Annotated in this window: 41 protein-coding genes, 1 pseudogene and 1 riboswitch; of the genes and pseudogenes, 20 read left to right on the top strand and 22 right to left on the bottom strand. The window is 39.1% G+C overall.

The window, feature by feature from the left end; translation table 11 throughout:
• From LB467_RS15670 to LB467_RS19465, 4 genes are all read left to right on the top strand, one after another.
• Nucleotides 1-1,088: type IV secretory system conjugative DNA transfer family protein (locus LB467_RS15670; protein WP_224474996.1), on the top strand; the 1,088-nt coding region annotated here is incomplete at its 5' end.
• Between the two features lie 101 nt (nt 1,089-1,189).
• Nucleotides 1,190-1,915, top strand: coding sequence for a DUF6088 family protein (locus LB467_RS15665; RefSeq protein WP_224474995.1), 726 nt, complete (start codon nt 1,190-1,192; stop codon nt 1,913-1,915).
• Entirely contained in the window at nt 1,915-2,892 is a 978-nt protein-coding gene (locus LB467_RS15660; RefSeq protein ID WP_224474994.1) for a nucleotidyl transferase AbiEii/AbiGii toxin family protein, read from the top strand. The genes LB467_RS15665 and LB467_RS15660 overlap by 1 nt, the downstream gene beginning before the upstream one ends.
• A 108-nt stretch (nt 2,893-3,000) precedes the next feature.
• Complete coding sequence (locus LB467_RS19465) at nt 3,001-3,111, top strand: Fic family protein (RefSeq protein WP_394371823.1); 111 nt, start codon at nt 3,001-3,003, stop codon at nt 3,109-3,111.
• Between the two features lie 60 nt (nt 3,112-3,171).
• Here LB467_RS19465 and LB467_RS15655 read toward each other — a convergent pair whose 3' ends face one another.
• From LB467_RS15655 to LB467_RS15595, 13 genes are all read right to left on the bottom strand, one after another.
• Nucleotides 3,172-4,005, bottom strand: coding sequence for a DUF4138 domain-containing protein (locus LB467_RS15655; protein ID WP_224474993.1), 834 nt, complete (start codon nt 4,003-4,005; stop codon nt 3,172-3,174).
• Between the two features lie 11 nt (nt 4,006-4,016).
• Nucleotides 4,017-4,988, bottom strand: coding sequence for a conjugative transposon protein TraM (traM, locus tag LB467_RS15650; RefSeq protein ID WP_224474992.1), 972 nt, complete (start codon nt 4,986-4,988; stop codon nt 4,017-4,019).
• 11 nt (nt 4,989-4,999) lie between these two features.
• A complete protein-coding gene (locus tag LB467_RS15645; protein WP_224474991.1) occupies nt 5,000-5,614 on the bottom strand; it encodes a conjugal transfer protein TraK in 615 nt (204 codons plus the stop codon).
• 106 nt (nt 5,615-5,720) lie between these two features.
• Nucleotides 5,721-6,566 (bottom strand): hypothetical protein, encoded by an 846-nt coding sequence (locus LB467_RS15640; RefSeq protein ID WP_237690456.1) that lies wholly within the window; start codon nt 6,564-6,566, stop codon nt 5,721-5,723.
• The gene (locus LB467_RS15635; RefSeq protein ID WP_394371822.1) at nt 6,566-7,147 is read right to left on the bottom strand and encodes a conjugal transfer protein; all 582 of its coding nucleotides are present in this window, start codon (nt 7,145-7,147) and stop codon (nt 6,566-6,568) included. Before LB467_RS15635 ends, LB467_RS15640 begins: the two co-directional genes overlap by 1 nt.
• 29 nt (nt 7,148-7,176) lie before the next feature.
• Nucleotides 7,177-9,579 (bottom strand): TraG family conjugative transposon ATPase, encoded by a 2,403-nt coding sequence (locus tag LB467_RS15630; RefSeq protein WP_224474990.1) that lies wholly within the window; start codon nt 9,577-9,579, stop codon nt 7,177-7,179.
• Entirely contained in the window at nt 9,566-9,850 is a 285-nt protein-coding gene (locus tag LB467_RS15625; protein WP_224474989.1) for a hypothetical protein, read from the bottom strand. The genes LB467_RS15630 and LB467_RS15625 overlap by 14 nt, the downstream gene beginning before the upstream one ends.
• 19 nt (nt 9,851-9,869) lie before the next feature.
• Nucleotides 9,870-10,157, bottom strand: coding sequence for a hypothetical protein (locus tag LB467_RS15620; RefSeq protein WP_224474988.1), 288 nt, complete (start codon nt 10,155-10,157; stop codon nt 9,870-9,872).
• Between the two features lie 283 nt (nt 10,158-10,440).
• A complete protein-coding gene (locus tag LB467_RS15615) occupies nt 10,441-11,103 on the bottom strand; it encodes a P-loop NTPase family protein (RefSeq protein ID WP_224474987.1) in 663 nt (220 codons plus the stop codon).
• Nucleotides 11,087-11,839, bottom strand: a complete 753-nt coding sequence (locus LB467_RS15610) for a hypothetical protein (protein ID WP_224474986.1) — start codon at nt 11,837-11,839, stop codon at nt 11,087-11,089. Before LB467_RS15610 ends, LB467_RS15615 begins: the two co-directional genes overlap by 17 nt.
• 3 nt (nt 11,840-11,842) lie before the next feature.
• A complete protein-coding gene (locus LB467_RS15605; protein WP_224474985.1) occupies nt 11,843-12,124 on the bottom strand; it encodes a helix-turn-helix domain-containing protein in 282 nt (93 codons plus the stop codon).
• A 253-nt stretch (nt 12,125-12,377) separates the two neighbouring features.
• Nucleotides 12,378-13,211 (bottom strand): RteC domain-containing protein, encoded by an 834-nt coding sequence (locus LB467_RS15600; RefSeq protein WP_224474984.1) that lies wholly within the window; start codon nt 13,209-13,211, stop codon nt 12,378-12,380.
• A gap of 99 nt (nt 13,212-13,310) precedes the next feature.
• Nucleotides 13,311-15,728 (bottom strand): bifunctional aminotransferase class I/II-fold pyridoxal phosphate-dependent enzyme/GNAT family N-acetyltransferase, encoded by a 2,418-nt coding sequence (locus LB467_RS15595; protein ID WP_224474983.1) that lies wholly within the window; start codon nt 15,726-15,728, stop codon nt 13,311-13,313.
• Nucleotides 15,729-15,953: 225 nt separating this feature from the next.
• Between LB467_RS15595 and LB467_RS15590 the strand changes: the two genes are divergently transcribed.
• From LB467_RS15590 to LB467_RS15575, 4 genes and pseudogenes are all read left to right on the top strand, one after another.
• Nucleotides 15,954-16,325, top strand: a complete 372-nt coding sequence (locus tag LB467_RS15590) for a DUF7793 family protein (protein WP_224474982.1) — start codon at nt 15,954-15,956, stop codon at nt 16,323-16,325.
• 69 nt (nt 16,326-16,394) lie between these two features.
• A pseudogene (locus tag LB467_RS15585) lies at nt 16,395-17,288 on the top strand (IS1595 family transposase).
• Between the two features lie 24 nt (nt 17,289-17,312).
• Nucleotides 17,313-18,239, top strand: a complete 927-nt coding sequence (locus LB467_RS15580; RefSeq protein WP_224474981.1) for a helix-turn-helix domain-containing protein — start codon at nt 17,313-17,315, stop codon at nt 18,237-18,239.
• A 47-nt stretch (nt 18,240-18,286) separates the two neighbouring features.
• Complete coding sequence (locus LB467_RS15575; protein WP_224474980.1) at nt 18,287-18,745, top strand: DUF6520 family protein; 459 nt, start codon at nt 18,287-18,289, stop codon at nt 18,743-18,745.
• Between the two features lie 76 nt (nt 18,746-18,821).
• On the opposite strand, the gene LB467_RS15570 is transcribed toward LB467_RS15575, so the two are convergent.
• The 3 genes from LB467_RS15570 to LB467_RS15560 are packed head-to-tail and all read right to left on the bottom strand — an operon-like array spanning nt 18,822 to nt 26,008.
• Nucleotides 18,822-21,635 (bottom strand): M16 family metallopeptidase, encoded by a 2,814-nt coding sequence (locus LB467_RS15570; RefSeq protein ID WP_224474979.1) that lies wholly within the window; start codon nt 21,633-21,635, stop codon nt 18,822-18,824.
• Nucleotides 21,622-23,025, bottom strand: a complete 1,404-nt coding sequence (locus LB467_RS15565; protein ID WP_224474978.1) for a RagB/SusD family nutrient uptake outer membrane protein — start codon at nt 23,023-23,025, stop codon at nt 21,622-21,624. The genes LB467_RS15570 and LB467_RS15565 overlap by 14 nt, the downstream gene beginning before the upstream one ends.
• A gap of 10 nt (nt 23,026-23,035) precedes the next feature.
• Nucleotides 23,036-26,008 (bottom strand): SusC/RagA family TonB-linked outer membrane protein, encoded by a 2,973-nt coding sequence (locus LB467_RS15560; protein ID WP_224474977.1) that lies wholly within the window; start codon nt 26,006-26,008, stop codon nt 23,036-23,038.
• Between the two features lie 681 nt (nt 26,009-26,689).
• On the opposite strand from LB467_RS15560, the gene LB467_RS15555 reads away from it, so the two are divergent.
• The 5 genes from LB467_RS15555 to LB467_RS15535 all read left to right on the top strand — a co-directional run bounded on the left by LB467_RS15555 (nt 26,690) and on the right by LB467_RS15535 (nt 29,139).
• Nucleotides 26,690-27,046 (top strand): hypothetical protein, encoded by a 357-nt coding sequence (locus LB467_RS15555; RefSeq protein ID WP_224474976.1) that lies wholly within the window; start codon nt 26,690-26,692, stop codon nt 27,044-27,046.
• Nucleotides 27,047-27,197: 151 nt separating this feature from the next.
• Complete coding sequence (locus tag LB467_RS15550; RefSeq protein ID WP_224474975.1) at nt 27,198-27,836, top strand: alpha/beta hydrolase; 639 nt, start codon at nt 27,198-27,200, stop codon at nt 27,834-27,836.
• 161 nt (nt 27,837-27,997) lie between these two features.
• Nucleotides 27,998-28,561, top strand: coding sequence for a hypothetical protein (locus tag LB467_RS15545; protein WP_224474974.1), 564 nt, complete (start codon nt 27,998-28,000; stop codon nt 28,559-28,561).
• A 6-nt stretch (nt 28,562-28,567) separates the two neighbouring features.
• On the top strand, nt 28,568-28,864 hold the full coding sequence (locus tag LB467_RS15540) for a hypothetical protein (protein ID WP_224474973.1): 297 nt from the start codon (nt 28,568-28,570) through the stop codon (nt 28,862-28,864).
• A gap of 104 nt (nt 28,865-28,968) precedes the next feature.
• Nucleotides 28,969-29,139, top strand: a complete 171-nt coding sequence (locus LB467_RS15535; protein ID WP_224474972.1) for a hypothetical protein — start codon at nt 28,969-28,971, stop codon at nt 29,137-29,139.
• 268 nt (nt 29,140-29,407) lie between these two features.
• Here the strand turns inward: LB467_RS15535 and LB467_RS15530 are convergent, their stop codons facing one another.
• From LB467_RS15530 to LB467_RS15505, 6 genes are all read right to left on the bottom strand, one after another.
• On the bottom strand, nt 29,408-29,629 hold the full coding sequence (locus tag LB467_RS15530; RefSeq protein ID WP_224474971.1) for a hypothetical protein: 222 nt from the start codon (nt 29,627-29,629) through the stop codon (nt 29,408-29,410).
• A 68-nt stretch (nt 29,630-29,697) separates the two neighbouring features.
• Nucleotides 29,698-31,698, bottom strand: a complete 2,001-nt coding sequence (locus LB467_RS15525; RefSeq protein ID WP_224474970.1) for a heavy metal translocating P-type ATPase — start codon at nt 31,696-31,698, stop codon at nt 29,698-29,700.
• Between the two features lie 119 nt (nt 31,699-31,817).
• Complete coding sequence (locus LB467_RS15520; RefSeq protein ID WP_224474969.1) at nt 31,818-32,234, bottom strand: Fur family transcriptional regulator; 417 nt, start codon at nt 32,232-32,234, stop codon at nt 31,818-31,820.
• A 4-nt stretch (nt 32,235-32,238) separates the two neighbouring features.
• The gene (locus LB467_RS15515; RefSeq protein WP_224474968.1) at nt 32,239-33,438 is read right to left on the bottom strand and encodes an efflux RND transporter periplasmic adaptor subunit; all 1,200 of its coding nucleotides are present in this window, start codon (nt 33,436-33,438) and stop codon (nt 32,239-32,241) included.
• Nucleotides 33,439-33,446: 8 nt separating this feature from the next.
• Complete coding sequence (locus LB467_RS15510; RefSeq protein WP_224474967.1) at nt 33,447-37,793, bottom strand: CusA/CzcA family heavy metal efflux RND transporter; 4,347 nt, start codon at nt 37,791-37,793, stop codon at nt 33,447-33,449.
• 126 nt (nt 37,794-37,919) lie between these two features.
• On the bottom strand, nt 37,920-38,312 hold the full coding sequence (locus tag LB467_RS15505) for a hypothetical protein (RefSeq protein ID WP_224474966.1): 393 nt from the start codon (nt 38,310-38,312) through the stop codon (nt 37,920-37,922).
• Between the two features lie 277 nt (nt 38,313-38,589).
• Between LB467_RS15505 and LB467_RS15500 the strand changes: the two genes are divergently transcribed.
• The 7 genes from LB467_RS15500 to LB467_RS15470 all read left to right on the top strand — a co-directional run bounded on the left by LB467_RS15500 (nt 38,590) and on the right by LB467_RS15470 (nt 45,435).
• The gene (locus LB467_RS15500) at nt 38,590-38,961 is read left to right on the top strand and encodes an ArsR/SmtB family transcription factor (RefSeq protein ID WP_224474965.1); all 372 of its coding nucleotides are present in this window, start codon (nt 38,590-38,592) and stop codon (nt 38,959-38,961) included.
• Nucleotide 38,962: 1 nt separating this feature from the next.
• A complete protein-coding gene (gene merTP / locus LB467_RS15495) occupies nt 38,963-39,586 on the top strand; it encodes a mercuric transport protein MerTP (protein ID WP_224474964.1) in 624 nt (207 codons plus the stop codon).
• Between the two features lies 1 nt (nt 39,587).
• Nucleotides 39,588-40,934, top strand: coding sequence for a dihydrolipoyl dehydrogenase family protein (locus tag LB467_RS15490; RefSeq protein ID WP_224474963.1), 1,347 nt, complete (start codon nt 39,588-39,590; stop codon nt 40,932-40,934).
• Nucleotides 40,935-40,955: 21 nt separating this feature from the next.
• Nucleotides 40,956-41,165, top strand: coding sequence for a GDCCVxC domain-containing (seleno)protein (locus LB467_RS15485; protein ID WP_224474962.1), 210 nt, complete (start codon nt 40,956-40,958; stop codon nt 41,163-41,165).
• Between the two features lie 811 nt (nt 41,166-41,976).
• Nucleotides 41,977-42,077: riboswitch (SAM riboswitch) on the top strand.
• Nucleotides 42,078-42,475: 398 nt separating this feature from the next.
• Nucleotides 42,476-43,459: an ATP-grasp domain-containing protein gene (locus LB467_RS15480; RefSeq protein ID WP_224474961.1), complete on the top strand. Its 984-nt coding sequence runs from the start codon at nt 42,476-42,478 to the stop codon at nt 43,457-43,459.
• Nucleotides 43,456-44,475 (top strand): LLM class flavin-dependent oxidoreductase, encoded by a 1,020-nt coding sequence (locus LB467_RS15475; protein ID WP_224474960.1) that lies wholly within the window; start codon nt 43,456-43,458, stop codon nt 44,473-44,475. Before LB467_RS15480 ends, LB467_RS15475 begins: the two co-directional genes overlap by 4 nt.
• A 174-nt stretch (nt 44,476-44,649) precedes the next feature.
• Complete coding sequence (locus LB467_RS15470; RefSeq protein ID WP_224474959.1) at nt 44,650-45,435, top strand: DUF6503 family protein; 786 nt, start codon at nt 44,650-44,652, stop codon at nt 45,433-45,435.
• Nucleotides 45,436-45,803 lie beyond the last annotated feature (368 nt).

The following is a 45,803-nucleotide window of genomic DNA, read 5'->3' as shown; positions in this document are numbered from 1 at the left end:
ATATCTTCCATCGGGTCAATCCTATTGCCCCACAATACCTGGAGAACGAGGAAAGCGTGAATGAAGTTTCCCGGGTACTGGTGGAAAACCTGCTAGAGCAACGGGAATCCGGCCCCTCGGGAACTACTAAATTTTTTAACGATGCCGCCGAGGGTTTGATCGGGGGACTGATCTGGAAATTAAAAACGACGTATCCGGAGTATTGTACGCTCCCCCACCTTATCGCTATCTACCAATACCTGGATACCGATAGCCTTATCCAGTTTTTGGAAACCAATACCACCTCCCGAGCAATGGCCGATGCCTTTATCAGTGGGAAGGACTCCGAGCGACAAACGGCCGGGGTAAAAAGTACCCTGGCAAATGCCCTTAAACGGATCAGTACCCAACAGATTTTTATGGTACTTTCTAAAGATGAGGTACCACTTCATATTAATAAAGAAGACAACCCTGCAGTTATTTCCGTAGTAAACAACCCTAAATACGAAGCTTCATACTCACCGGTCATAGCCACGATCATCCATACCATTACCAAACAAATGAGTGTTCGTAATTCCAAAGCTTCTTTCTTGCTTATGGAAGAGGCGCCAACTATTCGCCTGCTTAATATGCACCGGATTCCGGCAACACTTCGCAGTTATGATATCGCGACTATCTATGTGATGCAGGATAAGATCCAAAACGATATGATGTATGGAGAAAAAGCTAGCAAAGCAATTTTAAGTAACCTGTCCTACCAGTTTTTTGGAAAGGTCAACGACCCTGATACCGCAAAATACTACGAACGTTTTTTTGAAATTGTGAAGAAACCTACTACCAGTGTGAACCGCGGGTATAGCCTTGATTTTGATACCCGGGTTACCACCGGAGAGAAGGAAATCCCAAAAATCCGTGCCGATGTTTTCTTTAGACTGAGAGAAGGAGAGTTTATAACCTACGCGGATGGAAAGGATAAAAAAGTGCAGTTTGAATGGCAGAGTATTAGGCGTGAACTACCTGGGGCTAAAGATCAAATACGCTATTCTAAAGCTGATTTGGAAGCTAATTTTGAACAGGTATATAAGGATGCCAAATCAATATTTGGGTAGCGCAATATACTTCTGGTTATAATTTCATTCTCATTATGTGTCAAGTAAATACTTTAAAAAACTTGACAATTAGTGATCTAATTCACTATCTTTGTCGTGCTATGAATATTGCGACATCCATAAAATCTAAAGTAGATCTAATAAATACCGGGAAAGTATTTACTTACGAGAGCTTATCTATTCCCCAAAATGAATTCTCTGCTGCTGCAAAAGCTTTAAGTAGGTTGGCTGCCAGGGGTGTGATTAAAAGATATAAAAATGGCATGTATTATAAGCCTAAACAAACTATTTTTGGAGAAGTAAAACCAAGTGAGGAAGAATTACTTTATAACTATCTTTTTGAAAACGGTAAGCAAATTGCATACATAACAGGCCTTCGTTTGTATAATGAATTTGGCCTTACTACTCAAATCTCTACAAGCCTAAGGGTGGCCAGTTGGAATAAAGTGATAAAAACCAGGATAGGAAACCTTGTTGTAAAGCCTGCCAGAAGCTATATTCCTGTTTCAAAAGAAAATATTCCTTTCTTGCAATTACTGGATGTAATGAAGGACTTTAAGAAGATCCCGGATATGGACAAAAAGAAGGGTGTTGATTTTTTAAAGAAAAAAATTAAAGAGCTTTCTGATACCGATAAAATTAAATTGGTCAATTTTGCTATATCCTATCCTCCAAAAGTGAGGGCATTTTTAGGTGCTCTTCTTGAATCAATTTCTTTTAAGGAGGTAAGTGAACCGCTTAAAAGAACCATTAATTCTTTAAGTAATTATGAATTCGGAATATCCGAAAAAATATTAACCACGAGCTCAAACTGGAATATTTCCTGATGAAATTACATAATTATAAAGCTGCATTTCAAGGAGCTATTGTAGCTACTGCCCAACATTTAGGGATTTCTGAAATCTATGTGGAAAAAGACTATTGGGTTACTTTTGCTCTTAAAGAGATTTTTACCAATGAATCAACCAGGGAGCTCGCAGTGTTTAAAGGTGGAACATCTCTTTCCAAATGCTTCGGAATTATTGAGCGCTTTTCGGAAGATATTGATTTGGTCGTCATAAAAGATACTGGGGAAACCGATAATTCTCTAAAACGAAAACTCAAAAAAGTCACTGGTGTTCTGGAACCGGTTATGACCGCAATTCCCAACCATCCTTTGGAAAACAAACGAGGGAAAATTAGAAAACTGGTGTATGGTTATGATAAAGCAGGCGTGGAGGGGGCATTCGGCCAAGTCCGGGATCATATTGTAGTGGAAGCTTCAAGTCTGGGCAAATCCCATCCTTCAGAGAGAGTAAGTGTTCACTCTATGATTACGGCATTTATTGCCACGACTAATAATATAGATCTTATCAATGAATATCAACTTGAACCCTTTAAGGTTACGGTATTAAGTATAGAGCGTACATTTTGTGAAAAAATAATAAGCCTGGTTAGGTTTTCTTATACGGAAAAACCTTTGGAAGATTTAACTGATAAGGTTCGCCATACCTACGATTTACACCAACTGCTGCAACGAGATAAAATTTCTTCGTTTTTGCAATCAGATGATTTTGAAAAAATGTTGCTGCAAGTGGGGAAAGATGATGATAAGGCCATCCCCAATGATAAGGAGTGGTTATCAGCACATCCATCCAAATCCCTGTTCTTTAGCCAAACGGAGGCAGTTTGGAAATCCTTAAGCAAAACTTATTCTGGTGCTTTTAGGGAGCTGCTAACCGGAGACCTTCCTGAAGAGAGGGAGGTGTTACAATCCCTGATGAGGATTGCGGTAAGGTTAAAAGAAGTAAAATGGGTGATTTGAAATTACCGGTCAAAATTAACCAAGAGGCTAATTAAATTTTAAAATTAACAACCTGAGCGCTATTCCGGTAACCAAAGTACCCCGCAAGTTCAAGAAGACCTCTTTACTGTGGTTAGGGGAGAAGATAGCACAAATGAATTGCAACCTTTTCTTACGGAGAGATTGATTGAAATGACTCTTCCTGAAAAATCACAAAGTAGCAAACAACGATATAGGTAACGGTACGGGGCAAGAAAGCTAAATAATTAAATCTTTATAGTAAGGTGCTTATTAAGTTCACTAGTTTGGGTGATTAATAAACCGATGCGATATCTTTAGTTTTAAATTTCGTTCCCCGCGCTTTTCATTGAGTTCCAAAATTGCTCTTCTATCATTGGATAATGAAAATTTTGGCAGTACATATACCATTTTTTCGGTTTGGTTTTTTCCAATCTTAGCCGGTAAGCTATACTTGAAAACGGGCTGCTGGTATAGACGCTGGAGGGATTTCTTCTTTCCCTTTTTGCGCGTTTCAATGGCCAGTTTTAAGAAATTGAGGTCATAATCCAGGTTGGAATTATTCTCAATTTTGATCACAAAATAGAGCTGCCCCTTATTAAAAACGATATTATCAACGCTTAGAACTATGCCGTGCTTGCGTTTTTTGATCCGTCTTATGCGTTGCTTTTTACTAAGCAGGTAGCTACAAAATCTACGGAGATGATCTTTATTACTACTTAAGTCCTTTTGCGGGTTTTCGTCATTAACCGAATCCCTAACAACAGGCTTTTCTTTCCCGATGCTTTCCTTTTTCGCGATAAAATAATTCAGCCTGGAAAGTTGTTTTTTGTATTTCAGGATATAGGAGAAGACCGATCCATCTGCCCCGATAATAAGCAAGTTACTTTCTTTTCCGGCCTTGGCCTGCAGTAGTCCAAAGTGCTGTTGCTTTTCCCGGTTATAATTAAAAACAAAATGCTCAGCACCGGTAATTCCCTGGTTGATTGCTTCAGGGAAAAATAGCGCCACATTTTTATCATCATTGGCGTAAATAGTGTCCAGCTTTTCCTGATTTTGAGCACTGGTAAAAGCAAACACCAGTAGCGTGGATGTGATTAAAATATAGTTTTTCATTAGATTCGTTTTTATTGGTTAGCAGTTCCCCAGTTTATTCCGGGCTTATCGGCTTTTAAGATCAATCTGTAATTATTAAGTATGGTGACTTTTACGTTCCGGTTATTGCGCCGGAATACTTTACTTATTCCACTAACTTGTGGCACGCTCGGGATGTTGATATCGCTTATCACATCATCCAGGACTTCCGTTGTAACTTCTGCCCGGAAATTATTCTCGATATAAATGCCTTCACTACCATCTTCAAGATCAAAAGCTTTTAGGCTGGAGGGATGGTTATTGATATTTTGAATCTCGATAAGGACCCGATTGGGCTGAAAACTGACAAAACCGAAAACCGGGGTGTTTTTAGGAATAAGTTTAACACCGATCCTGGCAGGATGGGCAAGCCGCATCCGTAGCCTGGAGTTGGCTTTGATTACCTGGGTGCCGTCGACCACTACTTTAATTTCCTTATCGGTAGCACCTGTTATATCAGGCTCGGGCTTCTTAGGTGCAGATGCAAAGAATAATTGATGCTCTAATCCCATTTCTTTGGCTTCTATTTTTTGCGCTTCCCGGGTTTCTGTTGTATCTGCCTTTGAAGGTCTTTTTGTTTGGGTAGGACTGTTACTCTCAGGTGGGCTGGGTATTTTCGTTATTTGCTCATATCTGGTTTGTCCCAGCTCATAAATGCTATCTATCTTGCGCTCTTTTTCCTTTTCCAACAGCTCGGTGTCATAGTAGCCTAAAGAATCAATAAGCTTTTCATCGTAAATACTCGGCGCACTCTTCTCCCGAACTTCTTTGAGATCGTCAATTGCCTCCAGTTTGGAATCGTAAGTTTCCTGGCTTTCTTCTTCCAGGGCCGGAACTTCGGTTTGTCTTAGATTTTCATTTTCATCCTGGTCATTATCCATGATCATCAGGGTATATGTGATAAGAAATATCACAATGACCAAAAGGACGCTGATAAATACTATTTTGTTTTTTTCTATTTTCATCCGTTGTAGTTTTATTTTTGTGGGAGTATTTTTCTTAAGCTGTTTTCAAAATAATCTGTGATGAGTAGTCCGTGTGGGTTATGGGGGAAGTGGCGATCTACGATGAGCAGTTTTCCTGTGGAAATCAGCTCATAGGTATCGACAATACTGCCGCGGTTGATCTCGAAAATAACCGTGGTCCTAAAATGATACGAATCTTCCCTTTCTTCGAGCTGAGATTCAATACTCAATACCTTTTGAACCAGTGAATATTGCAATAAGCGATTGTACACTCCTTCGGCTTTTTTTTGCCTGTAAAGGTTGTCTACCGAACTATTGCCCAGCCATAATGCTTTTTCCAAATTTTTCTCGTAATTGCTGGCATCGATATTATAGAAGTAGGTGTGAAACAGCTCCAAATGGGCCAGGGCTTCTACCCGGAAGTTTTCTTTCTGGGTTACCAGTTTTAAAGGAATAATACTGCCGTCGGTATTGATGGCGAAGGCACTGTTCAAGGCTTTGTTTCTGGTTGAGAGGGCCATCCAAATTGCAAACACACTGCAAAACATCGAGCAGAGCACTACGACCAGCACGATAAAGCGGTTTAGCTTTAATACCGAATAGATATTTTTATAAGGTGTTTTCATTTTTAAAATATTTTTTTCAATGATTTAATATTTTTATGTCGCTTACTATTGATTAGGCTATTTTAAATGCCCAACTTGTCCCGAATTCATTTCGGGATTATGGGCTTCACGTGGTGAACAGTCTCAGGGTAAAAGAAATGGCACGCCGGTAGAGTTTGAATTTTAAAAACACGATAAATACTATCGAACCCAGTTCTACCACCGGTGTAAAAAAGCCGCTTCCGTAATCCGTACCGAATAGGTTTTGCCAGAAATTGGTATTGATTTCGGTATAAAGAACATTGATAAAAACATTTACCAGGAAGAAGGCGGGAACCAGCATATATACCGCCGCATACAACCTAAAAAACCCATAGGCCATCGTTCGGAATTTCTCAAATACGGCCAGGCTAATCACCAACGGAAAAAAGGCCTGCATAATCCCAAGGAGGAAATAACGCTCTGCCAAAAATAGCGGGTAGATGAATAAATCAAGGATCCATAAAAACAGGCTGATTAGAAATGCAAAGGTTTTAAAGCCGTAGAGGGGAGTCACCAGGGCTTCATAAAGTAAAGCCATGGCTTTACGCATCGCCCCCATAGGGGAAACATCTTCCTCGATGGGAATCTCCTGCATTTGCAGGGGCAATAGGGCAGGGGCTGTGTCGCGGTACTGGTTTTCAATTGCCACAAGAATATTGTCAAGGAACCCCAGGATCTGGGTTGAGAAAATAACCAGCAGTACGACCGCAAAGTTTTTAGCCAGATCCTCGGGTGAAAGCCCCCAGGTATAGCCCTGTCTGTCGGCCACCCCTTCATTGTATTTTTTAAGGATGTTCACCAAAAAGAAGAGCACCGCCAAAGTCTTCATGCCTACGATGGTGTATCTTGAAAACTCGCTCTCCTGGATGGTTTGGAAAACGCTATCGATATATTCGACGCCTACAGCCAGTATGATTACCCCGCTAATCATCAAAAGCCTGTTTCCCGGTTATTGATCTTATCCTGCATTTTCCTAAAGGAAATGATCTCGCGGTAGCGCTTAGTCTTTAGCCGCACATCGGTGACCATTTCTTTGGACTCGAGTTCTTTTTGTTTTAAAATTTCAGCCCGCTCGGCATCACTCATTTTTAAATGGTCACTCGATAAAATCTCATCGATAAAGCTTGCGGTCTCCAGGGAGTTTTCAACCACCGCATTGAAGGATTCGGTAACACGGCTTACTTCTTCTGGCTTGATATAAGGAGAATTCAAAATATCCCGAAGGTCATGCTGCATAACTGTAATAAGGTGCTGATTATTCCGCCCGATCTCCCGGACGGCTTTTAGATCCTGCACTACGCTATTGACCTTTTCAATATTTTCCTTCTGTGCTTTTAAGAAGTTCACGGTCTTGACCAGGTTGGCGGTTTGCTTGGCCGATTCCACCAGGGATTTGACCAGGCTTACAAAGTTCGTATTATCATACACCGGCATCCCCTGGGCCACAATGTGGCCAGATGAAAATAAGGCCAAGGCCAGTGTTAGTATCCAGGTTTTGTGATTGTTTTTCATATCGAATTGTTTTAAATATTAATGAGTATTTAGGATTGCGTGATGAATTCCTTTATAGCCTTTTCCATATCTTTTGTTTTTTTATAAATCCGCATTATGCGGGCGTTTTCGCTGCCGTCAGTGAGGTAGGCGGCATAGACTTCCGGGGGAACTTCCAGGCGGAAAATGTTGCTTTCCTTGCCAATTTTTATGAATATCTCGGTGTACTTGCGTTTGCCGGTTAGATTATTCCTGATGGATTTGAGTTGATTGAGATCGTGGCTGGAAAGGCTAAGGCGACGGGCTAATTCATCATAACCTTTTTCGTTGTTCAGGCTATAGGTCACCTGGGTGTTTTCCAGGATGCTTGAGGAAGTAGCGTTATTAGGAAGCTGGTTTATGGATTGTAGGATGATTCCAATGGCCCCGTTTTGTTTACGAATCGCCTGGTAGTAGAATTCCACGCTTTCCAGGACATTTTCAAATTTCAGCTGCTTGGCAAATTCATCAAAGAGGATAATTCCTTTTTCGGCCCGGTTCTTCCAGATGGTGCGTTGGATAGCCGATTTGATCAGTTTGAGCATCACCGAGAGGATCTCTTTATTGTCCTTTACTTCGTCGAGTTCAAAAACAATCAATCGCTTATCTTCGATCTTATAGGTTTGATCTTCGCTGACTTCAAATAGAAAGCTATATAGACCGTCGCCGACATACTCCGAGAGCACGTGCAAAAAGCTGGTAATATTGAAGTAGTCGGGATGGATTTTAAGGTTCTCCAGCAGCTGATCTTTTTGTTGCTCGATAAAACGGTAAAAACTATCTAAGGAATGCTCTTCTGAGGTGTTTTTGTAATAGTAGCGTAGAATCTTTTTTATGGCTACGGATTGTGCCTTAGTTACTTTTAAATCAGAAGCAAACAGCTCCAATAGGAACACCGATAAATCCTCCAACCGTTCAGGGCCTATATCATCGGGATTGGATATATAAAATGGATTAATCCCTAAACTCTTGCCACTCTCATAGCGTAAAACTGTGTATTGTTCGGGATAGAGCTTTGCGAACTTGGTATAAGATCCTCCCAGGTCTATAATGACCAGCCGGACCCCGTTTTCAAAATACTGGCGAAGAATGTTATTGGCCAAAAAGGATTTCCCTTCACCCGTGGGGGCGAAAATGGCAAAATTGCGCGCCTTGATCCGTTTCTTCTCTTCATCCCATACATCTTTAAGTACGGGGATATTATGCTCGCGGTCATTAAAGATAATGCCGGTAGCATCTGTTTTATAGTTGGTGTTATTGATAAATAAGCATAAAGCGTGTTTTAAATCGGTTACATAAAGATCTTCCTCGGAAAAATTGGAAGAAAAGCAGCAGTAACTGTTAAGCAGATAATTCTTTCGTTCTTCTCCTCGGGGGGCATAAGGGGTGATATCCAGTTCTTTAAACTCTGCCTTAATCTTTGAGGCGATTCTCTTTAAATTATTGGGATTGCTCTCCCAAAAGACTACATTGAGATGGCCACGTATGATCCTGGCGTTATCATCGCTATTGATTTTCTCCAGGATTTCCTGGATCTTTCCAAGCACAACCTTATTCTGAGAGCCAAAATTGGAACTCTTGTTAAGCTCTTCCACTTTTTTATCTAGTAGCTTGCGCCACTTGAGTTTATCATCCAGGTAGAGAATCTGGTTGACAATATGATTTTCATTTAAAGTAAGCCCCAGCCCATCAATAAACCCCTGATGGAATACAAAATCATCGGATGTGAATTTCTCATTGGTTTTGCTTGTCTGTACCCTTTCGCCAAAGCACAGCTCGCTGTTGATGGCCAGGGCTTCAAAATAATGGTCCCCGGTTTGAATATGTTTTTTATCCAACAGGATATCGGTATCGAAGCCTTCATTAAAACCATTGAAGTATTCGGTAGTAAAGTTTGTGATCTCTTCTGGTTGTAATGATTTTATGGAAATTTTTCGGCTGTTAGCTATAAAGGAAACACAATCATTTACCGAGCTGGTAAAGTTTTGCAGGTTAGTATCCAGTTCTCTGATGATGCCTTTGGAGACCTTCTGGAAAGGATTTACGTATTTAGAGTTGTTTAAAGTTTTGTTTCTGGTCAGGGTAAAGAATAATAAAGATCTATGTTCCAAATATTCTCTTTCTTTAAAATAATCGCTGGTGGACTTTTCTAAGAAGGTTTTGTTTGGAAGGCCCTCTGCAGAAAATGTCTTTTTCTCATAAATATCTTGTTTATGCACAACCGTACCCTCCGGTAAGGATTTAATCGCCTGGAACCAGGTGGCGTGTAGGTCTTCAAAATCTTTCTCTGAGAGGGAATAAATTTCAGGCAGATCGAGCCGGTAACATAACACGACATTACCATTACCGGAAAAAATAACATTATCCCGAATGTCTGTAATCGGCCAGTAGGAGGAAAGCTTAATTTTTTTCATAATCGATACCTGAATCTTTTTTGTTACTGATGATCTTTGGAAATGCCCCGGTCATTTGTAGAAATTCCAGGAGCCTGCTGATACGGTTAAGTCCGACATATAATCCTGTATTAAAGAGCAGGGTACTTATTATCACACCCAGGCTGAAGGAGAAAATAATCACCAACAGGGATGCGATAATAGATAGCATCATCAGGGCGAAAAAGGGAAGGGAAAGCCCGAAGATGACCGCGCCTTTTCGAATGTTTCTATAAGGGAAATATTTTTTCATAATGATTCCTGTTTGCGATTTAGACTACCATGGTGATTAAATAGCTGAAGATGCCTACCACGACGCCCGCAATAAGCACAAAGACTAATACCCGGGTAATTCCTTTTTTGAGATCGGAGTTTTCCCCAAAGAAGTGGCCGGCATTAAATAGGAATCCGACCAAAAAGATAACTCCAAGGATAATGGGGAATATATTCCTAATAGTATCAGAAATATCGGCTACGGAATCTTCGATTCCACCGATCTGTGCAAAAAGTGACGTAGAGAGCAACGAGAAAAAAGTTGCCAGAGAGATTGATTTTTTCATAACGGAAAGTTTTAAATTTTTGATTCAATTTCGTTATGAGAAAATTATAAATTTTAAAAGCTAAATAATTGAAAATCAATAAATTGTGAATAAAATAAATTTTGTAGTTTATTGATTTTCAATGCTTTCAATTAGTATTAAATTTTATGGGATTTTGAAAGTGGGTTGTTGATAACTTGAAATGTGGAGAAGAGGAGGAAGCCTAAAACCGTCAATTTTATTATTATGTTCCATAAAAAAGAGAATGTTTAGTGATGGAGTTTTGCTATCAACGATTTTTCATTTATACCCTTTTATCCCTGGTTTTTTCATCAAAAGCAATTAGGTTAAAAAGTTCCCGCATTCGGCTTCTAACCCTGTTTCCATAGTGATCTTCCAATTCTTCAGCATTCAAATTGGTAGTAGCGTGGGTCTTTAGTTTCTTACGGGTTTCCATAAAAAGTTCATACCTTGAAAGTAGAACTTCCCCCATCACATTTAAATCTTTGCCATAAAATCTACCTACCGGTTCAACTCCCAAATCATCAAAACAATAAAATTTCGAGTTGCCGTAATCTTCAATGGTTTTGTAACCCAGGTGGTTAAAACTAAAGGTGACATTGCGACTGGGAATCATTTCGTATGGTCGCTGAGCGGGGACTAAATGCCGTAATAATTTCATCAAGGAAGTTTTTCCACATCCCACGGGTCCCGATAGTAATATTCCTTTATTCAGATCAATACCGTATTTTTTACAATTAGCTTCATCCCGGATGAAGTACGAGGTTAGTTTTAGTAAGAAGGTCTTATCTTCTTTATAAATTTTAAATTTCTTACCAAAAAGAAGTTTTCCTTTTGCATTGAGATATATCAGGATTTTTGAAAAATCATAATGCACGCAGTGTCCATCGAATTTCCCCAGGGAATATTCAATTCCACCTTCAGTTATTTTAGAGGGGTTGTCCATAATCTTTATTTTTAGTGGTTCGCAGGTTGTCCCGGAATTGGGATACTTGCGAGTTATTTAAATTCCTTTTTTTTCTCATTAGCGAATTTTTTTCTACCCAATGCCTAGCCAGGGCTCGCCAATCTCTAATCTCCATCCCATCGCTTGTTTGCCAATGTCGAGTCTCATAGTACTCGAAGAATTTTTTGGCGTATTCTGGGTTGATATTTTTATCATTAAAAAAATCCAGGACCTCCTTCAAACTGTTTGGATGTTTAGTATGTTTAATTGGTTTATTATTGTTTATAGTAGATACCAATGCTTGTCCACTGGTGGGACGCTGCGAGTACACTGCCTGTCCATTATTGGGAGGGTGGCGTCCTATTTCTGGATTGTCTATGGGATGGTAGTGTTCAGCAAGCTGTTCTAATTTGGGATCGTACTGTCCCTCATCCGGTTCATCACTTGTCCCAAAAACGAACATCTTGATTTTACTACCCTTATAAGGGTTATTAGATGGAAAATAACAAAGATATTCCCAGCTATTAAGGTCGGTTACACACCTGTGATAGGTAGATTTGGAACCGATCTTGGCTACACGCATCAAATCCCTTCGGTTCACAAAAAAATCCTTTGCGAACCTGCTGCTATTCCATTCCTGGAATAAAGCCATATATAAGCTGATATGGGTAGGATTTAAGCGATCGTCAAAATAAAACCTTTCAAAAGCGGCGTTCAATTGCTTTATGTAATTCATAATCTATAGATCTAAATAGTGAACGCGGTTGTTTTCCATCACTTTCTGAATTTCCGCTGAATCATAATAAATAATGCCTCCTACCTTAGTGAACGGTAGGGTCCCATTCACTCGTAAATTCTGAAGCGTTCCGGGACTTATTTGTAATATATCCATGACCTCTGAAGATTTCAAATATTTCTTTAAAGTTCCGGATTCCTGGTTACGGAGAAGTTGTTTAATTTCTTCGAGTAATTCCATTTTAAACTCTCGAAGATCATCGGTGGTAATAATTGATGTTGGCATAATAGAACAAATTTTATGGACTGGAACATTGCATTTGAGAGTCCCTGACCTGGTTTAACAATTGTTCTACAAATTTGATCTACTTTATGCTGAATCTTTCCCTATAGATTTCGTACTACGAAAAAGTTTAACAGTTAATACATTATGATAGAATATGGGGTAGTTTGAAGATAAATGAAAGGGGGAGGAAATAGGTTTCTCAATAAAATTAATGGAGACTGATTTTTTCGTAGTTACGTTTTACTTCGAAATATTATTTTTCTTCATCTTGTCGCATTTTTGCTTCCAGGTTTACGGCGAGGTGATGAAGGTATTTTGGTCTGGGCCCTTTTCTGGCTTTAATTTCTCCGTAGGTTTTATAAATATTTTCAAGTTTAATATTGAAAAAATCTTCAAAGGCTGAAGTTATCGTTTTAAGGTCTGCAGTGCCGTGGTTAAGGTCGCCTTTAAGATATAGGGCATAAATAATTTCTACTAACGAGGTTTTAGAACCTGACCATAATAATAAACTGGGCTGACGCTCCCGGAAATTCCCACTGCTTCCAGGCTGCAGCTGTTCCAATTTTTCGCGTATGTAATGAATGAAACGATAAAGCGCTTGTACCTTGGCCCATAACATATCGTGACTGGTTGAGAATTCTGGATTTTGGTAATAATTAATAGTAGGGGTAAAGGAGAAATCAGTTCTGCCGCTTCTACTGAAGAATTGAGGATCCAGATAATTATGGTTTTGCTCCATATAGTTAACAAAACTGTTATTGGCCGAGAAGAACTTATTTATCTTTTTAATCTCCTTTTCTAAAAAACGTACTTTATGGGTATTTCCAGCTTTGGGCAGCATTAGCTCACATGATCGAACTTCGGTAAAATAGATGAGATAACTCATCGGGATAGGCTTAATGTTTTTGAAAAATTCGATCTCTGACTGGGTATCTTCGAAATCATCCCGATCTACCTGCTTCTGCAATTTAGATAAGGTTTTAATGCATACCCCTATACCGTCTTCAGCCTTCTTCAAATCAGTTTTCCCCGACTGAATTAAGCTTTCGACTTTCTCGCTAAATGTCGACATGGCCTTTTCAAACATGTGATTCGTTTTTAAAGAAAACAAATAATGCCTTTGTTGTGCTATTTTCAATATGGTTTTTTAAGGGTAAATATTAAAAAATATGCTTCAAAGGGGGTGTCAATCTTTTCTAAGCCAATCCAGAGCTTCAAGGCTAAAGTTATCATCCGCCTGGACATAGGCTAACTTAGGAATCAAAGTCGCTCCTAATTTTCTTTTTTCAAAACTAGCGCTAAGTCCTAAATCGACTTTGGTAAAGCCGAGTTCATTTGCTCTTTGGATTGTTTGATATAGTAATTGGCGGTACGTATTAAATTTTTCGTTTTGATCATAATCCATTCCTACTAAACTAGGGATATAAGTACCCCCTGAATTAGTGCAGAACATGACCCCTATCGGATTATCATAAGAGGTCTTAGCTTCTGCATTCAGACTTAGGACTAAAAATTCCCACCTTGGATCATTACCCATTTCGATAAATAGCTTTTTTGGAAACTTAAAGGTATTGATCCCTAAGTTATTACTCCAAACCTGTTCGAATAATGCGTAGAAGTGGTCGATTTCAGCTGGGGTGGGATCTTTAATTATTGATATTGTAAAATAGTTTTCAAATGCTTTTATCTCTTTTCTAAAATGCTTTCTTGAACGTTTACTAAGAGTATTTAAATATGCTTCCTCGTTATTCCAACTGAGGTTGGTAAGTTCACAAGCCTCCGGCATATCTATGGAAATGAAACCTTGCTCGTGAAGGAAAGTGTTTAAAGTATTTGTTTTTTCAAAATCCCTTAAAATGATAAGTTTTGCTCCTACCTTAGTCTTTATTTCATCAAGTTTCTCGAGAAATAACCGCATCGATCGAATATGTAGTGGATGATCATCGTCTAAAAACAAATGAGCTCCCTCTGAAAAAACCGAGCCCAAGGATAGAACGACATCGGTCATATAATAGGGATCCTGTTCACGCATTTTTTCAATGACTCTTGAGGTATTAGCATCAGAAAGCATATCATTTTTTAAAAGCGCACTGGTAAGAGATGCTGCCAAAACCATTTTACCTTTTTTATCCTTTATCGTAATGTAATGGAATCCCCAATTATGCTCCTGCAAATTATTATTGGTAAAGACTTTCTCCAAAAAATTAAGGCCATCCCAGTCATATGTACCCTTTCCGGAAAAACAGGTATCCCACTCAGTTTTATTTATTTGTTGAATGGTTTCGGTACATTCCAGATTTAGTTCATCAATTTGAGTATCTACAGTATTATTTTCTTCAGTTTTCTGAATTCCAAATGATTTATAAATCCTGGTTAAATCAGTGTGAGTTTCCTCCATAGCCAGGGGAAAGTAATAGCTCATCGCATCTACCAACGCCTGGATATCCTTCAATTCATTATGCCTGGAAATCGTTATTCTAACCCCTGTATTTTTAACCGGAACGGCCGGGAATAACCCAAGGTTTACAAAAAATCCGGCATTCATCATTTTGCTTACGAAATTGTACCCTGTGGCCGGTAGCCCTGTACCAATGTAAAATACCGGGGAAGCATTTTTGTGTACTAACGGCAAATCTGATAACTCCAGTAAATGATTGAAGTAATTTATTTTTCGCTCCAAATCTGATTGTAAATCATAGATCTCCGGCGATAAATGGATATCGGCGGAAGCAGTTGCAGCAGCAACCGAGGCAGGTTCCAACTGGGCAGAAAATGTGAGCGGCCCTCCGAAATTTTTAATCTTTTTATGCAATTTTTCATCAGGGCATACCAGCACTGCACCACTAGCCCCAAAAGTTTTACTTAAAGTGCCGAATAATAGTATATTCTGCGGAAGCTCTTTCAATACAGACATAACATAACCCGAACCGTGCTTTCCTTTCCAACTCATTCCGTGAACATCATCAATGTAAAGATGTAGTTGCGGATATTTTTTGGCTAACTCCATCAAATCCTGCAGCGGGGCAAAATCCCCGTACATAGAATAAACTCCGTCTGCCATATACCAAATTTTATTAGCCTTGTTTCTTAAGTCTTTGATATAGTGTTCCAGCATATCCATATTGCTATGTCTGATCATCCTTACCGTTATCCCTTTTGATTTTAAAACCTCCGTGGCACTTTGTACACTCCAGTGTACCTGATGGTCCAAGATCACCGCATCACCGTCCCTTACAGCAGTCGGAATTACTGCTAAATGTCCAAGCGTACTATTTTTAGTGATGAGTATGGGGTGCTGGTACATTTGGAAAATTTTCTCTTCTAACGGCGCATATAGGGGATGTGAAATATATGTTTTAGACAAAGGAAACTGGGTTCCGTATTTTTGAATGGCATTTATTGCTGCCCCTTTTAGTCTTTTATCCTGTTCAAGGCCCAGATATCCCGTGGTCCCGAAATGATAAGAAGATTTACCGTTAATGGTTATTTGTCGTCCGTTTAATTCATTGCCTTCTGCATGGAGATGGATTACCCCCGCATTGGTTGCATTAGTGATTACTTCATCAACCGTATCCAGAAAATTATTGTGTTTAACCTTAGCCATAACTTTTAATATGATAATTTCCTTTTCAAGCTATGATAAATATCTCTTATAATTCTGACCGTTATAATAAAAAGTCTTTTCAGAACAGTTATTCGGCTTTTCGTTCAAATGCTATTAAGTCCTATGAGAATAACTTTATAACATAGTATATAAATTCAAGGAAGATGTTCTGGTAAGACGTATTGAAATTTTATTTTATATTAGTGATATCCAAATTATTACGGGATGGTTGTGGATGGTACTTATGCAAAAATGTGGATTTCCAAGGGGATCCTATACTTTGTCTATAAAGAAATTTATGAGATCAATAGGAGTATGGCCAAACAGATCGTAAGCCAGCGATTACAGCTGCAGAATGAAAATTCATATCCTATATTTTGTGATCTAAGGGCCGTCACCATTGCACAGAAGCAAGCAAGGGATTATTTGGCTATTGAAGGTGCATATATGACAACGGCTCTTGCCCTGCTAGTTGAAGATGAGCACGCCATGGTAATCGCCCAGATGTATATTAAAACAAATAGCCCGGCTTACCCTACCCGGGTATTTACTAATAAGGAAAAGGCGCTGTCGTTCTTGCAGGACTATAAGAAGTAACCATTAATAAAATAATATAGAGGTCAGTATTTAAATACGTATCTTTAGTGTCAGTAAATATAGAAAAATATGGATGTATTTAAGGGACAAAATCTTCTAGAGTTCGCTGATCGGTTCAAAACCGACGAAGATTGCAAAAAATATCTTTCTTCCATTAAGTCCAAAAGCAACTTCAAATGTACAAGGTGTGATCATAATGCTTATCAGATGCGTAAAGATTTTGCCAGGCAGTGCAATATATGTGGGCACATTGAATCTGCTACTGCGAATACCCTTTTTCATAAGGTAAAATTTGGGGTCCGAAAAGCATTCTTCATATGTTTTGAAATGGCCACCACCACTAAAAGTTTATCTGCCAGTTATATGGCGGTACGCTATGGGATTACGGAAAAAACGGCACGGCTATTTATGTTGAAGGTCAGGGAGGCTATGGCCTCGGGAGGAAATAACCCCATGGATGGCGATGTCCACGTAGATGAATTTGTCCTAGGTGGAAAGGATGAGGGGAAAATAGGAAGAAGTTATGGTGGTAAGAAAAAGAAGGCGGTCACGGCTGTTCAATTGACCGAAGAGGGCAAGGTAAAGAGAATGTAGGCCATGAAAATAGATGATTTCTCTGCGCAGTCACTTCAGTATATTTTTATTGACCATATAAGCCGGGAGGCCAAGATAACAACCGATAAATGGCGGGGCTACAGACCAATATCAAAAGCTTATGACATTACACAAATAGATAGCAATAAGGGGCTTAACTTTAAGGCCATCCACACAATGATACATCAAGTGAAATCTTGGATAAGGACTACCTATTCCTGGGTAAGCGACCAAAACCTAAACAGGTACTTTAATGAGTTTTGTTTCAGGATCAACCGGTCTCAAAGTAAAGCTACGATATTTAATAACCTCATAACTAAAATGGTGAAGGGTGGTGTTATTTATCAATCAAAATTAATAAGTAACTAACTACTTACCTCTAAAATAATAATTATGGAAAAGGAAATCAGCAACGAGGAGAAAATGAGGTTCAATTCTTTGTATCAGCAAATCATCGAAATTGCCTGTGGCAATTTTATGTTTCGCCAGGAGCCATCCGGTCGCAGAGATCCGCTAGATACTATTGGCGTATTATTGAATATGATGTCCGAAGAAATTTATAATTCCTGTTTCAAATCCCAGCAGCGGGAAGAACATCCGGAATTCCATTTTTCAATATTCCTGAATGATAACTATCATATAACTTCCTATACTTCCGAAACTCCCACGATCCTGAAATGGGATGAAAAAAAAATTGATAGGCCAGTTTCAGAAATTCTTTCCAATAATTCGGTAACTATTTTAAAAAAGGAACTAGAATCAAATGGTGAAAAACCCTATCAGCGATTAATTGCTTTAGACTTTCTAACTGAAAATAAAGGCCTATACAGAACTCCCTGTACTATTCAGAAGATGACGGGCATTAATTCAGACTGCTCTTATGTGATTACCGCTTTTCGTTTCAAAAATAAAGATGAGGAGGAGGAAGAGAAAGAAAGCAATACCGCCCAGTCTTCAAAATCAGAAAAGAAAGAAAGTGCCGCAACAAAAATACTGCTAAAACAAGTACGTCTCTATATTCTTCGAAATCTGCATACGGAACTGCCCTCCCTTAAGGAATTGGGACTTATTCACCGCACGAATAAAACTAAGCTCAAAGAGGAATTTAAGAAAATGTATGGCACTACGATACCTCGGTTTCATATGGAAAAAAGACTCGAAAAAGGTGCTCTTTTAATCCGAAGTACGGAATTACCTATTTCCATAATTATGCAGAGATGCGGTTTTAAGGATCACTCACATTTTTCTAAGAATTTTCGGCTTCAATATGGCCAAACCCCTTCGCAATACAGAAAGGAAAATACCTGGTCAATTCAATAACAGAATAGTTTTACGGCTTTAGCAACCATTTTCTTTGAGGTTATTTGATGAAATTTACTATTGTAAATGATAAAGTAGCCGGAAGCTTATACTACTTTCAATTTTCAGTAAAAAAACTGGAAAGTTTACACCATAAAAGAAACATTAAAAATCTTTTTGCGCAGAAAGTAGGAGAAGCCGAAAATCCTTCAAAGAGTAGGTACATATTAAAACTTTATATTATGAAAAAGTTATTTTTAATTCCAGCAATGGCACTTCTTGTTGTTCTAGGCATGTCCTTTACAAGTTTGGGAAGTGAAATCGAAGTTCAACCCGAAGCGGTTGCGAATGATTATGTGTATGATAATGGTAACTGGCGAGCAATACCTGAACAAAACTGTACGGGAGGTACACAAACATGCCAGGTACAGTTTGGTACAAATGGTCCAACTTATGACCTCTATGATGAAATGGATCTAACTACCAAAAAGCAAGAGAGCGATGGTACCATAATCATCCTTGAATAGGATAATTTTATAAATCCTACTGGTCATTGGACCAGTAGGATTTTCATTATTAATTTGAATAGTTCCATCATGCAGTTTACTCGGGCAACACCAAGAAGTTCTGTAAATTGTCTTTTATGATATAGTTATCGATGGCTTCATTGACATCCTCCAGGCTTATAAAGTTTTCCAATATTTCCGGATATTTTAAAATATACTCCTGATAATCGTTTCCCTCTTCCAAACGTCTTTTTAAAAATTGTGGCCAAAAATTAAAATAGCCGAATGAATTTATTTGGGAAGTAAATTTTCTGGATGCATGTTTCACATGGGATGCCAACCAATCTTCATCCACACCAACTTTTTTTAATTTTTCGATTTCGCTCATCGAATTGGCCAACATATTGCCTTCATTCCCCAGTTCACTATTGAAATTAATCTGAAAGGTGTATAGACTATCCCTTAAACTAATCCATTGTCCCCCTGCCCCCGGTCCATAACAATCTAATCGTAAAACCTTAACAAGTCTTTCATAAAAAGCAGTATTGACAAGATCTAAAACAACCTGATTTTTAATTTTAGGCTCTATCTTAACCGGTAGATATAATTCAGAAAATGATTGTTCAATACCCTTGTAACGTAAAGTATCACTTCTTCTTTCTTGTCTTTTACTCCATTTCTTAATTTTTTCTCCCCCACGTTCTGAAACTGGTAATCCAGAGAGGTAAGGTGCAATCTCTTCAATTAGTTCCAAAGACTGAAAATCACCGGTGATAATAAAGGTATATTCATCAAAGTTTGAAAAATGTTCTTTATAGGCATTTAACAATTCTTTTTGGCTTAGTTTGTTTAAGGCTTTTTCATCGAAGGAAGGGGATTTTGGATTCCAGATCTTTTCAATCTTTTCGTGAAAAAAACCAGACCCCCCTTTAACTCCATAAGGACTAAAACGTTCCTTCATTGTTTTCTTCCAGTAATTGAATGCCTGGACATCATCTTCAGGAGCCTTGATGTATTGAAACAAAAGCTTAAAAAAAGAATGTAAATTCTTGCCGTCAAAATTACCTTCAATAAGATAATTGTCTTTATCTGTTTCAAAGTTCATCTGCATATCATTATCGCGCTTGAATTCTTCAATTTGAAAATGATTATGCCAATCCGTTCCCGCCATAGAGGCATATTTATGAGCCAGTAGCTGTTTATTATAAAGTTCTGGATTCCCGTTAAAACGTATGGGTTGGAACCCTAACACTTCAATTCGATTTTTAAAATTAGAGGATTGAGGTGTTGTAGGCTTCAATAGGACTTTAATATTATTTTCTAATATAACTGTAGTTACATCTACTGTATTCTGAATGATATCCATCCTGGGATTTATATTTTTATCAGCCACGTTCTTAATAGAATATATTTTCTTTAACGGGGAACGGTATTTTGGTATGGGGGAACTATAAGCCTTTTTAATAATCTTCTCAATTTTATACTTTTCCGGAATGTCGGTTTTTGGAACGTTGATAAAGATAAAATCAGAGTTTTTTAGCAAATTTCTTCTTTCATCGGCAAATTTCTGTAACTCAGCGAGAGAGATTTGATTCATCTGGTTTGCCAGTTTTTTGCGTACGCTATCGGATGGAGCCGCAAATTGATAAATAAAATGATTTTCATAATCCCGGGCTAGATAACTTGAATTGGGAGATGAAATCACCATAGTTGATTTTAGTCTGTACTTTGCTTCTTGTAAATCCTGCAGAGTAAAATTGGAGTGAATGATCTCATCGGCTTTGACAGCTTCAAAAATTTTTCTTTCTATTGAACCAGGATTTTGACCTAATCCAACGGTCATAAGTCGAAGGCTTATTTGGTTACTGGCCAAACCATTATTGGCATACCGGGTTGAGTATTTTGAAAATGGGGGCTGGTATTGCCTCTTGTATTCCGTTTTCCTTTTTGTGATGATATATTCATATAGATTTTGAAGAATACCAGTATAATAATCCTTTTCCGATCGATACTTGAAATCATGATTGATTCTTTTTGAAAAAATATCCAGTCGCCAGTTAGTGTTCAAGGTGTCCTTAATAGATTCGTACTGGTTTTCTCCGGTTAACTCAAAATTAAACTTTTCAATGGCCTTTGAAGGATCCCTTATTTTTGATGGCTTAGTTAAGTTGGAGAACTTATTTTTAATGATATTTTCAAGACTATCAAGATTAAAAGGCCCTACCACTATAGCAGCCTGTAAATCGGGCCTATACCAGTCTTGATAAAAATCTTTTAAACGGTTTATATCAAGATTTTTTACATTTTCAATACTTTTTTTTCTGTCGTATAAAGGAAAGGTGGTATTTCGAAGAATAATTTCTCCTTCATTATTGTATAGCCTGTCCCAATAAGCATCAGTGGGCCGTAATTCACCAAGTATGCTTCCGCGGTGCATGTCAAGGCGTGATGAATCAATTAGAATACCTCCAGCCCATTGTTCCAAAACAGTTAATCCAAGATTGAGCTTTTCCTGATTACTGTTAGGAATGAACAAAGAGTAACTTGTGGAAAGTCTGCCGGTCTGAGCTCTGTGATCAATATCGTTTAGGTTAAGTAACGTTACCAGATCTTTATATTTTTCTACATCCCTAACGGCCACATGCTCTAAAAGATGGGCATACTCGGACTGATCTTCATCTTCATGAAAGATTCCTGCTTTCGCGATCATTTTCATTACCACCTCTCCTTCTGGATGGTCATTAAACTTTAGGTAATAAGTAAAACCATTATCAAGTTTACCAAATCTCACGGTGCTATCCAATGGGATAGTTTTATCTGAAAGCTTTGTCCGTGAAATTTGCCCGTAGGAAAGTAATGCGTTTAAAATAAAGATTATTGCAAAAATATACTGTCTATTAATAGCCATCATTCTGAATTAAATTTGGATTTTTTGAAATTTCTTCGCTTGGAATGGGATAAAAACTATCGGTCATTTCCCAGGTAGGATTGCTGTGAAAAGCAGTGTCTATGTTGCCACTTCTTTTCAGGTCAAACCAACGATGTCCCCATTCAGTAAATAATTCCTTTCGGCGTTGGATATAAATTTCTTCTAGTAGAGCCTCGCCTGATATGCCGGGATTGATTTCTGCTAATAAGGGTAAGTCTGCTCGCCTACGAATCACATCGAGATCCTCGACTGCCGCATCAATTTCATTCATTTTTAACCTTGCCTCAGCCCGAATCAGGTATTGCTCAGCTAATCGTAAGACCATAGAATATTCCTGGATAGGAAATTGGGTGCTGGAACTGATTTTATATTTATGGCTGAAAAATGCATTTAGTGATGTATTATACCCAATCCACTTTTCCCGACGAAGATCATTCTCACTGAATTCTTCAACCAGAGACTCATCAAGTTTTAGCGTAGAAAAAAAGGAAAAAAATGGGTCGATAACGAACATACTACCATCATTCGTATGGGAAACGATACCACCGCCTCCAATCGGTGAAATTTGCCATATTGCTTCGCGACTATTAGCAAGAAAGACATCGTCAAGGTTTTCCAAAATTTCATAGGAAGCTGACTCCTGTATGACTTCCGTACTCAATCTTTCAGCTTCCTGCCAATCTCCCAGAAACAAATAGACTCTTGCTAGAAATGCCTTTGCCACAAATTTATTCACGCTAGTCTTTTCGGAATTCCTATAGGACGTATTCAGTATTTCAGATGAGAATTGGAGGTCATTTTCAATTTGGGTATAAATCTCTTCTTTTTCTGCCTGTGGTTTCAGTGCATTTACCCGGTAATCTGTGTCCAGAATAAGTGGAACAATCTCATATAGGTTAACCAGGTAGAAATAGGTGAAAGCTCTTACAAACCTTGCCTCGCCTTCCAACTGTTGTTGTAATTCCGCATCAATTGATGTAGAATTGGTTAAACCTTCGATATAAGAATTACATAAATAAATTATGTTGTAGGCACTGGTCCAAAGTTCGAGGTTACCTGAATTGGTAGGGGCGATTTCATGGTCCTGAAATTCCATCATGGTGATGTTCCCTGAATTAAGGTATTGAACATTATCGGATGATAGCCCTGCCAGCACTGTTACGCTGGATCTTGAACCACTTGAAAATTCTGCCTGGTGTAGCTCATTATAGATGCCATCCATGGCGCTGATTGCTGTTTCATCATTGCTGAAAACTTCAGCTCTTACTAATTTATCCGTAGGAGCATCGATGGATACCACGTCCTCACAGGAAAAGTGGAAGCTAAGAAGCAGTAGAATGAAAGTTCGAATAATTGACTTGTTAATTTTCATTGCTATTATTTTAAAAGTTGATTTGAGCACCCGCGGTAACGGTTCGCAGATTGCCTATAAAATTGCCCTCGTAAGAATTTTCGGGATCCATACCACCATACGATGTTATAGTCCAAAGGTTTTGCCCGTGCAAAAACAGATTAAACTTTTCTATTCCGATGGTTTGAAGAAATTTCCCGGGAAGATCGTAGCTCAGTGTTAGGGTTTTTAAGCGAAAAAACGATCCGTCTTCAACAAAACGGGAACTATTAATAGCGTTGGAAAATGCTAAACTACCTTGATAGGTTTGGGTTGGAGCCTGGTAGCCATCTGAAGAATAGCCGGAGAGGATGTTTTGCGGTCTCCCTGCATTATAGTAGATCAGTTTTCCATTCTGCTTGACGAACTGCCATAGAAATTGCAAAGAAAATCCTCGATAGGTAAAATTATTGTTCAAACCTCCAAATAGCTCCCGTGTACGATCTTCCACTATGGTTCTGTCCTGGAAATCCAGCCTGGCATCTTCGTTCACGTCCGTGAAGGAATAGTAGCCGGTTTCTGGATCTATTCCCGTGTAGTCATAATTCAATGAAATATTTAGCGGTTCTCCTACCCGGTAGGTATTGGCATAGGAAGACTGCTCGATTCCAGGATAACGCAGCAGCTCATTTTCTGGAAGACTAATGTTGAAGGAGGTTTGCCAGCTGAAATTTTCATTGTTAAAGTTCAATGTATTTAATTCTATCTCCAATCCCCTGTTTTCTACGGTAGCGGGTAAATTGGCCTGGACAGAGCCGAAACCTGTAATGGCCGGAAGTGTATAGCCTACTAACTGGTTTGAGGAACGACTGCGATACCAGCTTAAGCCAAAATTCATTCTATTTTTCCAAAATCCCAGTTCCAGGCCTACCTCCAGTTTCTTATTGACCTCCCAGGAGTAATCGGGGTTTGCAAGTGCGGTAGGGTACAAGCCTCCAGGGCCTCTGGTAGCTTCATAAGCATCGAGATATCCATAATCTCCAATCTGGTCGTTACCCGTACTACCATAACTGGCTCTTAACTTACCTAAGGAGATAAAGGGAAAAGCGTTGTTAAAGAAGTCTTCCTCTGAGAAGATCCAGGCTGTTCCAATAGCTCCAAAATTGGCAAACCGGTTATTCGGGCCAAACCTGCTTGACCCATCCCTTCTTCCTGTTAGGTTGAGATAATATTTTTTATCCCAGTTCATCCCAATTCGCGCAAATACCGCTGCATATTTGTACTGGATTCTTGAACTTCGCGCATTGAGAATATCCTGCGCAGCTGCAAGGTTACCGATGAGTGACTCAGAGGCATAATTGGTTCCTTGTAAACTTTGACGTGAACTGTTATTTTCCTGAACTGTGGCGCCAAGTATAGAATTTACTTCCAGTTTTCCAAAATTGATGGTGTATAATAACTGTGGCTCTATAATCCATGATTCTCTTACAGAACTTAAATGGGCAGACCTGTTTACGGGATTCCCAGCCGGATTATAAGATCTTGCCGGCAAGGTCCACAGTTCGTCGCTATCATACCGGGTATACCCAAAACCTGATTTTATTTGGAACCCCGGTAAAATCTCATAAGAAATACTAGTGCTTGTAATCAGATTATTGGTGCCGATAACATTACTATTAAAATATCCTTCAAACGGGTTAGCAAGTCCTGCTTCTGCCCATTCTGACCAGTTTAGAGTCCCGTCGGAATCAAGTAGGGCGGGTGCATTTGGAGGAAGGAAGTTTAGAGTGCCGAGTTTAAGATCTCCGGTAATCTTATTCCTATCTAAACCATAATTCAAGGAAGCAGTGATATTAAACTTCTCATCTTCGGAAAAATGATTCAGGCTCATATTTCCGGTCAGTTTCCGGTATTGGTAATCGCCGGGGTAGACAGTACCCTGTGAAAACCACGAACCGCCCAACCTGAAAGATGTATTATCATTCCCACCGCTAAATGTGAGATTAGCATTGGTGACTTCAGCGTTTCTTCCGAATGCATATTCCTGCCAGTCTGTATATCGTTCCTGGTCCCAAAGCACAAGATCATATGCGTTACTTTGGTCAGGTTCCACACCGTCATTTTCAAATGCAGCTTTTCTAATATCGAGGTATCTGGGAGTTCGAAGTAAATCCAATCTTTCCGGTACTGATGATAGCCCTGTATAGATGCGCATTTCCAAACCTGTACCTGCCTGCGCACCGGTTTTGGTAGTAATGAGGACTACCCCGTTAGCTCCTCTCGATCCGTAAATAGCTGTAGCATCTGCGTCTTTTAAGACCTCGATACTTTTGATGTTTGAAGGATTAAGGTTGTTTAAAGGGTCAATTCCTGATGTACCTAAAAGTGAGTTGGTTTCTACCGGCTCTGCACTAATCGGCACACCGTCAATAATATATAATGGATAATTGCCTTCCGTTCTAAGACTATTAATTCCTCTAATCCTGATAGTGGAAGCCGCCCCTGGATTTGCGCCCCCTGATGTTATTTCAACACCAGCCATCCTGCCCTGCAGGGCCTGTAGAGGACTTATTATCGGCTGGTTTTCAATTTCCCCAGCGGTGACCCTCGAAATATTTCCTGTACTTTCCCTTTTGGTAGTATTATAGTATCCTGCATTGATTTTTACTTCACCCAAGCCAGAAATATCACCTTCTAGTTGAATACTAATTTCTTCGTTGTTATCTACCTGGATTTCTACAGTTTTATAACCTATATAGGAAAAAACCAAAGTACCATTGGCAGGAGCGGTAATGCTGTATTCCCCATCCAAGTTAGTTACTGTTCCTCTTTTGGTATTCTTTACCGTTACAGTAACCCCAGGGATGGGTATCCCGTTTTGATCTGTTACTAATCCCGAAACCACCTGCTGTTGAAAGAGTGGGGGAGAAGTGGTTGCTGCAGTCGCAGACTTTGAGAGGAAGAATATTATTCCACCAAGAATAATTAGCGCCACCCATTTAAGGCGCGAGTAATTATTTTTCATAATTTTACGTGTGATTTAAATGAAACATTGTTTTATTTAAGCTTAGGCCTTCCCCACCAGACGGCAATCTTAGGGGAAGGCTTTTTGGCTTAACACCTTTAACTAAGGCTAATTCACTTTTTCTTTACATAGACAATTTCTTTTTTTACTAAACTTAACGAGCTTATGCGTTAAAACCTATTACCCAAATCTATGTTGCCCAGTGTCTCAAAGAGACCCCACCCAAAGCTGTTATTGAATAGTAGGGCACATAACAGCAGCCCACGGGATTGTTTATAAGATTTCCTTGTTCCCGCAAACAAGAATTGTCGAATTACAGTAATAGATACTGCCGGCCACTATGACCTATAATAAAGTAGGGGCAAAAAAGCGAGACTTATAGCTTATAAATTGTAGAAGATTACTTTGAAAATTAAGAAGAGTTGTAAACCAAAAAAGGGCGTGGCTCAACTTAACGGATTGGGGTACTGGTATACCTTGGAAACGATAAGTGAGATGTCACGCCCCGGGCCGTGAGCATCCTTGCTTATCCTCTCGTTTCCTAAAAATTACCAGTTTTCAATCCGAGATTCAAAGCGAAATGCTTCTAATATTTTACTTAAAGAAGTTTCGCTAAATTACATAATAATTATGTAATTTATTCAAATATAAAAATTATTAACGACATATAAGTCGTTGTAAATGTTAAAATTTATAGAGTATTTTACTTATGTGAAGTACAAGAAGAAACTTTTTAGGTATCGAGTGGCAGTAGGCATAGTTTTCAAGAAATTAAGACTGGAAACTACTATTAATAACAAACCTTTAGTTCAACAGGCTTTGAATGACAAAATTCAAATAAAATACAACAAAGCTTGGAATGCTGCGCGGGAAGAATCACTCCCAAATACTACCTTAGAAAATTTATATTTAATGTGTGATTTTTTTCAATTAAGCTTTGAAGAACTTTTTAAGCGAATTGATAACATTTCGGCTAAAGAGATTGATAGCACTATAAAGCAGCGAAGAAAACTAAGCCGGCTTTATGATAAAATTTAGAAGCACTTCCTCAATAACGGCTTTCACTAATTTCTATTTAATTTAAAGTTTTATATTAAGCAAAACTGCATTTATTCCGGTGTCTTAAGATCAAAAGAGTATATTGTGATGGATATATCTAGTTGCCCATAATTGCAAAAATCATCGTTTAATGAAAAGCCTTTTAATTATTGGAGTTCTTTTTTGTTCGACATTATACGCGTGCGGACAATCAAACAATGACAGATTTATTTTCTTCCTACATAGCCGCTTTTTAGAAGAACACTCACTTGATGAATCGCATCCAGAATTCGGGAGGACTAAATACAAAGAAATCTTAGAAGAATTTGAAAAAAACGGTTTTAAAGTCATCAGCGAAAAAAGGAACGGTAATGTGAATGCTCGAGATTATGCTCTCGAAATTGTAAACCAAATAGACAGTTTGATTTCAAATGGCGCCGATCCTGAAAAAATAACAGTAGTGGGAACCTCAAAAGGTGGATATATTGCTCAATATGTTTCAACGTTTGCAAATAATCCCAAATTAAATTTTGTGTTTGTGGCAAGTTTTAGGAATACCGATTTGGAAGATATACCGGAAATAAATTATTGCGGAAATATTTTGACCATTTATGACAGAACCGACCCGTTTGGGGTTTCAGCAATTAAAAGAAAAGAAAATTCAAATTGTAAAATCAGGCACTTTAAAGAAGTGGAATTAAATACGGGATTGGGACACGGGTTTTTGTTTAAGCCGCTAAAAGAATGGATTCAACCAACGATACAATGGGCAAATGGAAATTATAAATAAGGTCAGCAGATAACAAAGACGGTTAATCGCCAATAGGCGGTAGCGTTAGAAAAATAATAATTAACTTGACCAACAAACTAATACTAAGCCGACAAATCCGCGTCCCTTACTCAGTCCACTGGCGATAACCGAAACCGTTAGTCAACATTAATATTAATATCGTGAGACATCTAAAAATAGAAAATTTAAAAAAGGAAATTGAGAGCTTCAAAGTTGATGAAGAAAATTCCTATTTAAATAGCTACCAAGAATTCATCCAGTATTTTAGGAAAACACCAAAAATCGAGAAACATCATTTGATAATTTCAAGTCATTTCATTTACGGGTGGATGCCAACAATTTTAAAGTTAAAACTGAACAATTTAGAAGAAGTACTTCAGATTCTAAACAAAGCTAAAACAGACAAAATTTTAAATTCTAAAGAACTTGAAAAATTAAGAATTTCTATTAATAATTCTTTGGTAGGATCATCAAAGTTACTTCATTTTATTAATCCAGAAATTTATCCAATTTGGGATAGCAAGATTCTCAAATATTGGTCAGGAAATAAAACATCATATGGAATTCAAAAACCTGAAAATTATTTAGAATTTACCAACCAGGTTAATGAAACTGTTCAACACAAAGAATTTCCCGAAATTCATAACAAGATCAATGAATTACTTAAATATGACGTAAGTTCTGTACGTGCTTTAGAATTATTAATATTTCAATCTTATAAATAGATTAAAATGATTAATAGCAAAGTAATCGACCTGAATATCAAAAAGGACTACAATAGAAAATTGGATAGAATTGTAGAGAAATTAAAAGACATTGACAAAGTAATTTTCGGATCTATGATTGAACTTTCAACTTCTGATAAATGGAAAGATTGGTCAGAAAAACAGAAAGAAGGAACTGTTTTTGAATTTAATGAGACAATGTTCGAAAATTGCCCGGATATTAATGTTGCGAAACTACTTGATTTGAGAAGAAAATTAGATTCCACAATTCTTGAATTAACGGAGGCTAACAAAGACAGTTAATCTCCAATAGACGGCAGCGTCAGAAAGAAAATAATTACCTTGCCAATAAACCAGGTGTCTCTTCAAAACAAGAAGACCTTTTTACTTTTGAGGTTACACAAGATATGTTGCAAAGAAAAAATTGTAAGGATTTTAGCCAGGCAAGATGTCATTTGATAACCTATATTATGGAAAAACATATTGTTGGAAATTATGCAAAAAACAGTATGAAACTAGCAGCGGTAGATAGACTTATCGCAAGAATTAATGAAATTTCTTTAGAAGACCTTTTTTAGGGCCAGTTGCCAAGGAAGACGGTTCATCTCAAATTACGGGTATTGTAGAAAAAAGTGTAATTTTGGGAACCAAAAGTGGTAAGTTTCGTCCTCTTAATTCTGCTATTGTCCATTACCATAGAAGTCGAGTACCGGGAAATTAATAGAGAAAAATGGTAAGATTAAAATAACTTTCAGTTTCAGATTTGAAATCGATATATGATTTTTTAGAAATAAGAAAAGAAGTAGCAATAAAATACAAGGTTATTTTTTTTCTTTTTTCTACCTTTTATTTCTCTATACCATTTATTTCCCCGTTAAACCTCCACCAAAGGGTGCTGGCCGAAAGAACCTCCACAACACTATCCAGGCCCCAACCAATCAAAGCAGAACTACCTGAAGTGAAACCTGCGGTTAAGGAAACCCCTACTTCAATGATATCATAAACGATATTATACGTCTGGATTTTTCTGGCCGTTTTTAGATCCTTTTTTCTTTGCTTATTCTTCATTTAGTTGTTTTTTGTTCTTATTAGAAACCTCATAGTCTATTTTCTACATCATGCTAGTCATTTTTCCTCTAAAAATTTATTCGTTGAAGCCGTACCGCATTTAAAATAGCCAGTAAAGCTACCCCCACATCTGCAAAAACTGCTTCCCATAAAGATGCTACCCCAAAAGCACCGAAAATAAGCACCAGGGCTTTTACTCCGAAGGCCAGAATAATATTCTGCCATACGATCTGCCTGGTTTTCTTTCCAATTATAATAGCGGCAGCTATTTTAGAAGGTTGATCTGTTTGGATCACTACATCGGCGGTTTCAATAGCAGCATCGGAGCCTAACCCGCCCATTGCCATTCCAACATCGGCCAGGGTGATTACCGGGGCATCGTTAATGCCGTCGCCTACAAAAGCTACTTTCTTTCCCTGGGCCTGAAGTTCTTCCACACGGCTTACCTTATCCTGGGGCAACAGGCCACCAAAAGCCCGATCTATTTTAAGCTCTTTCGCTATTTTTTGAACAATTGAATCTTTATCGCCAGACAACATGACTACAGCCTTGACACCTAAACTGTGTAGCTGTTGAATAGCAGAAGCGGCATCTTCTTTTATCTTGTCTGCAATAGTCATGTATCCAACAAATTGCCCATCAACCGCTACAACCACTATAGTTTCGACAATAGCATCAATTTGTGGATCATAAGCCACGCCAAATTTTTCAAGAAGCTTCGGATTGCCCACCAGAACTTCATTTCCATCTATTACTCCTTTCAAGCCATGTCCCGCTATTTCTTCCACCCCTGAAACTTTGAGCGACTTGTATGTATTTCCGGAGAATTCTACAATAGCTTTGGCTATAGGGTGGGTAGATTTACTTTCAAGAGCTGCGGTGATAGCCAAAAATTCATTTTTATCCATGCCTTTCACCTCTACTTCCTGTACCTGAAAGACGCCCTCGGTAAGGGTGCCTGTCTTATCCATCACAACTGTATCTACTTCCGTAATCAAATCCAGGAAGTTGGCTCCTTTAAACAACATGCCGTTTTTGGACGCTGCGCCAATACCCCCGAAATAACCCAGGGGAATTGAAATCACAAGTGCGCAAGGACAAGAAATGACCAAAAAAACCAGTGCGCGGTAAAGCCAGTCATTGAACACATAAACTTCTACAAAAAAATAAGGAACAAGGGCCAGTGCAACTGCCATAAATACTACTATGGGGGTATAAACCTTAGCAAACCGGGTAATAAATTTTTGGGTCTTTGCCTTTCTTCCGCTTGCTTCCTCTACCAGGTTTAGAATTTTAGATAACGCACTATCCTCATAAGCAGCCGTTATCTTTAGCTCAACAAGCCTGTCCAAATTAATCATACCCGCTAAAACTATTTCCCCCTTTGCTTTTGTATCAGGTTTTGATTCTCCGGTAAGTGCTGCGGTATTAAAGGAAGAGTGCTCACTTAATAATTCTCCATCCAGGGCAACTTTCTCTCCTGCTTTTATCTGGATGATTTCTCCAATGTTCACGTTTTTGGGATCTACATCTTCAAATTTGCCATTTTTTTGTACAGTGACTTTTTCAGGACGGTTATCAATGAGGGCCTTAATGGAACGCCGGGAACGTGCTACCGCTGCTTCCTGGAAATGCTCCCCAATCACGTAAAATAATATTACGGCCACTCCTTCTGCAAATTCCCCGATATAAAAGGCGCCTATGGTAGCAATGCTCATCAGGAAAAACTCGTTAAAGACTTCACCTTTTACAATGTTTGTCGCCGCGTGTTTAATAACCTTGCTACCCACCAGCAGGTAAGCAAACCCGAAAACAGCAAGACGCAAATACCCATTAAACCATTCGACATCAAAGAAATCCAGAGAAATGCCGGAGAGTAACAGTACCAAGCTTATAATGGTTGGTAGGTAAGATTCCTTTTTCTCCTCCTGTTCCTTCTTTGGTGCCGGCGCACAGCATCCGTCTTCGTTTTTCGATGTTTTTGGTCTAGGTTGATCTGCTGTTCTTGGGGAAGTAATATCCTTGGAATCAAACTCAGGATCTTTACTATTTTTATCTTTTTCAGTCATTTTCTTGTTGGTTTCATTGCAGTATTTTCTCCAATACTTATTGCAGAATAGCGACAGCAAAAATATGTTATTGAAATAAGGACTAAAATTATTGGAAATAACCGTGCAACGGAAGTGCATTAACTTCCATTGCATTTATTGCACAATCCTTTCACCACCAAATTCGCATCGGTTGCCGTAAAGCCCGGTGGCAAATTTATTTCCGGAATTTTATTCTCCGTCAAACATTGGGTTTCATTACAATTGTTACAGTGGAAGTGGAGGTGTAAATCACTATCTATTTCGCAATTACAACCTGCTTCACAAAGGGCATATTTTGCTACACCGGTACCATCGTCTATTTGATGTACGATCCCTTTTTCTTCAAAAGTTTTGATCGTACGGTAAAGCGTTGTCCTGTCGGATTTATCAAAAACAAGTTCAATATCGGCCAGGGTCACGGCCACCTTTTTTTTGGCCAAAAACCTGAAAATAAGTATTCGCATCGCAGTTGGCCGCACTTGTTTTTCTTCTAAGAATTTTTCTATTTCTTTCATAACTTTAATGGCCATGGCCACCTTCTCCTTTTTGCATTTCTGCCATTAAATAATAGGCATTTTTATAGGCGAACATAGTACCAGGCTCCACTTCCGATAAAAAGCTAACCGCCACCCATTCTCCAGTATTAGTCCCGGTAACGACTTCTACAGGCTTAAAACTCCAGGCTTCGCCTTCCTTTTCTGCCGTAAAGACATAAGATGTTTCGCCATCTTTGGCAATGGCAATTTCCGGCAGGGCGGTTGTTTGGGTATTTTCAACATTTATCCTGCCCCTTACATACATTCCCGGGATAAGGTTTTCGGGTTTATCTTCTATTTCTGCATGTACATGTACGGCTTTTGGATCTTGTTCAAAAGTTTTGCTAATGGAAATAATAGTAGCGCTTAACTGTGTGCCGGGTATTGATTCTACTGTAAAATTTACTTCCTGCCCCACTTTTACTTTGGAAACATCTTTTTCAAAGACCATTAAATCAGCATGGACGTGTTCGGTATTTACTATTTCGAACATAGGCATTTCGGACTGCACAAACTGCCCGGTCTTTACATTTACTTCCTCAATGGCCCCATCAATTGGACTTACCACAGGTATACGTTGAGTTATGGTACCATTCAGGATATTGTCCGGGTTCATATTCAAAAGTTCCAGTTGTGACCTTAAACCCTGCACCTCTCCTCTGGCATTTTGCACTTCGGCTTCTGAACGTTGGAAAACCTCACCTGAACCTACCCCGGCCTCATACAATTTTTGCTGTCTCTCAAATTCCTTTTCCTGAAAGTTAAGCTGATTGGAAGCATTTAAGAAATTGGTTTGTACCTGTACAATATCAGGATGTGAGATGTAAGCGAGGATTTCCCCTTCTTTCACCTCGTCACCTTCAATAACGCTTATTTCAACCACATTGGCACCAATTACTGTTGTAACCGAAGCTTCATTCTGCGGTGGGACTTCCAGCTGCCCGTTGGCTTCCACAAATCCAGCCATATTTCTCTGCCGAAGGGTATCAATTTTCATATCAAGGGCTTCAAATTGTTGTTGCGAGAGCATGGCCTCTTCCATTTGCGCCTGTTCTCCTTCTCTTTCATTTTCTTCGGTATTCGCTGTTTCTTCCCCTTCAGAAGTATTGTTACATGAAACCAATCCCCAAAGAACAAAGAGGAGGAGTAATAGGTTGATCGAATTTTTGGATATTATGTGCATCTTAGTTTTTATTTATTGTTAAGGTAAAATTGTAGTTGGGCAAGGGCTTGCAGGTATTCTTCAAGGGCTTCAAGAGCACTGAGTTCCACTTGGACCACATCATCCAGGATCTGGATAAAAGCCACATATTCTATAGCGCCTTCATTAAAAGCGAGCAAAGCGCCTTTTTGCTGTTCAGCCGACAAAGGCAATGCCTCTTCTTCGTAATATTCCCAGGAGGTTTTCCACTTTTGGTAATTTTGAAGGGCTTGTGCAAATTCTGCCTGCAACTGGTCTTCCCTGAAAGTAGCGGTTTGTCGTGCTATTTCTGTTTCTATTCTAGCCGCTTGTGCCCTTCCATAGGTTTCCCCGGAAAGAAAAGGAATGGAAATTCCAGCCTGATAGCTGTAAAATCCACTGTTGCCATTTACTTCCTGAAATCCGTATTGCAGGTTTAATTTAGGAAGGAAATTGGATCTTACCGCTTCGTGCTCTACTTCTGAAATCGCCACCTGCTGCCGGGCAATTTCCATTATTGGGTGTTCCTGAAGGTTTTGTTGCAACAGGATTTTTTCAGCAATAACTTCTGTGTCCAATTCCCCAGGCACCGAAAAGAATTCATCATCCCCCAGCCATAAATTCAGCCTTTCCAGTGCGATCAAATAATCGCTGTTGGCCTGCTGCCTCTGGATATTTATCTCATTTACCTGATTTTGGGCAGTGAGGGACTGTAACCTGGAAATAGCTTCTACCTCGTAGCGTATGGCTACCGCACGCTCAAAACCGCGGTAAATGGAATCAAGGCCAGTAAAAGCATGGTATTTTCGCTTTGCGGCAAAAGCTTCGGCCCAGGCCCGTTTTACTTCCTGGATGACTTCAAGTTCAGACAGTTCAAGGGACTTTTCGGCCAGTACGATCCGCCGTTTTTGTAAACGTAACTTTGGTAAAATTCCGAAAATATCAATTCCCTGCTGCTGAATACCCACGGTGGTATAAACCCCGCGTTGGTCATCAATTTCTTCGCCACCGGTAAAAATTTTGGTCGTGCCCAGGTCCCAGGCCGATTTTCTTCGTGCCTGCTGTTGTTCTATTTCCAATCTCCTGTTTTTCAGAAGCGGATAATATTCCAATGCTATTTCCACAGCCCGGTTCTGACTGACTTTAGGAAGCGGTTCGTTAATTTCCTGTGCCTGGGTATTACCGGGCATCAGCAACAATAACCCAACCACCACAGAGGCTGAAACAATCCTTTTATTCATATGGATTTTGGAAGAACGTTCTTCTACCCATTTATACAAAATTGGCAAAACGATGAGCGTAAGTAGGGTAGAAGTAATCATTCCTCCAATTACCACCGTGGCCAGTGGTCGCTGTACTTCAGCCCCCGACGAAGAGGAAACGGCCATAGGCAGAAACCCAAGCACATCGGTCAAAGCAGTTAGTAAAATGGGGCGGATCCTTCGCCGTGTTCCCAGGCTTATTCGTTCCGTTAGATTTGTTACCCCTTCCTCCTTCAACTCATTGAGGCCACTAATCAAAACTAGTCCGTTAAGAACCGCTACACCAAACAGTACAATAAAACCGACTCCTGCCGAAATACTAAATGGCATATCCCGAAGCCATAATGCGTAAATGCCGCCAATGGCCGCCATAGGAATGGCGACATAGATCATGGTGGTTTGTTTAAAGGATTTTAAGGCAAAATAGATTAAGATAAAAATAAGCAACAGCGCTATGGGCACCACAATTTGAAGTCGTTCATTTGCCCTTTCAAAATTCTCAAAGGCACCACCATACCTAATGTAGTATCCCGGGGGTAAATCAAGTTGTGCGTCAAGCTTGGATTGGATATCCTCCACCACAGATTTTACATCGCGCTCCCTGATATTAATCCCCACATAGGTCCTACGATTGGTGTTCTCCCTACTTATCTGCATTGGTCCCGGTTCGTAGCTTATATTTGCCACTTCTCGAAGCGGGATTTGGGATCCATTGGGCAAATTGACATACAGATTTCTTAGATTTTCTATATTGGTACGATGTTCTTCATCCAAACGAACTATTAAATCAAACCGCCTTTCCCCTTGAAAAATCACCCCTGCTTTCCCACCCGCAAAAGCTGATTGAACCAAGGTGTTTAAATCATTTACGTTTAGCCCATATTGAGCAAGTTTGTTCCTGTTGTAATCAACGGTAATTTGTGGCAGGCCAGTAGTTGCTTCCACCTTCATATCGGCAACACCTTCTACTGTCGAAATGATATTGCCCATTTCCCGGGCTTTACGTGCCAATACTTCAAGATCATCTCCATATAGTTTTACGGCGATATCTTCCCGTACCCCCGAGATCAGTTCGTTGAAGCGCATTTCAACGGGTTGGGTAAATTCATAACTCACCCCGGGGATTATACTTATGGTTTCTTTTATTTTTGCTATGAGTTCATCTTTGGTCTCTGCGGAAACCCATTCACTTTTTGGTTTAAGAATGATAAAGCTATCGCCAATGTCCATCGGCATTGGATCTGTAGGAACATCAGATACCCCAAACCGGCTTACTACTTGCTCTATCTCCGGAAATTCCTCCAGCAACAGGTTCTCTATTTTTGTGGATGTCTCAATTCCTTCAGATAAAGAACTTCCGGGTTTCAGGATGATATGAAAGGCAATATCCCCTTCGTCCAGTTGGGGCACAAATTCCCCACCCATTCGGATAAACAGGAAAACGGCCAATGCAAAAAGGGTGATTGCCAAACCAACCACTATTTTTGCTTTGCCCAAAGATTTTTTCAGCAGCGGTTCATATTTGTTTTCCAGCCAGAACACAAATTTGTCCCCCCAGGATTCTTTTATTTTTTTAGGTGCCTTTAAAAACAGGGCAGAAACCATTGGCACATAGGTAAGGCATAAAATCATAGCACCAATCATGGCAAAAATGAAGGTTAAGGCCATTGGCTTGAACATTTTGCCTTCCACACCTTCCAGGGCGAGGATGGGAAGGAAAACGATGAGAATGATAAATTGCCCAAAAAAAGCGGAATTCATCATTTTCTTGGCAGATGAGGAAGCAATGGAATCCATTTTTTTCCGAGTTATTTGCTGATTTTTCAGCACTTTTTGATGAATCATAAAGACCGTGCTTTCCACAATAATCACAGCACCATCCACAATAATCCCAAAGTCAATGGCGCCCAGGCTCATTAAATTTGCCCACACACCAAAAACGTTCATTAGAATAAAAGCAAACAACAACGACAAAGGAATGGTGGAGGCCACAATCAAACCGCCCCTCCAATTTCCCAACAGCACTACCAGGACAAAAATAACAATAAGCCCTCCTAACATCAGGTTTTCAGTGATAGTCCCTGTGGTTTTGGCAATAAGTTCGCTCCTGTCCAGGAAAGGTTTAATGGAAACCCCTTCAGGAAGTGATTTTTGGATTTGGACGATCCGGTCTTTTACATTCTCAATTACTTCATTGGAATTGGCCCCTTTAAGCATCATGACCATTCCGCCCACCGTTTCGCCCTCGCCGTTTTTGGTCAACGCACCATACCGCACTGCACTACCTATCTTTACAGTGGCAACATCTTCTATAGTAATAGGAATACCGTCAGCATTTTTTACCACAATATTTTCCAGGTCTTCCACACTCCTGGCCAGACCTTCGCCCCGGATAAAATTTGCCTGGTGGTTTCTTTCTATATAGGCACCTCCGGTATTTTGGTTGTTGTTTTCCAGTGCGGTGAAAATATCGGCAATTGAAACCCCTATGGCACGTAGCTCATCAGGATCTACAGCAACTTCAAACTGTTTGATGCTGCCACCTACTCCGTTTACTTCCACTACGCCGGGCACCATGGCCATTTGCCGCCGCACGATCCAGTCTTGGATGGTTCGAAGTTCTGTAGGGGTATATTCGTCTTTATATTCATCTTCTACCTCTAAGGTATATTGATAGATTTCCCCTAAACCTGTTGAAATAGGCCCGATAGAAGGTTCCCCAAAACCTTCAGGAATTTCATCCTGCACTTCATTCAGTTTTTCTGAAACCAGTTGCCTTGGAAGGTAGGTCCCCTGTCCGTCCTCGAAGACCACGGTCACAACGGAAAGGCCAAACCGGGAAACCGAGCGGATTTCCAGCACCCCGGGCAAATTGCTCATCGCGACTTCAACAGGATAGGTAACAAATTGTTCAATATCCACGGTACTGAGGTTCGGGGCCTGGGTAATTACCTGAACCTGATTATTGGTAATGTCCGGTTGGGCATCAACCGGAACCTCGCTCATACTCCAAAGACCCGTACCAATGAGAACTAGCGTGAACAGGCCTATTATGAATTTGTTATTGATTGAAAAATCAATGATTTTATTTAACATGTCTTACTTTGTAAATGATGATTCTTAACTTGAAGATTGCTTGTTAAAATCGGGCATTTACAGTATTCCCTTGAGAACACGTAAAGAATTTGAGATAGATTCAGAAGAAAGAAAAAATGCCCGGTGTTATGCCTTGGGCGGTTGGAAAAGAGAACCTAAACTGGCCGAGGAAAATGAACGTTGATAAAAAGTGGTAGTAGTTTGAGGTTGGGGAAATTCTAAAGAAAAAGATTTAAACTCCAGGGTATCAATATACACCAGAACATTGCAACAAGAGTGGCTGCCCTGAAATGGTAGTTCTTCATCATGCCCGTCTTTTTCGTGGCTTTGGGAAGTTTCCTGATCACCGTAATGGTCGTTGATGAACTTCAAAAAAGAAATTCCGGTATCTTCGGCTTGTTCTTTATAGTGTTCAACGAGATTGGGTATTTTCGGCAGGTTGCAACACCAATCCATGGTAGGTCCCAAAGACTGGAACAAGAAAATCAAGGATAAAAAGGTGAGTGCTAAAGTTTTCATTTGAGTGCAAATGTAATGAAAATGATTTGCAACTATATTGCAAAAACAGACCATCAAATATTCAGGGAATTAAAGTTAGAAGTCGAAACCTATGCCTACGGCCATTTGAGTGGAAGGAGTCAGATATAAAACTGTCTACAGAATAGATTTTCCGAAACAGTTGTCCCGGAAAAAATTCAGTATACTAAGGAGAATGTATCGAGCCCTTTTTTCATTTATATTTAATAAATTGCTTAAATAATAAATAATCTATACCTTAGCCGCATTAAAAATATTTATGAAACTCGAAATAACCTGTACGCGCGCTGAAGCTAACCATACACAGCTTTTAAATTGTCAAACAACAATTCAAAATTTGGACAACGGTTTCCAGCAAATGACAAAACTCCTGTCTATTGCCGGTAATGATGTGCGTTTAAAGATTCTCTTCCTTTTAAATATGGAGAATGAATTATGTCCCTGTGATATAGCAGACATTTTGGAAATGAGTATGCCGGCGATTTCACAACATCTCCGGAAAATTAAGGACGCAGGCTTTATTGCCTCCAGAAGGGAGGGGCAAACTTTGTATTATTCGCTGGTGAAATCTGAAACTCAGATTTTGAATACAATATTCACTTCAATTGAATCATTAAAAAAATCTGCTTAAAATGGATACATCCCAAAATAAATCTAATAAAGCTGCTTTTGGCGGAGTAGTAGCAGCTATAGCGGCTTCTTTATGTTGTATTGCCCCGGTTCTTACTGTAATCGCGGGTACGAGTGGCATGGTGACTACCTTTTCCTGGATGGAACCTTTCCGGCCGTATTTAATTGCTCTCACGGTTTTAGTTCTTAGCCTAGCCTGGTATCAAAAGTTGAAATATAGAAAAGAAACTGAAAGTGATTGTGGATGTGCAGAAGATGAAAAACCATCTTTTTTGCAGTCGAAGAAGTTTTTACTGGTTGTAACATTATTTGCAGGGATCATGCTGGCTTTTCCATATTACTCCGAGATGTTTTACAGCCAACCTAAAAAGGAAATAGTCTATGTCTCCCAATCAAATATTGTTAAGGAGATATTTGTTGTAGAAGGAATGACCTGCGCAGGATGTGAAGCACCGGTAGAAAATGAAGTCAACAAACTTGGGGGTGTTTTATCAGTCAAGGCGAGCTATGAAAATGCCAATACGGTAGTTGAGTATGACAAAACAAAAGTAGATAAGGCTGCAATTATTACAGCCATAAGCAGAACCGGTTATAAGGTAGTAGATAAATTATCTAAAAAAAAGTGAGATGAAGAAGTATGATCTATTTGTAATAGGTTCAGGAATGGCAGGAATGAATGTTGCCAATAAATGTGCTTCTAAAGGACTTAGGGCAGGAATAACGGATGAATTACCCTATGGTGGTACCTGTGCCCTTCGTGGATGTGACCCAAAAAAGATCATGCTCGGCCCTACTGAAGCAAAACATCTGGCTGATAATTTATACAAGAAGCAAATTTCTGAAGTACCAGCTATTTACTGGCAGGAAGCAATGAAATTCAAACAGGATTTTGTTGATGCTATGCCGCCTAAAATTGAAAAAGGTTACCAAAAAAACGAAATTGATACCTTTCATGAATCAGTAAAATTTATTTCTGAAACTCAATTGCAGATAGGAAATGAAATTATAGAAGCCGGAAAGTTCCTAATAGCGACGGGTGCAAAGCCGAGAAAGCTGGATATCCCGGGTGAGGAGTATGCTATTAGCAGTACAGATTTTCTCAATTTCAAATCCCTGCCATCCTCTTTGCTGTTTATTGGCGGTGGGTACATCGCTTTTGAGTTTGCACATATGGCTGCCCGTTTTGGCAGTAAAGTGACCATAATTCACAGGGGGAAAAGGCCACTGGAGAATTTTGATCCTTTTATAGTAGATCAATTAACTGAAGCTACCAGGAAGTTAGACATACAATTAATTCTGAATACCAACGTTACGGCAATTGAAGAGGTGAATGAGGCTTTTTACGTAACCGGAAAAGGTGAAAGTGGAGAAAAAACATGGGAGGCTGCGCAGGTGATTAATTCTGCCGGAAGGCCTCCTAGCATTTTTGATATGGACCTGCAAAAAGCCAATGTCGCCTTTGGTAAAAAAGGAGTTGAAGTGAATGAATATTTACAAAGTACCACCAATCCAAATGTCTATGCTGCCGGGGATGCAGCAGATACAGATGGTATTCCTCTTACGCCGGTTGCAGTTATGGAAGGACATATTGTAGCCTCCAATATATTAAAAGGAAACACTAAAAAACCAGATTATACCGCCATTCCCACTGTGGTTTTTACACTGCCCACAATGGCTTCGGTAGGATTTTCTGAAGAAGAAGCCACTAAAAAAGGTCTAAACTTTAAGATGAACAAGGATCGTATTTCCCACTGGTTTACCGCGAAAAGGATCAACGAGAAAACCTATGCGTATAAGACACTCGTCGAGAAAGAAACCGGAAAAATTTTGGGAGCACACCTCATTGGCCCACATGCCGAGGAAGTAATAAATCTTTTTGCCCTAGCTATAAAAGCCGGATTTACTTCCAAAGATTTAAAAACCATGATCCTAACCTATCCCTCATCGAGTTCAGATGTTGTATATATGGTATAATTAATTAAAATAATTAAAAAAATGAATTCATTTTTTACTCAGTCAAAAATCACCTGTCCTAATTGCGGCCACTCCAAGCAAGAAGAAATGCCAACAGATGCTTGCCAGTTTTTTTATGAATGTGAGCAATGTAAAGAGGTTTTAAAACCCAAAGATGGTGATTGTTGTGTATTCTGTTCGTTTGGAAGTATACCTTGTCCTCCTATTCAGGAGAATAAAAGCTGCTGTTAAATTATCTCTTAAAACTTGGTTACCACCCCGACTTTTATGCAAGAGTTTTGGAGGATAAGCTCAGTTCCGACTTTTCTAACTTGGATCAGATAATGACAACTAAAAAGCAGAGGAGTATTAATTTAGTAAACTTTGACTCGAGTTGAGGTAAGACGTATATTTTGGACCGCGATAAATAATTACGATTTAGCCCTAACCTAGCTATTAAATGGGTTCCATTGTTTTGTTTTCTTTGCCTTTTATTTAGATAACCGAAAAAGTTGCATTTTACTTGGTATCAAGCAAAAAAGAATGATTCCTAGTTTTGCTAAAAGCACCTCATAATTTCATCCCAACCGTCGGTGTTGCGAGCTATCAAAATTTATAATCAGAGCTGGCTCCAGAATATGCTCTAGATTATAAGTAGAATTTCGCATTTCGAAAATAGAGGAGTTTGCCATCGCTAATTACCATGAACTGGAAAAAATGGATGCGTAAACATCGTTCAATGTAAAGGAATTAGGAGTTCCACTCAACGGGCATTGATAAACAGCAGGAGGGCCGTCCCAACACATATTATGTTTTTCCGAACTCCAGTGAAGAATCTCATTGGAGTACTAAACACTTTTATAGAAACATCCAACCCAATAATGACAAAATTTTTCGGCGTGCTACCTAAGTCTGCAACCAATCGGTGTTAGATGATATAAATAAAAATGGTTTAACTTTTTTCAACACCTTTCAATTATTGATCAAAATATAATATTAAGTTAAAGTTTTGTTTTCTGACAAGCCACATTTTACATTTGTGCCTTCAAATCAAGAGTGAATTGATTTATAAAGAAGCGCGGAGAGACAGGCTCTATGATGCGCTAGCAACCAGACTAAGTCAAGGTGCTAATTCCTGATCCAAAATTTTGGAGAATATAAAACAAACAAAAGTATGAAGACTCTTACAGCCACTATTCCCGCAATTATTTTCAGGCATTCTACCTATCCTTCAATGGATTCAGCAAGCAGAGATTTCTGCTGTTGTTGCTGTTAATAAGCTTTCCCTGTTTTAAACCATTCGTTTAAATCTGGCTTTTCAAATTAACACTGTAGTTTTCTACCTGCACATTTTTCCATTTCAACTTTATTCTTATATGTTACCTATAGAATTTTTAGACAATAATGTATTCCATTATTTAATCAAGAGTGGTTTTCCCTCTTTCCTCAAATTTAGTTGGAGAGCTAAAATTGCAAATGGCAGCAGCTATGTATATGTCCATTGTTGGTTACTTCAAAAATTACCGACCAAAAAATATAATTTCAATTTTAATTTATAAAATATGAGCACAAACAAGAGGAACAACGCGATCGCAATATATCATGAACACCAGGATTGGTTCCGTCCATTATTTACCGAACTTGAAAAAAAGGAAATCCATTATCAAAAATTTAATGCTGCAGAGCATCATTTTAAAATTGCAGAAAAAGATTTTTCATACGATGTATTTTTTAACAGGATGAGCCCTTCAGCTTATTTGCGTAACAATACCCAGGCTATTTTTTATACCACAGGTCTCCTGGCATCACTGGAAAGTAAAGGAATTAAAGTTATTAATGGCTCCAAAGCCTGGCGATATGAAATTTCAAAGGCATTACAACTTAGCCTCCTGGAATCACTGGGATTACCTTATCCAAAATCTGTAGTAATCAATCATGCTTCTCAGGCTGTAGCAGCCAGCGAAGATCTTCGTTTTCCTATAGTAGTTAAAGCCAATATTGGAGGAAGTGGGGCGGGAATTACCCTATTTAATTCTAAAGAAGAATTAAAACAGGCGGTAGCTGATGATAAAATTGAACTAGGGCTTGATTTTACAGCACTCGTACAGGAATTTATTCCGGCACGTGGTGGCCATATAAACCGCGTGGAAACTCTAAATGGTAAATTCTTATATGCAATCAAGGTATATACTTCCGGGGAAAGCTTTAATCTATGCCCTGCTGATATTTGCCAGACCACCGGAGGACAGGAACTGGCAAGAAATGCCTGCGCAGTTGATGCTCCTAAAAACGGACTCAGAGTAGAGGGTTTCACGCCGGAACAAGAAATTATTAATTCCATTGAAAAAATTATTCAGGCAGCGGGAATTGATGTAGGAGGAATTGAATATATCATAGATGACAGGGATGGCCAGTTATACTATTACGACATAAATGCCCTATCAAATTTTGTGGCAGATGCAGTTAATGTTATAGGTTTTAACCCACACGAAAAGTTGGTTGATTACATAGAAAAAGTTGCGAATTTAAAATTGGAAGTAAAATGAAATTTGGATATTGGTTACCCGTGTTTGGGGGATGGTTAAGAAACGTAAAAGATGAGAACATGTCCATTTCCTGGGACTATGTGAAGGAACTGGCTCAAAAAAGTGAGGACTGGGGCTATAGCCTCTCACTTATTGCCGAATTATATTTAAACGATATAAAGGGAGAAGAGGCTCCATCTTTGGATGCGTGGTCTACAGCAGCTGCTTTGGCAGCTGTTACAAAAGAACTGGAAATTATGGTAGCAGTAAGACCCACCTATCACAACCCTGCTCTTTTAGCGAAAGCGGTGTCGAATTTAGCGCATATAAGCAATGACAGGATCTCGCTGAATGTAGTAGCCTCGTGGTGGAAAGCCGAAGCTGATAAATACGGAATTGACTTCGATCAACATGAAGATCGTTATGCACGTACCAGTGAATGGATAGAAGTGGTTTCAAAACTCTGGAAGGAAGATCACGTATCCTTTCAGGGAAAATATTACCAGGTCCGAGATAATGTACTGCAACCAAAACCCGCGAAAAAACCATTCCTGTACGCAGGTGGTGAATCTGAGGCAGCTAAGATTATGATAAGCACTCAATGTGACGGTTATGTGATGCACGGGGATTCTCCTGAGGCTGTAGGAAAAAGAATTACCGATATGAAGCAGCGCAGGGAGAAATTAGGACTGGAGCCAATGAAATTCGGAGTTGCAGCGTATTCGATAGTTCGGAATAACGAACAGGAAGTAAAAAAGGAATTGGAGAGGATAACCAATGTGGAAGCTTCTTCTGCCAGTTATAAGAACTATCAGCAGTGGGTCGAAAATACACAGCTTGAGAGTAAACTTTCGCTCCAGGATTATTCTGTTTCAAATCGTGGCTTAAGAGCGGGCCTGACAGGAACAGCAAGCCAGGTACAAGATCGGGTTCAGGAATTTGAAAAGGTGGGTGTTGATTTCTTTTTACTTCAGGCGAGTCCGCAACTGGAAGAGATGGAGAGATTTTCTGATGCTATTATTTCTGAAATGGTATAAATATTCTGAAGATTAAAAGGGGCTGTCTGAAAAGGCAGCTCTTTTATAGCAAATAACTTAAGATTTAATATATTTATTGAAAGAACCCCCGGGTTATTATTCAGAAGACTTACGCTCAGGACGTGTTAAATCTTGTTACACAGTATTCTTCAGGGAAAATTAAACATTTTGACTATGCAATGCATTCATTCTAATTTATCTGGTACCGGGGCATGGAAGAGTTACCTGCCCATTTTGCGTGTAAGTTGTATATTTGCTTTAGTTTTGTTAAGCTCCTGTCAGACTAAAAAAGAGTCAGATTCTGAGCTTCTGAAAAAAGCGCTGTCATACCATGATCCGGAGGAAAACTGGTCAACGCTTAAAACACGCTTATATTTAAGCAGTGTTGATAAATCCGGCCAGAAGAATAACTTTGAAATAGAGCTTGACAACTCCACAGGATATTTTGCCCACATCAGTCGTCAGGATGGTAAAGAAGTAGTGAAAGGCTATGCAGATAACAAAGAGTTTTACCTGTTAGACGGCAAGCAGGAAATAAGTGAAGAAGATCGTAAGAAGTACGAACTTACTTCTGAATCGCTGAAGTGGGTTCACAGTTTTTATCCGTACCTCTATGGGCTACCGATGAAACTAACCGATGAGGGTGTCAAAGTTAGGGAAGCTGGCAAGGTCGAGGAAATAGAAGGAAATAATTACAAGGTATTAGAAGTAAACTTTGATCCTTCTGCAGGTTCTGATAACTGGTTTTTCTATTTTGAACCAGAATCTAATGCAATGAAGGCATATCGCTTTAATCACGGAGACCCGGAGAGCGGGGAATATATTCTGCTGGAAGAGGAGGAAATTGTACAAGGCATTAAAATGCCGAAGGTGCGCAAGTGGTATTGGAACAAAAACAATGAATACATCGGCACCGACACATTAATTAAATCTGAACCGCTAACCTCTTATAGAATCTAATCTTCATATTTTTGACTATGTACATGAACACGTTCTATTCTTTACCTTGTATTAATAAGCACCGGTTTTTCTGCTTGTTCTTTTGTAACTCTAATTAATTTTATAGTGCCGGATCATCTTTAAAATAGTTTGGTCTTGGGCGGATCATGGTGATATCGCATCTCGCAACGAACATCCTCTTAAGCATTGGACATTGTTGGCATCTTAATACAATTTTTTTTTCATGTTCTTAGAAGCTTTATATATTGTTATACTTGCTATTGTACATCTCTTCGCAGATAGAATCTCTTCTTTGCATACTTTGTCCAGATGCAAATGGCTATCCCTGGCTGGTGGGATATCAATAGCATTTGTTTTCGTGCATATAC

Source organism: Salegentibacter tibetensis (assembly GCF_020164485.1).
In the GTDB taxonomy this organism is placed as follows: domain Bacteria; phylum Bacteroidota; class Bacteroidia; order Flavobacteriales; family Flavobacteriaceae; genus Salegentibacter; species Salegentibacter tibetensis.
The sequence above is the reverse complement of the archived record's forward strand: the minus strand, read 5'-3'. Positions and strand labels throughout refer to the sequence as shown.

Bases quoted from the DNA above. Each gene is read 5' to 3' on its own strand.
- LB467_RS15630 (WP_224474990.1), bottom strand. From the start codon at position 9,579: ATGAAAAAAATTAAGCTTTCCTCCTACTGGCCGATTACAGACATTCGG.
- LB467_RS15570 (WP_224474979.1), bottom strand. From the start codon at position 21,635: ATGATGGCTATTAATAGACAGTATATTTTTGCAATAATCTTTATTTTA.
- LB467_RS15660 (WP_224474994.1), top strand. From the start codon at position 1,915: ATGAAATTACATAATTATAAAGCTGCATTTCAAGGAGCTATTGTAGCT.
- traM (WP_224474992.1), bottom strand. From the start codon at position 4,988: ATGAAAATAGAAAAAAACAAAATAGTATTTATCAGCGTCCTTTTGGTC.
- LB467_RS15640 (WP_237690456.1), bottom strand. From the start codon at position 6,566: ATGATTAGCGGGGTAATCATACTGGCTGTAGGCGTCGAATATATCGAT.
- LB467_RS15575 (WP_224474980.1), top strand. From the start codon at position 18,287: ATGAAATTTACTATTGTAAATGATAAAGTAGCCGGAAGCTTATACTAC.
- LB467_RS15605 (WP_224474985.1), bottom strand. From the start codon at position 12,124: ATGCCAACATCAATTATTACCACCGATGATCTTCGAGAGTTTAAAATG.
- LB467_RS15510 (WP_224474967.1), bottom strand. From the start codon at position 37,793: ATGTTAAATAAAATCATTGATTTTTCAATCAATAACAAATTCATAATA.
- LB467_RS15555 (WP_224474976.1), top strand. From the start codon at position 26,690: ATGTTAAAATTTATAGAGTATTTTACTTATGTGAAGTACAAGAAGAAA.
- LB467_RS15645 (WP_224474991.1), bottom strand. From the start codon at position 5,614: ATGAAAACACCTTATAAAAATATCTATTCGGTATTAAAGCTAAACCGC.
- LB467_RS15655 (WP_224474993.1), bottom strand. From the start codon at position 4,005: ATGAAAAACTATATTTTAATCACATCCACGCTACTGGTGTTTGCTTTT.
- LB467_RS15665 (WP_224474995.1), top strand. From the start codon at position 1,190: ATGAATATTGCGACATCCATAAAATCTAAAGTAGATCTAATAAATACC.
- LB467_RS15625 (WP_224474989.1), bottom strand. From the start codon at position 9,850: ATGAAAAAATATTTCCCTTATAGAAACATTCGAAAAGGCGCGGTCATC.
- LB467_RS15505 (WP_224474966.1), bottom strand. From the start codon at position 38,312: ATGAAAACTTTAGCACTCACCTTTTTATCCTTGATTTTCTTGTTCCAG.
- LB467_RS15525 (WP_224474970.1), bottom strand. From the start codon at position 31,698: ATGACTGAAAAAGATAAAAATAGTAAAGATCCTGAGTTTGATTCCAAG.
- LB467_RS15595 (WP_224474983.1), bottom strand. From the start codon at position 15,728: ATGGCTAAGGTTAAACACAATAATTTTCTGGATACGGTTGATGAAGTA.
- LB467_RS15535 (WP_224474972.1), top strand. From the start codon at position 28,969: ATGTTGCAAAGAAAAAATTGTAAGGATTTTAGCCAGGCAAGATGTCAT.
- LB467_RS15485 (WP_224474962.1), top strand. From the start codon at position 40,956: ATGAATTCATTTTTTACTCAGTCAAAAATCACCTGTCCTAATTGCGGC.
- LB467_RS15470 (WP_224474959.1), top strand. From the start codon at position 44,650: ATGCAATGCATTCATTCTAATTTATCTGGTACCGGGGCATGGAAGAGT.
- LB467_RS15490 (WP_224474963.1), top strand. From the start codon at position 39,588: ATGAAGAAGTATGATCTATTTGTAATAGGTTCAGGAATGGCAGGAATG.
- LB467_RS15500 (WP_224474965.1), top strand. From the start codon at position 38,590: ATGAAACTCGAAATAACCTGTACGCGCGCTGAAGCTAACCATACACAG.
- LB467_RS15620 (WP_224474988.1), bottom strand. From the start codon at position 10,157: ATGAAAAAATCAATCTCTCTGGCAACTTTTTTCTCGTTGCTCTCTACG.
- LB467_RS15540 (WP_224474973.1), top strand. From the start codon at position 28,568: ATGATTAATAGCAAAGTAATCGACCTGAATATCAAAAAGGACTACAAT.
- LB467_RS15480 (WP_224474961.1), top strand. From the start codon at position 42,476: ATGAGCACAAACAAGAGGAACAACGCGATCGCAATATATCATGAACAC.
- LB467_RS15520 (WP_224474969.1), bottom strand. From the start codon at position 32,234: ATGAAAGAAATAGAAAAATTCTTAGAAGAAAAACAAGTGCGGCCAACT.
- LB467_RS15560 (WP_224474977.1), bottom strand. From the start codon at position 26,008: ATGAAAAATAATTACTCGCGCCTTAAATGGGTGGCGCTAATTATTCTT.
- merTP (WP_224474964.1), top strand. From the start codon at position 38,963: ATGGATACATCCCAAAATAAATCTAATAAAGCTGCTTTTGGCGGAGTA.
- LB467_RS15475 (WP_224474960.1), top strand. From the start codon at position 43,456: ATGAAATTTGGATATTGGTTACCCGTGTTTGGGGGATGGTTAAGAAAC.
- LB467_RS15600 (WP_224474984.1), bottom strand. From the start codon at position 13,211: ATGTTTGAAAAGGCCATGTCGACATTTAGCGAGAAAGTCGAAAGCTTA.
- LB467_RS15580 (WP_224474981.1), top strand. From the start codon at position 17,313: ATGGAAAAGGAAATCAGCAACGAGGAGAAAATGAGGTTCAATTCTTTG.
- LB467_RS15565 (WP_224474978.1), bottom strand. From the start codon at position 23,025: ATGAAAATTAACAAGTCAATTATTCGAACTTTCATTCTACTGCTTCTT.
- LB467_RS15530 (WP_224474971.1), bottom strand. From the start codon at position 29,629: ATGAAGAATAAGCAAAGAAAAAAGGATCTAAAAACGGCCAGAAAAATC.
- LB467_RS15610 (WP_224474986.1), bottom strand. From the start codon at position 11,839: ATGAATTACATAAAGCAATTGAACGCCGCTTTTGAAAGGTTTTATTTT.
- LB467_RS15590 (WP_224474982.1), top strand. From the start codon at position 15,954: ATGGTTGTGGATGGTACTTATGCAAAAATGTGGATTTCCAAGGGGATC.
- LB467_RS15615 (WP_224474987.1), bottom strand. From the start codon at position 11,103: ATGGACAACCCCTCTAAAATAACTGAAGGTGGAATTGAATATTCCCTG.
- LB467_RS15635 (WP_394371822.1), bottom strand. From the start codon at position 7,147: ATGAAAAACAATCACAAAACCTGGATACTAACACTGGCCTTGGCCTTA.
- LB467_RS15515 (WP_224474968.1), bottom strand. From the start codon at position 33,438: ATGCACATAATATCCAAAAATTCGATCAACCTATTACTCCTCCTCTTT.
- LB467_RS15550 (WP_224474975.1), top strand. From the start codon at position 27,198: ATGAAAAGCCTTTTAATTATTGGAGTTCTTTTTTGTTCGACATTATAC.